The 57671-nt window shown below is 68.6% G+C and carries 50 protein-coding genes and 1 tRNA gene (2 of these 51 only partly in view); 26 read left to right on the top strand and 25 right to left on the bottom strand.

Annotation, left to right across the window (positions count from 1 at the left end):
• The 9 genes from ACSF9G_RS18120 to ACSF9G_RS18080 form a co-directional block, all read left to right on the top strand.
• Window positions 1–634, top strand: the 3' portion of a protein-coding gene (locus tag ACSF9G_RS18120) for a type II secretion system F family protein (protein WP_436643521.1). Its footprint begins 365 nt before the window's first position; only the last 634 of its 999 coding nucleotides appear in the window; the start codon falls outside the window, past its left edge; the stop codon is at window positions 632–634.
• A gap of 11 nt (window positions 635–645) precedes the next feature.
• Complete coding sequence (locus ACSF9G_RS18115) at window positions 646–1620, top strand: type II secretion system F family protein (protein WP_436643520.1); 975 nt, start codon at window positions 646–648, stop codon at window positions 1618–1620.
• A gap of 209 nt (window positions 1621–1829) precedes the next feature.
• Window positions 1830–2537, top strand: coding sequence for an ABC transporter permease (locus tag ACSF9G_RS18110; protein ID WP_436643519.1), 708 nt, complete (start codon window positions 1830–1832; stop codon window positions 2535–2537).
• Complete coding sequence (locus ACSF9G_RS18105) at window positions 2530–3300, top strand: ABC transporter ATP-binding protein (RefSeq protein ID WP_436643518.1); 771 nt, start codon at window positions 2530–2532, stop codon at window positions 3298–3300. Before ACSF9G_RS18110 ends, ACSF9G_RS18105 begins: the two co-directional genes overlap by 8 nt.
• A 25-nt stretch (window positions 3301–3325) precedes the next feature.
• Window positions 3326–4186, top strand: a complete 861-nt coding sequence (locus ACSF9G_RS18100; RefSeq protein ID WP_436643517.1) for an ABC transporter substrate-binding protein — start codon at window positions 3326–3328, stop codon at window positions 4184–4186.
• A 47-nt stretch (window positions 4187–4233) separates the two neighbouring features.
• A complete protein-coding gene (locus tag ACSF9G_RS18095; RefSeq protein ID WP_436643516.1) occupies window positions 4234–5031 on the top strand; it encodes a molybdate ABC transporter substrate-binding protein in 798 nt (265 codons plus the stop codon).
• Between the two features lie 105 nt (window positions 5032–5136).
• The gene (locus ACSF9G_RS18090) at window positions 5137–6210 is read left to right on the top strand and encodes an iron ABC transporter substrate-binding protein (RefSeq protein WP_436643515.1); all 1074 of its coding nucleotides are present in this window, start codon (window positions 5137–5139) and stop codon (window positions 6208–6210) included.
• Between the two features lie 56 nt (window positions 6211–6266).
• Window positions 6267–7223: a FecCD family ABC transporter permease gene (locus tag ACSF9G_RS18085; RefSeq protein ID WP_436644032.1), complete on the top strand. Its 957-nt coding sequence runs from the start codon at window positions 6267–6269 to the stop codon at window positions 7221–7223.
• Window positions 7220–8032 carry an ABC transporter ATP-binding protein gene (locus ACSF9G_RS18080; RefSeq protein WP_436643514.1) on the top strand — a complete coding sequence of 271 codons (813 nt, stop codon included), beginning with the start codon at window positions 7220–7222 and terminating at the stop codon, window positions 8030–8032. The genes ACSF9G_RS18085 and ACSF9G_RS18080 overlap by 4 nt, the downstream gene beginning before the upstream one ends.
• Here the strand turns inward: ACSF9G_RS18080 and ACSF9G_RS18075 are convergent.
• The 13 genes from ACSF9G_RS18075 to ACSF9G_RS18015 form a co-directional block, all read right to left on the bottom strand.
• On the bottom strand, window positions 7995–8207 hold the full coding sequence (locus ACSF9G_RS18075; protein WP_261615581.1) for a TOBE domain-containing protein: 213 nt from the start codon (window positions 8205–8207) through the stop codon (window positions 7995–7997). The genes ACSF9G_RS18080 and ACSF9G_RS18075 overlap by 38 nt on opposite strands.
• Before the next feature lie 19 nt (window positions 8208–8226).
• Entirely contained in the window at window positions 8227–9117 is an 891-nt protein-coding gene (locus ACSF9G_RS18070) for a substrate-binding domain-containing protein (protein WP_436643513.1), read from the bottom strand.
• Window positions 9118–9129: 12 nt separating this feature from the next.
• Window positions 9130–10797: an amidohydrolase gene (locus ACSF9G_RS18065; RefSeq protein ID WP_436643512.1), complete on the bottom strand. Its 1668-nt coding sequence runs from the start codon at window positions 10795–10797 to the stop codon at window positions 9130–9132.
• Window positions 10798–10952: 155 nt separating this feature from the next.
• A complete protein-coding gene (locus tag ACSF9G_RS18060; RefSeq protein ID WP_436643511.1) occupies window positions 10953–11405 on the bottom strand; it encodes a DsrE family protein in 453 nt (150 codons plus the stop codon).
• Window positions 11406–12173: 768 nt separating this feature from the next.
• Complete coding sequence (gene lepA, locus ACSF9G_RS18055; RefSeq protein ID WP_436643510.1) at window positions 12174–13973, bottom strand: translation elongation factor 4; 1800 nt, start codon at window positions 13971–13973, stop codon at window positions 12174–12176.
• 55 nt (window positions 13974–14028) lie between these two features.
• Entirely contained in the window at window positions 14029–14307 is a 279-nt protein-coding gene (locus ACSF9G_RS18050; protein WP_436643509.1) for a hypothetical protein, read from the bottom strand.
• A 47-nt stretch (window positions 14308–14354) separates the two neighbouring features.
• Window positions 14355–17525, bottom strand: coding sequence for an efflux RND transporter permease subunit (locus ACSF9G_RS18045; RefSeq protein WP_436643508.1), 3171 nt, complete (start codon window positions 17523–17525; stop codon window positions 14355–14357).
• A gap of 6 nt (window positions 17526–17531) precedes the next feature.
• On the bottom strand, window positions 17532–18704 hold the full coding sequence (locus ACSF9G_RS18040; RefSeq protein WP_436643507.1) for an efflux RND transporter periplasmic adaptor subunit: 1173 nt from the start codon (window positions 18702–18704) through the stop codon (window positions 17532–17534).
• Window positions 18705–18944: 240 nt separating this feature from the next.
• On the bottom strand, window positions 18945–19607 hold the full coding sequence (locus tag ACSF9G_RS18035; RefSeq protein WP_436643506.1) for a nitroreductase family protein: 663 nt from the start codon (window positions 19605–19607) through the stop codon (window positions 18945–18947).
• 153 nt (window positions 19608–19760) lie between these two features.
• Window positions 19761–21254, bottom strand: a complete 1494-nt coding sequence (locus tag ACSF9G_RS18030; RefSeq protein WP_436643505.1) for a gamma-glutamyltransferase — start codon at window positions 21252–21254, stop codon at window positions 19761–19763.
• Window positions 21251–22108: an arylamine N-acetyltransferase family protein gene (locus tag ACSF9G_RS18025; protein WP_436643504.1), complete on the bottom strand. Its 858-nt coding sequence runs from the start codon at window positions 22106–22108 to the stop codon at window positions 21251–21253. Before ACSF9G_RS18025 ends, ACSF9G_RS18030 begins: the two co-directional genes overlap by 4 nt.
• A 104-nt stretch (window positions 22109–22212) precedes the next feature.
• A complete protein-coding gene (locus tag ACSF9G_RS18020) occupies window positions 22213–23826 on the bottom strand; it encodes a phosphoenolpyruvate carboxykinase (protein WP_436643503.1) in 1614 nt (537 codons plus the stop codon).
• Window positions 23827–24020: 194 nt separating this feature from the next.
• The gene (locus tag ACSF9G_RS18015; protein ID WP_436643502.1) at window positions 24021–24755 is read right to left on the bottom strand and encodes a HugZ family pyridoxamine 5'-phosphate oxidase; all 735 of its coding nucleotides are present in this window, start codon (window positions 24753–24755) and stop codon (window positions 24021–24023) included.
• Between the two features lie 170 nt (window positions 24756–24925).
• Between ACSF9G_RS18015 and ACSF9G_RS18010 the strand changes: the two genes are divergently transcribed.
• The 11 genes from ACSF9G_RS18010 (at window position 24926) to trxA (ending at window position 41338) form a co-directional block, all read left to right on the top strand.
• Window positions 24926–25624: a response regulator transcription factor gene (locus ACSF9G_RS18010; protein WP_436643501.1), complete on the top strand. Its 699-nt coding sequence runs from the start codon at window positions 24926–24928 to the stop codon at window positions 25622–25624.
• A gap of 10 nt (window positions 25625–25634) precedes the next feature.
• On the top strand, window positions 25635–27434 hold the full coding sequence (locus ACSF9G_RS18005) for a sensor histidine kinase (RefSeq protein WP_436643500.1): 1800 nt from the start codon (window positions 25635–25637) through the stop codon (window positions 27432–27434).
• Between the two features lie 2 nt (window positions 27435–27436).
• A complete protein-coding gene (locus ACSF9G_RS18000; protein WP_436643499.1) occupies window positions 27437–28012 on the top strand; it encodes an HPr kinase/phosphorylase in 576 nt (191 codons plus the stop codon).
• Between the two features lie 242 nt (window positions 28013–28254).
• Entirely contained in the window at window positions 28255–28662 is a 408-nt protein-coding gene (locus tag ACSF9G_RS17995) for a PTS sugar transporter subunit IIA (RefSeq protein ID WP_436643498.1), read from the top strand.
• 12 nt (window positions 28663–28674) lie between these two features.
• A complete protein-coding gene (locus ACSF9G_RS17990) occupies window positions 28675–28986 on the top strand; it encodes an HPr family phosphocarrier protein (RefSeq protein ID WP_436643497.1) in 312 nt (103 codons plus the stop codon).
• Between the two features lie 288 nt (window positions 28987–29274).
• A complete protein-coding gene (locus ACSF9G_RS17985; RefSeq protein ID WP_436643496.1) occupies window positions 29275–31956 on the top strand; it encodes a sensor histidine kinase in 2682 nt (893 codons plus the stop codon).
• Between the two features lie 14 nt (window positions 31957–31970).
• Window positions 31971–33530 carry a tRNA (adenosine(37)-N6)-threonylcarbamoyltransferase complex ATPase subunit type 1 TsaE gene (gene tsaE / locus ACSF9G_RS17980; RefSeq protein WP_436643495.1) on the top strand — a complete coding sequence of 520 codons (1560 nt, stop codon included), beginning with the start codon at window positions 31971–31973 and terminating at the stop codon, window positions 33528–33530.
• An 11-nt stretch (window positions 33531–33541) separates the two neighbouring features.
• A complete protein-coding gene (locus ACSF9G_RS17975) occupies window positions 33542–34312 on the top strand; it encodes a nucleotidyltransferase family protein (protein ID WP_436643494.1) in 771 nt (256 codons plus the stop codon).
• Between the two features lie 38 nt (window positions 34313–34350).
• A complete protein-coding gene (gene addB / locus ACSF9G_RS17970; protein ID WP_436643493.1) occupies window positions 34351–37491 on the top strand; it encodes a double-strand break repair protein AddB in 3141 nt (1046 codons plus the stop codon).
• Window positions 37492–37495: 4 nt separating this feature from the next.
• Window positions 37496–40930 (top strand): double-strand break repair helicase AddA, encoded by a 3435-nt coding sequence (gene addA, locus ACSF9G_RS17965; protein WP_436643492.1) that lies wholly within the window; start codon window positions 37496–37498, stop codon window positions 40928–40930.
• Window positions 40931–41017: 87 nt separating this feature from the next.
• Entirely contained in the window at window positions 41018–41338 is a 321-nt protein-coding gene (trxA, locus tag ACSF9G_RS17960) for a thioredoxin (protein WP_261615559.1), read from the top strand.
• Between the two features lie 391 nt (window positions 41339–41729).
• Here trxA and ACSF9G_RS17955 read toward each other — a convergent pair whose 3' ends face one another.
• The 12 genes from ACSF9G_RS17955 to aroA all read right to left on the bottom strand — a co-directional run bounded on the left by ACSF9G_RS17955 (window position 41730) and on the right by aroA (window position 53697).
• On the bottom strand, window positions 41730–43040 hold the full coding sequence (locus ACSF9G_RS17955; protein WP_436643491.1) for a bifunctional folylpolyglutamate synthase/dihydrofolate synthase: 1311 nt from the start codon (window positions 43038–43040) through the stop codon (window positions 41730–41732).
• A 96-nt stretch (window positions 43041–43136) separates the two neighbouring features.
• Window positions 43137–44072, bottom strand: a complete 936-nt coding sequence (accD, locus tag ACSF9G_RS17950) for an acetyl-CoA carboxylase, carboxyltransferase subunit beta (protein ID WP_436643490.1) — start codon at window positions 44070–44072, stop codon at window positions 43137–43139.
• Window positions 44073–44187: 115 nt separating this feature from the next.
• Window positions 44188–45030 carry a tryptophan synthase subunit alpha gene (gene trpA / locus ACSF9G_RS17945; RefSeq protein WP_436643489.1) on the bottom strand — a complete coding sequence of 281 codons (843 nt, stop codon included), beginning with the start codon at window positions 45028–45030 and terminating at the stop codon, window positions 44188–44190.
• An 8-nt stretch (window positions 45031–45038) separates the two neighbouring features.
• Complete coding sequence (locus ACSF9G_RS17940; protein WP_436643488.1) at window positions 45039–45761, bottom strand: flavodoxin family protein; 723 nt, start codon at window positions 45759–45761, stop codon at window positions 45039–45041.
• A 37-nt stretch (window positions 45762–45798) separates the two neighbouring features.
• Window positions 45799–47046 carry a tryptophan synthase subunit beta gene (gene trpB, locus ACSF9G_RS17935; protein ID WP_436643487.1) on the bottom strand — a complete coding sequence of 416 codons (1248 nt, stop codon included), beginning with the start codon at window positions 47044–47046 and terminating at the stop codon, window positions 45799–45801.
• Entirely contained in the window at window positions 47043–47765 is a 723-nt protein-coding gene (locus ACSF9G_RS17930) for a phosphoribosylanthranilate isomerase (protein WP_436644031.1), read from the bottom strand. The genes trpB and ACSF9G_RS17930 overlap by 4 nt, the downstream gene beginning before the upstream one ends.
• Before the next feature lie 119 nt (window positions 47766–47884).
• Window positions 47885–48250 (bottom strand): lipopolysaccharide assembly protein LapA domain-containing protein, encoded by a 366-nt coding sequence (locus ACSF9G_RS17925; RefSeq protein WP_436643486.1) that lies wholly within the window; start codon window positions 48248–48250, stop codon window positions 47885–47887.
• Between the two features lie 27 nt (window positions 48251–48277).
• Window positions 48278–48565, bottom strand: a complete 288-nt coding sequence (gene ihfB, locus ACSF9G_RS17920) for an integration host factor subunit beta (protein WP_261616867.1) — start codon at window positions 48563–48565, stop codon at window positions 48278–48280.
• Window positions 48566–48583: 18 nt separating this feature from the next.
• Entirely contained in the window at window positions 48584–49555 is a 972-nt protein-coding gene (sppA, locus tag ACSF9G_RS17915; protein WP_436643485.1) for a signal peptide peptidase SppA, read from the bottom strand.
• A 60-nt stretch (window positions 49556–49615) separates the two neighbouring features.
• Entirely contained in the window at window positions 49616–51472 is a 1857-nt protein-coding gene (gene rpsA, locus ACSF9G_RS17910; RefSeq protein ID WP_436644030.1) for a 30S ribosomal protein S1, read from the bottom strand.
• Window positions 51473–51655: 183 nt separating this feature from the next.
• Entirely contained in the window at window positions 51656–52276 is a 621-nt protein-coding gene (gene cmk, locus ACSF9G_RS17905; RefSeq protein WP_436643484.1) for a (d)CMP kinase, read from the bottom strand.
• Window positions 52273–53697 carry a 3-phosphoshikimate 1-carboxyvinyltransferase gene (gene aroA / locus ACSF9G_RS17900; RefSeq protein WP_436643483.1) on the bottom strand — a complete coding sequence of 475 codons (1425 nt, stop codon included), beginning with the start codon at window positions 53695–53697 and terminating at the stop codon, window positions 52273–52275. Before aroA ends, cmk begins: the two co-directional genes overlap by 4 nt.
• A 244-nt stretch (window positions 53698–53941) precedes the next feature.
• Between aroA and ACSF9G_RS17895 the strand changes: the two genes are divergently transcribed.
• From ACSF9G_RS17895 to lptB, 6 genes are all read left to right on the top strand, one after another.
• Window positions 53942–54367, top strand: a complete 426-nt coding sequence (locus ACSF9G_RS17895; protein WP_436643482.1) for a TIGR02300 family protein — start codon at window positions 53942–53944, stop codon at window positions 54365–54367.
• Window positions 54368–54425: 58 nt separating this feature from the next.
• A tRNA-Leu gene (locus ACSF9G_RS17890) sits at window positions 54426–54512 on the top strand.
• A 55-nt stretch (window positions 54513–54567) separates the two neighbouring features.
• Window positions 54568–55182: a ribonuclease D gene (locus ACSF9G_RS17885; RefSeq protein WP_436643481.1), complete on the top strand. Its 615-nt coding sequence runs from the start codon at window positions 54568–54570 to the stop codon at window positions 55180–55182.
• Between the two features lie 55 nt (window positions 55183–55237).
• The gene (gene lptC, locus ACSF9G_RS17880) at window positions 55238–56158 is read left to right on the top strand and encodes an LPS export ABC transporter periplasmic protein LptC (RefSeq protein ID WP_436643480.1); all 921 of its coding nucleotides are present in this window, start codon (window positions 55238–55240) and stop codon (window positions 56156–56158) included.
• A complete protein-coding gene (locus ACSF9G_RS17875) occupies window positions 56148–56747 on the top strand; it encodes an LptA/OstA family protein (protein WP_436643479.1) in 600 nt (199 codons plus the stop codon). The genes lptC and ACSF9G_RS17875 overlap by 11 nt, the downstream gene beginning before the upstream one ends.
• A gap of 448 nt (window positions 56748–57195) precedes the next feature.
• A protein-coding gene (gene lptB / locus ACSF9G_RS17870; protein WP_436644029.1) for an LPS export ABC transporter ATP-binding protein crosses the window boundary here: on the top strand, window positions 57196–57671 show its 5' portion. Its footprint extends 325 nt past the window's final position; 476 of the gene's 801 nt are visible here — the first part of the coding sequence; its start codon is at window positions 57196–57198; the stop codon falls past the right edge of the window.

The raw sequence follows: 57671 nt of genomic DNA, 5'->3' as shown, positions 1-57671 counted from the left end.
TTTCGGCGCTCAGCCGATTGTGCTGCTGGCGATCATGATTTTCAGTGGGGTCGGCATCCCGTACTGGATGCTCGGGTATCTGAAAAAGCGCCGCATGAAGAAGTTCCTGCAGGAATTCCCCAACGCGGTCGATGTGGTCGTGCGCGGCGTGAAGGCGGGGCTGCCGCTGGGCGATTGTCTCAGGATCGTCGCCGGCGAGGTCCAGGAGCCGGTCAAGACTGAGTTCCGGAAAGTCATCGAGTCCCAGGCACTGGGCCTGCCGCTCGCCGATTGCGTCGAACGCATGTACGACGGCATGCCCCTGCCTGAAGTCAACTTCTTCGCGATCGTCATCTCCATTCAGCAGAAGGCGGGCGGCAATCTGTCCGAAGCGCTCGGCAACCTCGCCAAGGTGCTGCGCGATCGCAAGAAGATGCAGGGCAAGATCCAGGCGATGAGCCAGGAGGCCAAGGCTTCAGCCGCGATCATCGGCGCGCTTCCGGTCGCGGTCATGATCCTCGTGTTCGTGACAACGCCGAGCTACATCTCGCTGCTTTGGACCGAGCGGCTCGGGCACATCATGCTTGCCGGGTGCGCCGTCTGGATGCTGATGGGCGTGCTGGTGATGAAGAAGATGATCAACTTCAAGTTCTGAAGGCAACGGCGATGCAGGGACTTCTCGACACGATCTACAATCCCTCGTTGCTCGTCGGGATCTTCTCGGCGATCGCGGCCGCGGCCGCGATCCTGTCCGTGGGCATGCCGCTCCTGTCGGGCGATCGCCTCGGCGACCGTATGAAATATGTCGCCAAGGAGCGCGCGCAGATGCGCGAGCGCGAGCGGGCCAGGCTCGCCGCCGAAAAGAACCGCGTTTCGCTGCGCAAGTCGCCCAAGGCCTACATGCAGCAGGTCGTGGACCGGCTGAATCTGCGCAAGTATTTGGAGTCGAACGACACCAGCGCCAAGCTCAAGATGGCCGGGTATCGGGGCCAGGCGGCGTTGATCACCTTTCTGTTCTTCCGCGTCGCGCTGCCTCCGATCCTGTTCCTGCTCACGATCCTTTATCTCTTCTTTGTCGGAAACTACGATTCCCAGCCGGCCGTTATCAAAATCCTGATCGCGGTCGCAGCCGCCTATGTGGGTTTCTTCGCCCCCAATCTCTACGTCACCAACCAGGTCAAGCGTCGTCAGCAGGAGATCCAGCAGGCCTTCCCCGACGCTCTCGACCTGATGCTGATCTGCGTGGAATCCGGCATGTCGGTCGAACAGGCGTTTCGCAAGGTGAGCCAGGAGATCGGCACCCAGTCGATCGCGCTCGCCGAGGAGCTGAGCCTGACGACGGCCGAACTGTCCTACCTGCAGGATCGCCGCGTCGCCTACGACAACCTGGGCAAGCGGACCGGCCTGCCCGGCGTCAGGGCTGTCGTCACCGCGCTGATCCAGGCCGAACGCTACGGCACGCCGCTCGGCCATGCCATGCGCGTGATGGCGCAGGAAAATCGCGATCTGCGCATGTCTGCGGCCGAAAAGATGGCCGCCGCGCTGCCGCCGAAACTGACTGTGCCGATGATCGTGTTCTTCCTGCCGGTCCTGTTCGTCGTTATCCTCGGACCCGCGGCGATCAAGCTGATGAAGATGTAGACGTCGCAATAGGAGCGGGCCGCGCGCGGCCCGCCCTGCACCTCGTCCAGCCGTAATTCCCGAACGCCGCGTCATCGACGCGGCTTTTTCATATCTGTAATACTGCGAAATAGGGTGAAATTTTCGTTTTATGCCGAATTTCTAGACGAAACACATATCAACGAATACGATCAGCGGCGCGAATACGGATCGTTCGACAGAGCCGCTGCATGCAGGATTTCGCGGAAGCTTTTGCGTTGGCCTTTCAGCTGATCGCCTCGGGCAATGCCGATCTCGTCGAGATCGTGCTGTTGTCGCTGCGCGTCAGCGTGACCGCGGTGCTGATCGCCGGCCTGATCGGCCTGCCGCTCGGCGCGCTGCTGGCGGTGGCGCGCTTTCCCGGCCGCGGAAGTCTGACCGTCGTCGTCAACGCGTTGATGGGCCTGCCGCCGGTGGTCGTCGGGCTGCTCGTCTATCTGATGCTGTCCAATGCCGGTCCGCTCGGCGTCCTGCAGCTTCTCTACACGCCGACGGCCATGATCATCGCCCAGGCGATCCTGGTCACGCCGATCGTCGCCGCGCTGACGCGCCAGGTGATCGACGACCTGAACCGGGAATACGACGAGCAGCTGCGCTCGCTCGGGGTGGGATGGTACGACGCGGTCGGCACGCTGCTGTGGGATGCGCGCGGCAGCCTCGCGACGGCGCTGCTCGCAGGCTTCGGTCGCGCGATAGCCGAGGTCGGCGCCGTGATTATCGTCGGCGGCAACATCAATCACGTCACCCGCGTCATGACGACGGCCATCGCGCTGGAGACCTCGAAGGGCAACCTCGCCCTGGCGCTGGCGCTCGGGGTCATCCTCATGCTGATCGCCCTCGGCGTGAACGCACTCGTGCTCGCCCTTCGCTCCGAGCGGATGGAGACGGCCCGTGCATAGTCTCCAGCCCCTGGACCCTCAGCCGGAGACCGCGCCGGCGCGGCTCAGCGACATCCTGCCGCTCGTCGCCGAAGGGCTCGTCTTCGAGGCGGGCGGCCGCCGGCTCATCGACGGGATCGATCTGGAACTACAGCCGGGGGCGCGCACGATCGTGCTCGGCCCCAACGGCGCGGGCAAGAGCATGCTCCTGCGCCTTCTGCACGGTCTTATCCGGCCGACCGCCGGCCGGGTCGTGTGGAAGGGCCGTCCGGCGGATGCCGCCGTCCTGCGGCGCCAGGCGATGGTCTTCCAGAAGCCGGTGCTGCTGCGCCGGTCCGTATCGGCGAATATCGACTACGCCCTCAAGGTCCGCGGCGTTTCCCGGGCCGAGCGCGGCGCCCGGGTCGCCGAGATGCTGGCGATCGCCGATCTGCAGACCCTAGCCGACGCTCCCGCCCGCGTCCTTTCGGGTGGCGAGCAGCAGCGGCTGGCGCTCGCCCGCGCTCTGGCGACGCAGCCGGAGATCCTGTTTCTCGACGAGCCGACGTCGAGCCTCGATCCGACGTCGACGCGGGCGATCGAGCGGCTCATCGGCGATGCCGCGGCCGCCGGCACGCGCATTGTCATGGTCACCCACGATCTCGGCCAGGCCCGCCGCCTCGCCGACGAGGTCGTGTTTCTTCATCGCGGCCGCATCGCCGAGCGGACGGCCGCGTTCCGCTTCTTCCAGTCGCCGGTGTCTGCGCCCGCGACGGATTTCCTGGCGGGTCATCTCGTCTTCTGAAAACAGGGCTGAGGGAGTAATACCGATGTTCCATCCGACGACCAGACGCTTCGCGCTCGGGGTTCTTGCCGCTACCGGACTGGCGGTCGCGACGCTCGCCCCGCTGACGACGGCCGTCAATGCCGAGGAAAAGTTCATCATCGTCCAGTCGACGACGTCGACGGAGAACTCGGGCCTGTTCAAGCACCTGCTGCCGCTCTTCAGCGACAAGACCGGTGTCGAGGTCCGCGTCGTTGCCGTTGGCACCGGCCAGGCGATCAAGAACGCGCAGAACTGTGACGGCGACGTCCTGTTCGTGCACGCCAAGTCCGCCGAGGACAAGTTCGTCGCCGAAGGATACGGCGTGAAACGCACCGACGTGATGTACAACGACTTCGTCATCGTCGGCCCGAAGTCCGATCCCGCCGGTATCAAGGGCACGAAGGATGTGTCGGCCGCGCTGAAGACGATTTCCGACAAGGCGGCGCCATTCGCCTCCCGTGGCGACGACTCCGGCACCCACAAGGCCGAGCTGCGCCTGTGGCAGGCCGCGGGCGTCGATCCGACGGCGGCGAGCGGCTCCTGGTATCGCGAGACCGGCTCCGGAATGGGTCCGACCCTCAACAGCGCCGCCGGCATGAACGCCTATGCGCTGACCGACCGCGCCACCTGGATCGCGTTCCAGAACAAGGGCGACCTCGAGATCGCCGTCGAAGGCGACGATCGTCTGTTCAACCAGTACGGAATCATTCTGGTCAGCTCGGACAAATGCGCGAACGTGAAGGCCGACCTGGGCCAGACCTTCGTCGACTGGGTGCTGAGTTCCGAGGGCCAGGCCGCGATCGCCGACTTCAAGCTCGACGGTCAGCAGCTGTTCTTCCCGAACGCCGACAAGAGCGCGAGCTGAAAATGGGCGTGCGGGAAAGAGCGGACGGCCTCGATGGAGGACGCGGGATGCGGACAGTCCTTGCGGCGGCGGCCGTGCTTGCCATGACGCTGGCACCCGCACGCGCGTCCGACACGGTGATCCTGTTCGCCGCCGGCAGCCTCAAGGCGGCGCTCGGCGAGGTCGCCGCGGGCTTCACGAAGGAGACCGGAAACCCGGTCTCCAGTGAGTTCGCCCCCTCCGGGTTGCTGCGCCAGCGGATCGAGGCGGGCGAGCCGGCGCAGGTCTTCGCTTCGGCCAACATGGCCCATCCGAAGAAACTCGCAGATGCCGGCAAGGCGGGCGAGGTCGTCCTGTTCGCCCGCAACCGGCTCTGCGCGATCGTCCAACCCGGCCTCGACGCCAGTACCGACACCCTGCTCGACGTCATGCTCGACGACGCGGTGCGGGTCGGCACCTCGACGCCCAAGGCGGATCCGTCCGGCGACTACGCCTTCGCCCTGTTCGACAAGGCCGACGGGCTGAAGCCCGGCGCGGGCGAGACGCTGAAGGCCAAGGCCCTGCAGCTCACCGGAGGCCCGGACTCGGCACCTGCCCCGGAGGGCCGCAATCAGTACGGCTGGGTGATGAGCGAGAACAGGGCAGACCTGTTCCTGACCTATTGCACCAATGCCCTGCTGGCGCAGAAGGACACGCCCGGCCTGCGCATCGTCCAGATCCCGGAACCGCTCGCGGTCGGCGCGGACTACGGGCTGACGATCCTGAACGGCGCACCGGCACAGGCCGAGGCGCTTGCCGACTACATTCTCTCGCAAGATGGGCAGGCGGTCCTGGAGGGATATGGATTTGCGCCGGCGGCCGAATAGCGGCGTGCCGGACGATCACGTGGCGTCGACATGCGCAAACGGACCACTTTGCGCTTTCGGCCCGCACGACGGGATACCGAGAGCAGTCGCGGCGGAGGCTGGGCGATGCGACGGTCGACGGCGAAGAGCTTCCTGAGCGCGCAAGCGTTCCAACTGGCCGGTGCGGCTCTTGCCGCATCGGCCTTCTTTTCTTCTCCGGCGACCGCCGATGAGATTGTGGACTCCGCCGGCCGCATTGTCACGGTTCCATCGCATGTGGACCGGGTCTTCGCCGCCGGGCCGCCCGCCTCGATACTGATCTATGTGCTCGCCCCCGATCGGCTGACCGGCTGGCCGCGCGCGCTGCGGCCCGAGGAGCGTGACTATGTCGCCGCGCCCTATCGAGACCTGCCCGAGCTCGGCCGGCTCACCGGCCGCGGCGACACCGTCAACCTGGAAGTGATGCTGTCGGCGAAGCCGGATCTGATCGTCGACTTCGGCTCGGTCAGGGACACCTACGTATCGCTGGCCGACCGGGTCCAGGCGCAGACCAACATTCCCTATCTGCTCGTCGACGGCCGCTTCGACGCGACGCCGCAGGCGCTGCGCCTCGTCGGGGGCGCGCTCGGCGTCGGCGATCGCGCCGAGGCCCTTGCCGCCTATGTCGAGGACACGTTCCGGGAGCTCGACACGACGCTCGCCGTCGTTCCCGAGAGCGAGCGCCCGCGCGTCTATCTCGCCCGTGGTCCCGACGGTCTCGAAACCGGGCTGGAAGGCTCGATCAACACCGAGATCATCGAGCGCGCCGGCGGCATCAACGTCGCCGTCGATCCCGGCCGCCAGGGAATCTCGCGGGTGTCGCTCGAACAGGTGCTCGCCTGGAACCCGGATACGATCGTGACCTGGGACCCGATTTTCTACGAAGCCGTCTGGTCCGACCCGTCCTGGGCCTCCGTCGAGGCGGTGCGGCGCGGCCGGGTCTATCTGTCGCCGACCGCGCCGTTCGGCTGGATCGACCGTCCGCCGTCGCTGAACCGCGTGATGGGGCTGAAGTGGCTGAGCCGCATTTTCTTCCCCGATCGTTTCCCCGACGATCTCGCCGATCAGACCCGCGCGTTCTATAAACGCGTCTACCATGTCGATCTCGACGAAGACGCGCTGAACCGGCTGCTCGCGTGGTCACGGGGACGCAAACCCTGACGACGTCGCGCTCGTACAGGGCCGCCACGGCCGGGGCCGTCGTGGCGGTTCTGGCGATGGCGCTTGCCGCCGCCTGCATCGGCCCCTATCCGCTCGGCCCAGGCGAGGCCCTCCGCCTCGTGTTGGAGCGCGTCGCCGGAACCCTTCCCGCCGACGATCCCGCCGCGACCGTGCTGTTCAACGTGCGCCTGCCGCGCATCGGCGCCGCCCTCATGGTCGGCGGCGCGCTGGCCGCCGCCGGCGCGACCTATCAGGGCCTGTTCCGCAATCCGCTGGTTTCGCCCGATATCCTCGGCGTCTCGGCCGGGGCGAGTTGCGGCGCGGTGTTGGGAATTTTCCTCTCGCTGTCCGTGGTGGCGATCCAGGGCCTGGCCTTCGTCGGCGGCATCCTCACCGTGGCGCTCGTCTATCTCGTCGCCTCCGGCGTGCGCGGCCGCGAGCCGGTGCTGGTACTCGTGCTCGCCGGCGTCGTCATGGGTGCGCTCGCCGGCGCGGTCGTCTCGCTCCTGAAGATCCTGGCCGATCCTTACGACCAGCTTCCCGCCATCACATTCTGGCTGCTCGGCAGCCTCTCCGGCATCAAGACCGTGGACGTCGTCTCGAGCCTTCCCGCGGTGGTGATCGGCCTCGTTCCGCTCGTCCTCCTGCGCTGGCGCATGAACGTCCTGTCGCTCGGCGACGACGAGGCCAGGAGTCTCGGTGTCGATGCCGCCCGCCTTCGCCTCGTCTTCGTCGCCGCCGCCACGCTGATGACGGCGGCTGTCGTCGCGATCTCAGGCGTCGTCGGATGGGTCGGGCTCGTCATGCCGCATGTCGCCCGCATGCTGGTCGGGCCGAACTACGACCGCATGCTGCCGGTGGCGATCCTGCTCGGTGGCGGCTATCTGCTCGCCGTCGATACGCTGGCGCGCACGCTTGCCGCGACCGAGGTCCCCATCGGCATCCTCACCGCCTTCGTCGGCGCGCCGTTCTTCCTCTGGTTGCTCGCGCGCGGCCGGAAGGGCTGGGCATGAGCCTCGCCGCCGACCATCTCACCATCGGCTATCCCGGCCATGTCGTCGGCCGCGACATGTCGCTGGCGGTTTCGGCAGGCGAGATCGTCTGCCTTCTGGGGCCGAACGGCTCGGGCAAGACGACGCTGTTCCGGACGCTCCTGGGGCTGCTCCCGGCGAAGGGCGGCACCGCGCGGATCGACGGCAGCGATATCCGCGCGCTGTCGCGCGCCGACATCGCCCGCCGCGTCGCCTTCGTGCCGCAGGCGCACAACGCGATGTTCCCCTACTCGATCCTCGACATGGTGACGATGGGGCGGACCGCCCATCTCGGCCTGTTTGCGCAACCAACCGCGCGCGACCGAAAGACCGCGCTCAGGGCGCTTGCCGCCCTGGGCATCGATGATCTGGCCGGTGCCGACTACACGGCGGTGAGCGGCGGTCAGCGCCAGCTTGCCCTGATCGCCCGCGCGCTCGCCCAGAATACCGCCTTCGTCGTCATGGACGAGCCGACCGCGAGCCTCGATTTCGGCAACCAGGCCCTCGTGCTCGCCCAGATCCGCGATCTCAGCCGGCACCAGGGCAAGGGCGTCGTGCTGTCGACCCACGATCCCGACCACGCGCTGGCGATCGGCGACCGCGTCGCGCTCCTGTCGGACGGCGGGCTGATCGCCGTCGGACCGCCGGCTGACGTGCTGACCGCGGAGCGGCTAGGGGCCGTCTACGGTGTCGCGGTGACCGTCACCCGGCTGGACGACGGTCGAACCGTCTGCGTGCCGACGCTCGAAGAGCCTAGTCTCCGGTCGCCAGCAGCACTTCCGACGCCTTGATCACGACCGTCACGTCGGAGCCCTCGCTCAGCGCCAGGTCGTCGACCGCCTCGACCGTGACCGTCGAGGTGATGACGTTGCCGCCGCCGATATCGACCTTCACGGATGCGGCGACGGCGCCGCGCTTGATGGCCGTGACCTTTCCCTTGAGCAGGTTGCGGGCGCTGATCTTCATGGGATCCTCCTCGACGTGGTCATGGTCCGTTGTAGTGCACCCGGCCGAAGCCGGAAATATCGTAGCCGCCCAGTTCCGCCGCCTTGTCGCGGAACGCCTGCGATCCGCAGACGCCGGCGAGCGCCTGGAACGGCTGCTCGAACCAGCTCCGGCGCCAGACCAGGATGTCGAAGCGTTCGCGCATGAGCGGCACGAAGCCGAGCCGGTATTCGCGGGCCACCGAAGCGATGCCGAGGCCGGCGTCGGCGCGGCCGTTGAGGATCGAAATCGCCACGTCGTGCTCGGTTCGGGCCGCCGGGCCCATGGTCAGGTCGCTTTCGGACACGCCGGCGGCCGCGATCAGGTCGAGGAAGAGATGCTGGGCGCCGGCTTCCGCCTGGCGCGGCACGAATCGTCGGCCCTTCAGCGCCTCGATCCCGTCGATGCCGAGCGGATTGTCGCTGGCGACGATAAGCCCGCGCTCGCGCCACGCCCATTCGACGAGCACGACCGGCATGGCCGGGAAGCGCACGGAGACCCGGCCCCGGTTCCATTCCTGCGCGCCGTCCTCGGGAATGTGCATGCCGCAGAACAGCGCCTCGCGGCGGCCGAACCGCTCGATCCCGTCCAGCGATCCGTCGAACACGGTGGCGATGCCCGCGCGCGATTCCCGGATCGCCCAGTCGAGCAGGGGATCGTGGCTGCCGGCGGCGACGGGCGGCGGATCGGGCAGCGCCTTCAGGTCGCCGGAGACTTCGGTGTGGCGGGCGAGCCAGGCTTCGATCAGATGGTGGGGAAACAGCAGCTTGCCGGTGACCCGCGTGAACGGCACCTCGTTGGCCGCGGCAAGCTCGTAGACCCGGCGCTCCTTGACGCGCAACAGGTCCGCCAGCTCCTTGGTGGTCAGATACAGGTTGCTCTCGCCCGCCATGCCAGCCGTCCGCTAGGCCTCGTAGACGACGCGCCCGTCGGCGATGGTCACGGCCGGGCGCACCTGGTCGATTGCCTCCGGATCGGCGGTCTCGATATCGGCCGACAGGACCACGACGTCGGCGAGCATGCCGGGCCGAAGCATGCCCTTGCGGTTCTCCATGAATTCGATCCAGGCGCCGTCGCGGGTGTAGGAGGCGAGCGAGTCGCTCAATGACTGGCGCTGGTCGGGATCGCTGTCGGCCCAGCGCTTGCGGGTGAGCGCCGCCTTCAGGTTCGCCATCGGGTCGATCGGCGAGACCGGCCAGTCGGTGGCGAAGATCATCGGCGCGCCGGCCTCGCGCACCGTCTGCCAGGCGTAGGCATAGGGCCATTTCGCCTCGCCGATGATCGAGGCCGTCGGCTGCAGCGAGAAGCCGGTGCCGGGCGCGTGGATCGGCTGCATCGAGGCGGCGACGCCCAATTCCCGGAAGCGGCCGAGGTCGTCGGGATGGATCACCTCGATATGTTCGATCCGGTGGCGCGAATCCCGCGGCCCGTTCGCCTTGCGCGCCGCCTCGTAGCCGTCGAGGACGCCGCGTACCGCCCCGTCGCCGATCGCGTGGACGGCGATCTGCAGCCCGCGCCGGTCGGCTTCGGTGGCGATCTCGGCGAAGCGCTTCGGTTCGAACAGCGGATCGCCGCGCCAGCCGGGCTTGCCCGGATAGTCGTCGAGCATCACCGCCGTCCAGGAATCGACGACGCCATCCATGAACATCTTCACGAAGCCCGACCGCAGCCGTTCGGAATGGAAGCGCCGGTGCATCTCCTCGGCCTTGTCGAGGACGTCCATCTCCATGAAGTTCCTGAAGTGGAACGGCACCCGCACCCGCAGGGACAGGCCCTCTTCCCGGTCGATCGCGTCGAGCAGCTCGAGCTGGTAGAGATTGCCGTCCATGTTCTGCACCGAGGTGACCCCGTGCGCGGCGCAATGGGCGAGCCCCTTGCGCATCAGGTCGAGGTCGAAGGCGCGCTCCGCGGCGGTCGGCGCCGGGTCCGGCTCGCCGCCGGTCTCCAGCCCCAGCCGGAAGCGCATGCCCGCCGCCCCCAGGGCCAGCACCGGATTGTAGGCCTCGCCCTCGCGCAGTTCGCCGGCCGCCTTGCCGTCCGCGCCCATGACGATCTCGTTGCCGACGCCGACCGCCTTGCCGTTCAGGATGCCGGCCTCCGCCAGTGCCTTGGTGTTCGCCCAGGCGGTGTGGTGGTCGGCGGCGAACATCAGGAACGCCCGATCGGGCAGGATCGCGTCGAGATGCTGGCGGGTGATGCGCTGGTTGTCCGGCAGGATCGCGTAGCCCGCCCCCTGCGCGATCAGCAGCGGCTCGTCCGGCCGCTGCGCCGCGTAGGCCCGCGCCGCCGCGGTCAGTTCGTCGAGGCCGTTAACCGCCCCGAGCTGCAGGTTGTCGAGTTCGGCCGCGCCGCAGAACAGATGCACGTGCGCGTCGTTGAAGCCCGGCAGCACGCTCGCCCCGCCCGCGTCGATCACCCGCGTCGCGTGGCTCTTCAGCCCGTCGATGTCCCCGGCCGAGCCGACCGCCATGATCTCGTTGTCGACGATGGCCAGAGCCTCCGCCCGCGGCCGTCCGGGATCGACCGTCAGGACCCTGGCGTTGGTGACGATGATATCGGCTCTGGGGGACATTGGCGCTCCGTTGGACCGTTCCGGGTGTGTTTCCCCCATTCATAGCCCGGCATGGCGGCCTTTGGCAGGGGGTATCGCGCGGGGCGCGCCCGGAACGGGGAGGAGCGAAGAGGGCGGGCAGATCGCGGCCGCCCGTCCGGGCGGCCGCGGCATCCTCAGGGCTTGATGTAGGTGTAGCCCTGCTGCTGCAGGTAGGACAGTTCGGCGACGCCGGAGGGAACGATGTCGCTTTCCCACACGTCGAACAGGTCGTTCTCGTAGTCGATCTCGCGGCCGACCAGCGTGTTGTTGCAGACGTTGAAGCCGACGTTCTGCCCCTTCAGCTCGAGCACAGCGCCCTGCACCGCCTCGTTGGAATTGGCTTCGCGCAGCAACTCGACGCCGTTGCCGTGCAGCACGACCTTGACCTCGATGTTGTCCTTGCCGACGGCGTTGATGTGGTTCTGGATGTTGCGCATCGCGCCCTTGTAGGCCTTGGCGTTCTCTCCGCCGAGATAGTTGATATGATAGACAACCTTCTGCTTGCCGTAGCGTTCGTCTGCATTCGCCGGACCGATGAAGACGATGGCCGCGTAGATGGCGGCGATTGCGGCGATCAAAGCACGCATGGATTTCCTCCTGAGACGTTTTTGTTGTGTGGAGCGTCCCGCGCTCCAATAGAAATATTGTCATATGTGAATGTAATCACCAAGCGCCCGCTACGGGAGCTTCTCACGACTGCGCGATGAGGGAGCGTCCGAAGGGTGCGGCGCCGCGCGCAGTGGAGGGCGTGGAGAGCACACGGCGATCCGGTGCGTGAGGCTGGGGGCTAGGATACGCCCGTCCCGGCCGCTCATCTCCGCGCAAGCGGGGATCGGCCTGCCCTGGGCACGGCCTTGCACCACTGCATGCGGGTTCCCGCCTTCGCGGGAATGAGCGAGGAGAGGGAGGCCCGCGATGCGCCGTCTTGCAGCCCTCATCCTGAGGAGCGGCGACGCCACGTCTCGAAGGACGAGGGCGGGCACACCTACCACGCCGCTACCCGGTCTGGCCATCCTTCGATACGCCGCCTGCCGACGGCTCCTCAGGATGAGGTCGGTGGACAGGGCCGCCGCCAACCATCTCCCACGTCATTGCCGGGCTTGACCCGGCAATCTCAGGCGTGTGGCACGAGATGCCCGGGTCAAGCCCGGGCATGACGTGGAGAAAAGGCACGGCCGTGCCACACGAACAAACGCGTGTCCCGGACTTGATCCGGGACCCATGCAGCCTATCAATGCGGTGCTGCGAAGGCGGAACGCGGTCACCCGCCCGCCGGTCCTCGGCGGCGTCGCCTCGCGCGTTCGTGACTTGAAACGCCTTCGCATTTCATCGAGGCGCCTCAGGCGCCTCGGCCGTCACTCACCCATCTTCAGCGCGGCGATGAACGCCTCCTGCGGGATCTCGACCTTGCCGAACTGGCGCATCTTCTTCTTGCCTTCCTTCTGCTTCTCCAGAAGCTTGCGCTTGCGGCTCACGTCGCCGCCGTAGCACTTGGCGGTGACGTCCTTGCGGAGCGCGGCAATGGTCTCGCGGGCGATCACCTTGCCGCCGATGGCGGCCTGGATCGGGATCTTGAACAGGTGCCGGGGGATCAGGTCCTTCAGCTTCTCGCAGAGCTGGCGGCCGCGCGTCTCCGCCTTGGAGCGGTGCACCAGCATCGACAGGGCGTCGACCGGCTCGCCGTTGACCAGGATCGACATCTTGACCAGGTCGCCCTCGCGGTAGCCGGTGATCTGGTAGTCGAAAGAGGCGTAGCCCTTGGAGACCGACTTCAGCCGGTCGTAGAAATCGAACACCACCTCGTTGAGCGGCAGGTCGTAGACGACCATCGCCCGGTTGCCGACATAGGACAGGTCGACCTGCTCGCCGCGCCGGTCCTCGCACAGTTTCAGGATCGCGCCCAGATGCTCGTCGGGGGTTAGGATGGTGGCGCGGATCCACGGCTCGGCGATGGAATCGATCTTCACGACATCCGGCATGTCGGCCGGGTTGTGCAGCTCGATCTCCTCGCCGTTGGTCAGCGTCATCTTGTAGACGACCGACGGCGCCGTCGCGATCAGGTCGAGGTCGAACTCGCGCTCGAGCCGCTCCTGGATGATCTCCAGATGCAACAGCCCCAGGAAGCCGCAGCGGAAGCCGAAGCCGAGCGCGGCGGACGTCTCCATCTCGAAGGAGAAGCTGGCGTCGTTGAGGCGCAGCTTGCCCACCGCCGCGCGCAGGTCCTCGAAATCGGCGGCGTCGATCGGATAGATGCCGCAGAAGACAACGGGTACCGAAGGCCGGAAACCGGCCAGCGCCTCGGTGCACCGGCGCCGCTCCTCGGTGATGGTGTCACCGACATTGGTGTCGGCCACCTCCTTGATCGAGGCGGTGAGGAAGCCGAGCTCGCCGGGGCCCAGCTCCGGGAAATCGACCAGCTTCGGCGTGAAGATGCCGACCTTGTCGACGTCGTAGGTCGCCTTGGCCTTCATCATCCGGATCTTCATGCCCTTCTTGAGCACGCCGTCGATAATGCGCACCAGCACGACGACGCCGAGATAGGGGTCGTACCAGCTATCGACCAGCAGGGCCTTCAGCGGCGCGTCGCGGTCGCCCGCGGGCGCGGGCAGGCGCGTGACGACCGCCTCCAGCACGTCGGCGACGCCGATGCCGGTCTTCGCCGAGATTTCCAGCGCGTCAGAGGCGTCGAGCCCGATCACGTCCTCGATCTGCGTCTTGACGCGCTCCACGTCGGCGGCCGGCAGGTCGACCTTGTTGAGCACCGGCACGATCTCGTGGTTGACGTCGATGGCCTGATAGACGTTGGCCAGCGTCTGCGCCTCCACGCCCTGCGAGGCGTCGACCACCAGGAGCGAACCCTCGCAGGCAGCCAGGCTACGGTTCACCTCGTAGGTGAAGTCGACGTGGCCGGGCGTGTCGATCAGGTTGAGGACATAATCCTCGCCGTTCGCCGCCTTGTAGTTGAGGCGCACCGTCTGCGCCTTGATGGTGATGCCGCGCTCGCGCTCGATATCCATGGAATCGAGCACCTGCTCGCGCATCTCGCGCTCCGTCAGGCCGCCGGTGAGCTGAATCAGCCGGTCGGCCAGGGTCGACTTGCCGTGGTCGATATGGGCGATGATCGCGAAGTTGCGGATGTGGTCCGTTTTCGTCATGGCGGCGCTGATACCACCGCCAAACCGGGGAGGGAAGCCGTTTCCCGCGGGGGCGTCAGCCGGGGTCGCCGTTTCCCGACAGAATCCGCGCCGCGCCGCCGACCCCGTTGCGGAACGCCGCGTCGAAGCTGACGCCGCGGATCGACCACGCGCGGGCCCCGTCCGGGGCCTCGAGGCGCCAGTGCGCCGTCCATCCGAGCGACCCGGGATCCCAGACCAGCTGGCCGGACAGCGGCAGGAAATCGTCCCGATCCTCCCCGTTCTTTCCGTCCGCGCGCGGCAGCGCGACGCGCAGGCCGAACCGGTCGGCGGCCTCGGCCAGCGCCTCGCGCATGTCGCGGTTCCCCGCGCCGCCTCCTGCTCCCAAATCTGCTCCGCGACCTACTCCGCCGCGTTCCCGGAGAGCGGGTCGGGCGCGTGGGTCCTGCGGCCGCCGCCGAAGGCCTGGCCGATCTGTTCGAACAGCACGAACAGGCCGGGGATGACGAGAATGCCGACCAGGGTCGCCGCCACCATGCCGCCGAGCACGGTGTAGCCCATCGACAGGCGGCTCGCCGCGCCGGCGCCCGAGGCCATCACCATGGGGATCAGGCCGAGGATGAAGGCGATCGCCGTCATCAGCACGGCGCGGAAGCGCATGTGGCCACCCTCGATCGCCGCGTCGACGAGCGATTTGCCCGCCTCGTGCTGTTCCTTGGCGAACTCGACGATCAGGATGGCGTTCTTGGCCGCCAGGCCGATCAGCAGGATCATGCCGATCTGGCAGTAGATGTTGTTGGCGAACCCGGTCGGCGCCAGCATGCCGAGCACGGCGATGGTGGATATCGCGCCGAGCAGGGCGATCGACACCGAGGTGATCACCGCGAACGGGATCGTCCAGCTCTCGTACTGCGCCACCAGGAACAGGTAGCCGAAGGTGAAGGCGAGCGCGAAGACGATGCCGATCAGCCCGGCCGCCTCGATCTCCTGATAGCTCATGCCCGACCAGTCGTGGCCGTATCCCTTGGGCAGCTTCTCCGCCGAGAGATCGTCGAGCTGGGCGATCGACTGCCCGGACGAATAGCCGGTCGTCGTCTGGCCGTTGATGGTGGCGGACGGGAACAGGTTGTAGCGGGTGATCATCGGCGGCCCGAGCGTCTCCTTCACGGTGGCCAGTGTGCTGAGCGGCACCATGTCTCCGGCGTTGTTCTGGACGTGCAGGCTGAGGATGTCCTCGATCTCCCGGCGGTAGTCCTTATCCGCCGAGAGGTTGACCTGGTAGACCCGGCCGTAGGCGCTGAAGTTGTTGACGTAGAGCGAGCCCAGCTGCGCCTGCAGGGTCTGGTAGAGGGTCGAGACGTCGACGCCGAGGCTCTCCGCCTTGACGCGGTTGACGTCGAGATAGAGCTGCGGCGCGTCCGCCGAGAAGGTCGAGAAGGCCCGTCCCACCGACGTCAGTCCGTTCGCTTCGGTGATGAACGATCGCGCCACCGCCGCCAGTTCCGACGGCGACTGGTTGCCCTGCGCCAGCAGGCGGTAGTCGAAGCCGCCGGCGGTGCCGATGCCGGAGATCGGCGGCGGCGGCATGACGATGACGTCCGCCTCGGCGATCTCGGAGAAGGCGGTCTGCAGTTTCTCGTAGATCGCCAGCAGGCCGAGTTCCTTCGTGGTGCGCTCGTCCCACGGCTTCAGCACGACGATGCCGAGGCCGAAATTCGCCCCCGTCGAGCTGGTCAGCATCGAATAGCCCGACACGGTGACGGTGTTCAGCACGCCGTCGGTCTTGCCGGAGATCTCGGCGATCTGGCTGAGCACCCGTTCGGTTCGCGGCAGCGCGGCGCCGTCGGGCAGCGTGACGATCACGAACAGCGCGCCCTGGTCCTCGTTCGGCACGAAGCCGGTCGGCACCCGGTTGAACAGGACGGCGAGGCCGATGCCCGCGGCCACCACGATCAGACCGGCGATGATCGAGCGCCGCGCGATCATGCCGACGACGCGGCTGTAGCCGTTGCGGGTCTTGTCGAGGCCGGTGTTGAACCAGCGGAACGGTCCCCTGGCCTCCTTTGGCGGCCTGAGCACCATCGCGCACAGCGCCGGCGACAGCGTCAGCGCGTTGATCGCCGATATCACCACCGCGGTACAGATGGTCACCGCGAACTGGCGGTAGAGCTGTCCGGAAATGCCCGGCAGGAAGGCAACCGGCGCGAACACCGCGATCAGCACCAGGGTGGTCGAGACGATCGGCCCGGTGACCTGCCGCATCGACCGCAGCGCCGCCTCCTTGGAACTGACACCGGGCTCCTCCTCCATGATGCGCTGGACGTTCTCCACCACCACGATGGCGTCGTCGACGACCAGTCCGATGGCGAGGATGACCGCGAACAGCGTGATCGTGTTGGCCGAGTAGCCGAGCGCCAGCAGCACCGCGAACGTGCCGATCAGGGAAACGGGGATCGTCGCGGCCGGGATGATCGTCGCCCGGATATCCTGCAGGAAGACGTAGACCACCAGCAGGACGATGATGCCGGTCAGCCCGAGGGTATGGATGATCTCGTCGATGGTGGCGGAGACGAACTTGGTGGAGTCGTAGACGTCGACATAGTCCAGGTCGTCGGGGAAGCGCTCCTTGAGCGTCTCCATTTCCGCCAGCACGCCCTTCGCGACGCCCAGGGCATTGGCGCCCGGCGACTGCTGGATGGAGATGGTCGCGGTCGGCTTCTGGTTCAGGAGGCTGAGCGCCGTATAGCTCTGCGAGCCGAGCTCGACGCGGCCGATATCTCGGACGCGGACGACGCCACCTTCCGAGTTGGTCTTGATGATGATCTCGCCGAACTGCCGGGCGTCCGAGAGCTGGCCCTGCGCGGTGATGTTGTACTGGATGAGCTGGCTGTCATGCGTCGGCGCCGCGCCGATCTGACCGACGGCGGCCTGCGCGTTCTGCGCCTGGATGGCGCTGTAGACGTGCTGGGGCGTGATCGACAGCGACGCCATGCGGTTGGGGTCCATCCAGACGCGCATGGAATAGTTGAGGGCGCCGAGGACCGACACCGACCCCACGCCGGTCACGCGCGACAGCGGGTCGACCACGTTGATCGAGGCGTAGTTCGACAGGAACAGCGAGTCGTAGGTCTCGTTCGGCGAGTAGAGGTTGACGATCAGCAGGAAGCCCGGTTCTTCCTTGTTGACCGACACGCCGAGGCTGGTGACCGTCGAGGGCAGGTTCGGCATCGCCAGCTGCACCCGGTTCTGCACGTTGACCTGGGCGATGTCGGGATCGGTGCCGATCTCGAACGAAACGGTCAGGATATACGAGCCGTCGGACGAGCTGGTCGACGACATGTAGATCATGTTGTCGACGCCGTTGACCTGTTCCTCGATCACCGAGGCGACGGTTTCGATGACCGTCGCCGCGTCTGCGCCGGGATAGGAGGCGGTCACCTGGACCACGGGCGGCGTGATGTTCGGGTACTGGGCGACGGGGATCTGGGTCAGCGACAGCGCGCCGGCGAGCGTGATGACGATGGCGATGACCATCGCCATGCGCGGGCGTTCGATGAAGATGGCGGAGAACATGGGCGATCAGCTCCCGCTCGAGGCGGTCTGCGGCTTCACCGCCTCGCCGGCCGTAACCTTCTGGATGCCTTCGACGACGATGGTGTCGCCCTGCGCCAGTCCGCCGGTGATGGCCACCTTGTTGTCGAAGTGCTGGCCGGTCTTGATCCGGCGGATCTGCGCCCGGTTGTCCTTGTCCAGCGTCAGCACGTAGGGGCCGTCCTTGTCCTGCAGGATGGCGCTGACCGGAACAACGGGCAGCAGCTGCGTCTCGCCGACCTGAACCGTCACCTCGACGAACTGACCGGGAACCAGCTCGAAGTCGGGGTTCTTGAAATTGGCGCGGACCGCGATCGTTCCGGTCGACTGGTCGACCGTGTTGTCGACGAACGAGATCTGGCCCGGATACTGGTACTCGTCGCCGTTGGCGAGCTGGATGGTCGGTCTGAAATCGTTGCGGAAATCCTTGTCCGGAGACGATTTCTTCAACTGCTCGATCACCTGCAGGTAGGTGCGGTCCGAGATCGAGAAGACCACCCGGATCGGGTCCATCTGGATGACGGTCGCCAGCGTTCCCGACGCGGTGTTGACCAGGTTGCCCTTGGTGTAGTTGGCCTTGCCAATGCGCCCGTCGATCGGCGAGGCGATTTCCGTGTAGGACAGGTTGAGCTGCGCCGACTGGATATTGGCGTTGGCCTGGGCGATCGAGGCGTTGGCCGAATCCACGTTGGCGGCGGCTTCGTCGCGCGACGCCTGCGCCTGATCGACCATGGCCTGGGAAACGGTGTTGGATTTGATCAGCGTCTGCTGGCGCTCCAGGGTCAGGTCGGCGTCCTTCAGCTTCGCCTTGCCGCCCTCCAGCGATGCCTCGGCCGACTTCAGCGCGGCCTGGGACTCGGCCAGAGATGCCTCGTAGGGGCCCTTGTCGAGGGAGAACAGCAGCTTGCCGGTTTTCACCAGCGCGCCTTCCTGGAAGGCGACCTCCTCGACATAGCCTTCGACGCGGGCCTGGAGGTCCACCGACTGGATCGCCTCGACCCGGCCGACGAAGGATTCCTTTTTGGTGACGTCCTCGTTCTTCACCGCCGCGACGACGACGGCCGGTGCCGGTTTCGTCGAATCCTGGGCCAAAGCGCTGCTGGCGGCCATGGCGAGAGCGGCCATGCCGCATACCCTCGCGAGGTTGGTTCCGGTCCGCATTTGTCCCTCCCGAGCGGTGATTTCCAATGACTCGGCCGGCACGTTACTGCCAGCACATTAACCGTTAGTTGGCTGAATCGGGAAAGTCCTTCAAGGCAAAATCCTGCCCTAGGGAGAGGGGTGTGCGCGGGGCAGGGGCCCGAACGTTCCGGGAAAGCGCCGGAACAGCCCCGGAAAAAGCAGCCAGAAGCGGCCAAAAACGCCCGAAAAAATGCGCCCGAAAAACGCGGCACCCGAAACCTAGAAGACGCTGGCCACGTCCGCGAACGCCTTGCGCCGGATATCCGGCACCATACAGGTTTGCGACGGATGGCCCGCGACCACCAGAACATACGGCTTCTCGGTGTCGGGCCGGCGACAGATGGCGTTGAGAAATCCCATCGGCGCCGGCGTATGGGTCAGCGTCGCCAGGCCGGCATTGTGCAGGGCGGCGATCAGAAGGCCGGTGGCGATGCCGACCGATTCGGGCACGTAATAATGCTTGATCCGCCGGCCGTCCTTCAGGCCGTGGCGCTGCGCGAAGACAGCGATCAGCCACGGGGCGGTCTCCAGGAACGGCTTGTCGGCGCCGGTGCCGAGCGGGGCGAGCGCGCCGAGCCATTCCGCGCCGGCGCGGCCGGCATAGAACTCCCGTTCCTCCGCCTCCGCCGCCGCCCGGATCCGCGATTTCACCGCCGCGTCGCCGATGATGGCGAAATGCCAGGGCTGCTGGTTGGCGCCCGAAGGCGCCGAGGCCGCCGTCATCACGCAGTCCTCGATCAGGCTTTGCGGTATCGGCCGGTCGGAGAAGTCGCGCACCGTGCGCCGCCGCGCCATCAGCGCCCGGAACGCGCGCGCCCGGTCGCCCATGTCCTCGGGCGCGCGTTCGGTGAAGTTCAGCGGCTTGAAGCCTGACGTGTTCATGGGACCAGTCCTCGCGGCGCGGCCATATCGCCCGCGTTCCGGGTCGCGTTCCCGCGAACGCCCCGGCACGGGCCGTCTTCGTGTCGGCGCTACTGTGCCCTCACAGCACGGACGGGCGCCAGCCCCGTCTCGAAGGTGGGAGGTCCGGGACGCCTAGACGATCCGGCTCGCCCCGCCGCGGCGCGGGTCGCCGGCGGCCTCGAAGCCGCCCTTGGCGGTCCGCTCGACCGCGTGGACACCGCCGAAATAGAGGTTCCGCTCCGGCCAGGCGCGGTGGTCGGGAAAGGCGCGGATCAGCCGTTCGCGGTCGGCTTCGGCAAGGAAATCCTCGAAATCGAGATGGCCGCGCTCGATATGCAGGCGCGGCGCGTCGACGGCGTCCTGCAGCGGCATCCCCGCCGAGCACCGGTTCGCGAGCGCCTGCAGGATCGCCGTGCGGATGCGATTCGAGCCGCCCGAGCCGAAGGCGACCACCGAGCCGTCCCGTTGCGCGGCGATTCCCGGCGTCATCATCGACCCGAGCCGTTGTCCGGGTTCCCAGCAGTGGAAGCCGCCCGGATTGAGGTCCTCCTCGCCCAGCATGTTGTTGAGCATGAAGCCGCAGTCCCTGACCAGCCGGCCGTTGCCTTCGCCGTTGGAGACGGTGGCGGCGGCGGCGTTGCCGTCCGCGTCGATGACGCTGACATGGGTGGTGCCGCGGGTGGCGGCCCGCGTCGGCCGTGGCGCCTCCGTGCCGATCAGCCGGCCGGGATCGGTCGGCGCCTCGCGCCAGAACCGGTCGACGGTGTCGATGGCCCGCCCGCGCGCCATCTGATCGGCCGCGTCCTGCGGGTCGAGCGTGCGCAGCATCGCCGCCACCAGCGCGCCGCCGAGCGCCGGCGGCGGATTGAGCGACACCGTCCAGTCTCCGGTTCGCGCGCCGATCGCCGCCGCGATCGGCGCGCGCAGTTCCACCGCGAAGCCGGCGATGTCGGCATGGGTCAGGTGGCCGCCATGGGCGGTCGAGACGTCGGCCATCGCCGCCGCGATCTCGCCTTCGGTCGCGATCCGCAGGCCTTCGCGGCCGATCGCGTCGATCGCCTCGGCGAGCGCGGGGTTGGCGAACGTCCCGCCGTCCTGCGGCAGCGCGCCGTCGGGGGCGAACAGGGCGGCCGCCGTGTCGGTCCAGCGGTAGATCGGGCCGACGATGTCGAACACGTAGGCCTGCAGCGGCATGACCCGGACGCCCTCGCGCGCGGCGACGACGGCCGGTTCGGTCAGGCGCCGCATCGGCAGGCTGCCGAGCTGTTCGTGGACGGCGAAGATGCCCGGCACGAAGCCCGGCGTCGCGCTGGCGCCCGCGCCGATATGGAAGACCTGCGTCGCCGTGCCGAAGTCGACGGTCACCTCGGCGAACTCGATTTCGTCCCGCGGCAACGGGCGCGACGGCGCGGCGGTGAAGAAGTCGAACACGCGCGTGCGCCCGCCCGCCTGCGCGGTCAGGAAGCCGCCGCCGCCGGGGCTCGCCAGGACCGGTTCGCAGACGCAGGCCGTCCACAGCGCTGCGATCGCCGCGTCGAACGCGTTGCCGCCCTCGGCCAGCACGTCGGCCGCCGCCTCGGCGGTGCGCGGATGGCCGGCGGCGACCGCGCCGCGCGGCGGGCTCATCGGGCAGCCTCCCCGACGAGACGGGCAAGCGCCGCGTCGAGGGCAGGATCGTCCGGCAGCGCGATCCCGAACGGGTCGGCGAGCGCATCCCGGATGGCCTCGGCGCTGTCCAGCGTCCGCCGCTGCGACGGCGCGCCGCGGCGATGCACCGACAGCACCGCGTCGCGCAGGCCGTAGCGGGCGTCGTCGGTGACCCGCGCCGCCAGCAGCGCATTGCGGAAGGTCGAGTCGGGATGGGTCGCGGTATAATGGTTCATCATCTCGAAATCGGGATCGGATTGGGCCTGCAGGTCGAAGGCGTAGAGCGGCGTCCAGGCATCGGCGATCCGCACGTCCAGGCGGTAGCCGGTCTCGTTCCTGTCGACCCTATCAACCCTGGCGACCCGGAACGGCTCGTGCGGCGTCGTCTGCTCGGCATCGGTTTCGAGCATCAGCGGCCCCGTCGGGGTCAGGCCGCCGAAGCCGGCATCGACGATGGCCCGCCCGCCATCCGTCTCGCCGTCCATCTCGACCAGGAGCAGCATGTGCGTGCGCGGCCGCATCGCGCCCGGCGGCAGGTCCATGACCACGCGCGCGGCAAGCCCGGTCACGCCGAATCCCATCGCGCGCAGGGCGTGGGCGATCAGCAGGTTGTGTTCGAAGCAGTAGCCGCCGCGGCCCCCGGCGATCAGTTTGCGCTGGATAGAACCGACATCGAGCCGCACCGGGCGTCCGAGCAGCGGATCGAGGTTCTCGAAGGCGATCGCCTTCGTGTGCGCCAGAACGACGGACCGAAGCGCCCCGGCCGTCGCCGTCCGGGCGCCGTCATGGCCGATCCGCCGCAGATAGGCGTCGAGGTCGAGGGTGTCACGCATCGATGCCCGCTCCATGCGGTGCGGGTATCGACTCAAACGCCGTCAAGCGCAAGCGCGGTGGCCATGACGGGCGGGACAACCGGCCACGACGGACCCCGGCGGCGCTATTCGGCGGCGGCGCGCAGCTCGGGCGCGGCGGCCCGGACCTCCGGATCGACATGCGTCTCGAACTTGGCGAAGTTCGACTGGAACATGCCGACAAGGCGTTCCGCCTGCCGGTCGTAGGAGGCCGGATCGGCCCAGGTCGAACGCGGGTCGAGGATGCGGGAGTCGACGCCGGGCACCGCGGTCGGGACCTCGAAGCCGAATACCGGATCGACGCGCATCGGGGCTGCGTTGAGCGACCCGTCGAGCGCGGCCGCGAGCAGGGAGCGGGTCGCCGCGATCGGCATGCGCCGGCCCTCGCCGTACTTGCCGCCGGTCCAGCCGGTGTTGACCAGCCAGCACGACACCCCGTGCCGGGCGATCAGGTCGCGCAGCAGGTTGCCGTAGACGCTCGGATGGCGCGGCATGAACGGCGCGCCGAAGCAGGTCGAGAACGTCGCCTCCGGTTCGGTCACGCCCTTTTCGGTACCGGCGACCTTGGCCGTGTATCCGGACAGGAAGTGGTACATCGCCTGGCTGGCGGTGAGACGCGCGATCGGCGGCATCACGCCGAAGGCGTCGCAGGTCAGCATGACGATGTTGCCGGGATGGCCGGCCAGCCCCGTCAGGCTGGCGTTGTCGATGTAGTTCAGCGGATAGGCGCAGCGGGTGTTCTCGGTGAGCGAGCCGTCGTCGAAGTCCGGCTCGCGGGTGGTCTCGTCGAGGACGACGTTCTCGAGCACGGTCGCGAAGCGCTGTGTCGTTGCGTAGATCTGCGGCTCGGCCTCGGCCGACAGCCGGATCGTCTTGGCGTAGCAGCCGCCCTCGAAATTGAAGATGCCGTCGGCGCCCCAGCCGTGCTCGTCGTCGCCGATCAGCGTGCGCGACGGGTCGGCCGACAGCGTCGTCTTGCCGGTGCCCGACAGGCCGAAGAACACGGCGGTGTCGCCGGCCTTGCCGGCGTTGGCCGAGCAGTGCATCGGCATCACGCCCTTGGGCGGCAGCAGGTAGTTCAGCACCGTGAACACCGACTTCTTCATCTCGCCGGCATAGCTGGTGCCGCCGATCAGGACCTCGCCGCGGCTCAGGTCGCAGGCGATCACCGTCTCGGTGCGGCAGCCGTGGCGCTCGGGATCGGCGCGGAAGCTCGGCAGGTCGACGATGGTGAGTTCGGGAAGGAACTGACCGAGATCGTGGCGGTCGGGGCGGATCAGCAGGTGGCGGATGAACAGGGCGTGCCAGGCGTATTCGACGAAGAGGCGGACGTGCAGGCGGTTTTTCGCGTCGGCGCCGCCGAACAGGTCCTGCGCGTAGAGCCGTTTGCCCTTGGCGTGGGCCAGCATGTCCGCGCGCAGCCGCTCGTAGTGCTCCGGCGACATCGCCTTGTTGTTGTCCCACCAGATGACCGGATCGGTGGCCTCGTCGCGGACGACGAACTTGTCCTGGGCCGAGCGGCCGGTGTGCTGGCCGGTTATGGCCTTGAACGCGCCGGACGCCGTGACTTCGCCTTCACCGGCCGCGACGGCGGCTTCGAAGAGCAGCGGCTCGGTGAGGTTCCACCGGACCTCCTCCAGGCCGGAAAAACCGAATTCCTCCGCCCCGTGGGCCGGATTGCGCACACCGATCTCTTTCACCTGCGTCTCCCCGCATGTCGCTTGGGTCCGGCGTTTCTGCCCGACCAAACTCGTCGCCGGATGCGAACGTGCAAGCGCACCCGGCGGTTTCACGCCTTGCGAGCCGCCCTAGTTCCGCCCGGCTCGTGGGCGGCGAAACTAGACCGTGGAAAAGCGGGGAGCAAGCAGTAGCTGTATCCGCTTTTGTACTTAGTTTACGCGGCAGCCGACCGAGCCTTTCGGGCAAGCGTCGCAAGGGTGGCGCGGAGGTCTCCCCCATTGGTGACCGGAGCGGGAAAATCGAGCCGGGCCGGCACGGTCCCGCACAGCATGTCGAGGCCCAGCGGGTCGAGGCCGACCGCCCGCCAGGACCCGTCGCCCAGCCCGAGAAGCTCCGTGGCATAGAGGCGCAGCGCGTCGGCATGGTCCTCGTTCATGTGCGAAACCGCGCTCGATTCCGTCTCCGCGAGCCCCTTTTCGACATCGACCAGCAGATCAGCGGCCGGAATGTCGACGATCCGGCCGAATCCGGCGACCAGATGCCCGCTGTCCACCGTGAACCGGTAGAAGGCGAAATCGGCGAAGCCGGCATAGCCCGCCGCTTCCGGATGACGGGCCAGGAACCGGCGTTCGAGCTGTTCGTCGGCGTCGCGGGCGACCGTGCCGGTCAGCGAGACCCGCGCGCCGGCCAGCGGATCGCCGGTTTCCCCGCCCGGACCGACCAGAAGCAGCGACGCGCGCGGATCACGGTCGAGATTCTGCGTATGCACGGCCAGTTTCGACAAAAGCAGGATCGGCTCTCCGGCGATCGTGGTCGCCGTGGTGACCAGCGACGCATAGGGACGGCCCTGCGGGTCGAGGGTCGCGAGGCTCCCGGTCAGCGCCAGCCGCATCACCTGGCGGGCGCTCGAAACCGCATCGAAGGGGCGCTCTGTTTGCAAATCGTTCATCGGCTCAGCCTCCGATCAAGCCATGACAGTGGGGCATATTCACACTAAACTGCGTCTGATCTCATGGGCGACTATAGAAATCCGGGCGCGGCGCCGCCACATTTTCGCCCTGTGGACGCGATGAGTGGCGTCCGGAACATCGTGCAAACAGCCGCGAGTCGCTAGAAATCATGCCGACAATCGCCCTCGTCGACGACGACCGCAACATCCTGACCTCGGTATCCATGACGCTGGAATCCGAAGGCTACAGGATTCTGACCTTCACAGACGGCGCCTCGGCGCTCGAAGGCCTGACCGCCACGCCGCCCGATCTCGCCATTCTCGACATCAAGATGCCGCGCATGGACGGCATGGAGCTTCTGCGCAGGCTGCGCCAGAAATCCGAGATGCCCGTCATCTTCCTGACGTCCAAGGACGAGGAGATTGACGAATTGTTCGGGCTCAAGATGGGCGCCGACGATTTCATCCGCAAGCCGTTCTCCCAGCGCCTGCTGGTCGAGCGCGTCAGGGCGGTGCTGCGCCGCGCCGGCGCCCGCGAGGCCAGTGCCCCGCGCGAGGAGGGCTCCAAGGCGATCGAGCGCGGCCAGCTGATGATGGACCCCGAGCGCCACACCTGCACCTGGGACGCCAAGCCGGTGACGCTGACCGTCACCGAGTTCCTGATCCTGCAGGCGCTCGCCCAGCGCCCCGGCGTGGTCAAGAGCCGCAACGCGCTGATGGACGCGGCCTATGACGATCAGGTCTATGTCGACGATCGCACGATCGACAGCCACATCAAGCGGCTCCGCAAGAAGTTCAAGGCGGTCGATACGAGCTTCGACATGATCGAAACGCTCTACGGTGTCGGCTACCGCTTCAAGGAGAACTGAGCGAGACCGGATGGCTGTGGAGGCGGAACGGGGCTGGCGGGCCGGACAGGAAGACGAGGTCCGTACGGAGCAGGCGGACGCGGGCGAGGCCGCCGGCCGGCGGCGCTATGTCCGCCGCTTCTTCGGCGACTATGTCTTCTCCAGCCTGACCAAGCGCATCGCCATCCTGAACCTCGCCGGTCTGGTGGCGATGGTCTCGGCCATCCTCTATCTCAACCAGTTCCGCGAGGGGCTCATCGACGCCCGCGTGGAGAGCCTGCTCACCCAGGGCGAGATCATCGCCGGCGCCATCTCCGCCTCCGGCGCCTACGATCCCGACGCGCTCCGGGTCGATCCCGAGATCTTTTTCAAGCTCGGCCCGGGGCAGAGCCTCTCGCCGACCGAGGAACAGCTCGGCGTCGTCGATTTCCTGATCAATCCCGAGCAGGTCGCGCCGATCCTGCGGCGCCTGATCTCGCCGACGCGCACGCGGGCGCGTATCTATGACCGCGACGGCTTCCTGATCCTCGATTCCCGCCACATCTTCTCGCGCGGCCAGATCCTGCGCTACGAGCTGCCGGCCCCGGGCGGCGCCGACCGGAACGTGTTCGAGCGCGCCTGGGAGGCGCTGCGCCTGTGGCTGCGCCGCGGCGAATTGCCGCTCTACGAGGAGATCGGCGCGGATGGGGGGCGCAGCTACGCCGAGGTCGACGCCGCCCTGAACGGCTCCTCGGCAAGCGTCGTGCGTGTCAACGACAAGGGCGAGATGATCGTCTCGGTGGCTGTGCCGATCCAGCGCTTCCGCGCCGTGCACGGCGCCTTGCTGCTGTCGACCCAGGGCGGCGACATCGACTCGATCGTCGCCGCCGAGCGCATGGCGATCCTGCGCATCTTCCTGGTCGCCGCCGTTGTCACGCTGGGCCTGTCGATCCTGCTGGCCTCGACGATCGCCGGCCCCGTGCACCGTCTCGCCGCCGCCGCCGAGCGGGTGCGCTACGGCACCAGGGCGCGCGCCGAGATTCCCGATTTCACCGACCGCAACGACGAAATCGGCCACCTGTCGCGGGCGCTGCGATCGATGACGCGCGCGCTCTACCAGCGCATCGAGGCGATCGAGAGCTTCGCCGCCGATGTCGCCCACGAGCTGAAGAACCCGTTGACCTCGCTGCGGAGCGCTGTCGAGACCCTGCCGCTGGCGCGCACAGAGGAGGACCGCGACCGCCTGCTCGCCATCGTCCAGCAGGACGTCAGGCGCCTTAACCGGCTGATCACCGACATATCCGACGCCTCCCGCCTCGACGCCGAGCTTGCCCGCACGGAGGCCGAGCCGGTCGATATCGTCGAGTTGCTGGAGACGGTCGTGTCGCTGGCCAACGAAATGCGCCGCGAAGACCAGGCCGAGGTCAAGCTGACCATCGCCAAGCCCGCGAGCCCCTCCGACTACTTCGTCATCGGTCACGACACCCGCCTCGGCCAGGTCGTCAACAACCTCGTCGACAATGCCAAGTCCTTCTCGCCCGCCGACGGCACCGTCCACGTGTCGACGCGGCGGGTGCGCGACGAGGTCGAGATCGTCGTCGATGACGACGGGCCGGGCATTCCGGTGGAGAACGCGCACCGTATCTTCGAGCGCTTCTACACCGACCGCGGCGAGCGCGAGGCCTTCGGCAACCATTCCGGCCTCGGCCTGTCGATCTCGCGCCAGATCGTGGAGGCGCTCGGCGGCCGGATCACCGCCGAGAACCGGATCTCGAGCGGCGACAAGGACGGCACGCCGGCCGGAGCCGTGCTCGGCGCCCGCTTCGTCGTCCGCCTCCCGGCCGCCAGCTGACCGTGGCCCGTTCCCCGAACAATCGGCCGCTGCCTCTGGTCCAGGCGACCTGCGTGCTGATCGGCGCCGGCGCTGTGCTGATCCGCGGCGAGCCCGGCAGCGGCAAGTCCGCCCTCGCCGCCGCCCTGCTCGGCCGCGACGGGCCGCGTCTGCCCGTTCGCCTTGTCGCCGACGATGCCGTGTCCGTGGTCGCCTGCGGCGACCGCCTGGTGGCGATCGCACCGGACCCGATCCGCGGGCTGATGGAAATGCGCGGCGTCGGGATCATCGCCGGTCCGCACGAGCCGCGCGCGGTCGTGCGCCTCGTCGTCGACATGCTGGCGCCCGCCCGCGTCGAACGGTTGCCCGGTGCCGCCGAGGCGACGGTCGCGATCGCCGGGGTCGTGCTGCCCCGCATCGCCGTGCCGGCGGGTGATCCGGCCGCGACCGACAGGGTGCTGGCCGTGCAGGAACGCATCGCCGCGGGAACCGTGGACGGGATTCGGGCCGGAAATCGGACGGAGAAATCGACGGACCGCCGGGGAGACGATCCGGGCGACGATCCGGGTGCGGGCGCAACCCCGCGCATTCGGGCTTGAAACCCGGCTGCGGACCGGTTCAAGATGCGCCGGCGCAGCGGCCGGTCGGCCCTTGTGAAACGCGGGCCCAGTGGAACGCGTGCAAAAGAATGCGAATAACGGTACGCGAACATCGGAACGCGAAGAACGTGTGACAGGAAATTCCGCCCCCGGCCTGCCCGCCATGCAAGAGCGGCGCGTCCGGGGAACGGCAAGAACGATCACGCGGGAAAACACGCACTCAGGAATATGATCGGCAGAAAATGATCGGTCTCGTTGTCGTCACCCACGGCCGCCTCGCTGCAGAGTTTCGCGCAGCCCTCGAACACGTCGTCGGTCCCCAGGACCACTTCGAGACCATATCGATCGGTCCCGACGACGACATGGAACGCCGGCGCAACGACATACTCGCCGCCGTGTCCCGGGTCGACGACGGCGCCGGCGTGATCATACTCACCGACATGTTCGGCGGGACGCCGTCCAATCTGGCCATCTCGGTGATGGAAAGCGCCCGGGTCGAGGTCGTTGCCGGCGTCAACCTGCCGATGCTGATCAAGCTCGCCAGCATTCGCGGCGACACCGCGCTCGCCGAGGCCGGCGCCATGGCCCGCGACGCGGGACGGAAATATATCAGCGTCGCCAGCGAGGTCCTTTCGGGCAACGGCAAGTAGGCGGCAGGTGGCATGACCGATCTCAACAACAGCGCCGTCCGCGCCGATAGCGACGACCGTCTGAGCAGGACCGTCAGGATCTGCAATCAGCGCGGCCTTCACGCCCGCGCGTCGGCCAAGTTCGTCAAGCTTGCCGGCGCCTTCGACGCCGAGGTCACCGTGTCCCGCGATGACCAGACGGTTGCCGGCACATCCATCATGGGTTTGCTGGTCCTGGGGGCGTCGCCGGGCTGCGAGATCGAGATCGCGGCGACCGGGCCGCAGGCCGAAAAGGCCCTCGACGAACTCGCCGCGCTCGTCGAAGCGGGTTTCCACGAGAGTTGATCCCGCCCCGCGACGGCGCGCCGGACGGTTAGCCGGCGCTCTTTGATCGTCAAAAACGCGAACAATTTGCTTAAAATTGCGCGGTTTCAGTTAATTGCGCCGTTAAGAGCTTAACCAGATTAATATCCCGCAGGCCGGTAGGCGGCGCCATGCGACCCGCTTGCCACCATGACAGGCTTCGTCCGTCCCATTAGATTAACGGCGGACTGATTCGTTCGCGGTGAGGGGGCTGACGTTCCGGCGGACGGCTCCACGACTCCGTTGGGCGCGGATTGAGGGACGGGCGGAATGAGACCAAAGCGGCGGCAGATGGGCGACGGTGGCGTCGCTCCGACGCTCGCCTTGTGTCTCGTCTGGCTGATTCCAATGCCGGCCTCCGCGCAGTCCGGCGCGTCGGCCCGGACCGAGATCGCCGAGGCGGTCACCTCCCTTCGCGGCCGCGTGGTCGATTCCGCCGCCAGCATTCCACAGGAGACGCTGGCCGCCCTCAGCCTGTTTCTCGGCATCCTGTTCTTCGCGGTTCTGGCGGCGATCCTTTTCGTGCGCACGCGCGCGCGGCTTCAGGCGGTGGAGCGCGGCGCCCGCGAGCAGATCGGCGAGCTGAGTGCGCGGGTGGAACGGGCCGAGGGGCTGCTGGCCGTCGACCAGAACGTGCTCGTGGTCTGGCCGCCGGCGGACGAGGCGCCGGAGATCAAATGCGATCCCGGCCCGTCCCGGGTCCTGCCCGCCCGGCGCGGCGACGTCCTTGCCTTCGGAAAATGGCTCGACGCCGAATCCGCGTTCGAGCTCGAACGTTTCGTGACGGGCCTGCGGGCGCGCGGCGAGAGCTTCAACGTGATGCTTCGCACCCGCGCCCGCGGCGACGTCGAGCCCGGCCACGTCGAGGCGGACGGCCGCTCCGCCGGCGGCCGCGCCGTGCTGCGCATCCGCGATCTCGCCGGCCAGCGCCGCGAGCTTGCCGGGATCCATGACCGGCTCAAGCGGCTCAGCCGCGACGTCGAGGGCCTGCATGCGCTGATGAACGTCGTTCCCATGCCGGCCTGGCTCAGGGATGCCGGCGGCAAGCTCGTCTGGGCCAACGACGCCTATGCCCGCGCCGTCGGGGCGGGGAACCCGAAGGCGGCGATCGAGGCGGATACGCCGCTTTTCAACGACGAGACGCGCGCCGAGGTCGAGCAGGCCCGCCAGGCCGGGGGCGTCGCGCACCGGCAGGTGCCGCTGTCCGTCCGCGGCGACGATCGGGTGCACGAGGTCTGGGACGTCAAGGCCGAGCGCTTCAATGCCGGCATCGCCGTCGACGTGAACGAGCTGGACCGGCTGCGCCGTCAGCTCGGCGCGCGCGATTCCATCCATGCGCGCACGCTCGACCAGGTCTCCACCGCCGTCGCCGTGTTCGGCGCCGACCGCCGCCTCGTCTTCAACAACCGGTCGTTCCGCCAGCTCTGGGCTCTGGACGAGCCGTTCCTGGACAGCCGCCCCGGCTTCGACGAGATCCTCGACCGGCTGCGCGCCGCCGGCCGCATCCAGGAGCCGGGCGAGTACCGTCGCTGGCGCGACGACCAGCTTGCCATCTTCGGCTCGGATCGCGGCGCCGACGGCGGCGAGCCGATGCGCCAGACGCTCTGGCACCTGCCCGACGGCCGCGCCTTCCGCGTCGTGCTGGCGCGCCAGGGCGACGGGGCCGTCTCGGCGCTGTTCGAGGACGTCACCGCGTCGATCGACCTGGAAAGCCGTTTCGTGGCGCTCACCCAGGTTCAGCGCGAGACCATCGACAGCCTCGACGAAGGCATCGCCGTGTTCGGCACCGACGGGCGGCTGAAACTGCATAATCCGGCCTTCGCGACGATCTGGAGCCTCGCCGGCGACGATCTCGACGGCGAGCCGCATGTCGAGGCGGTCATCGGCTGGTGCCGCGAGCGCTACGACGACGACACGGTGTGGGCCTCCCTGCGGGCGGTCGTCACCGGTCTGCTCGACTCGCGCGAATCCGTGTCGGTGCGGATGGAGCGTCCCGATCGCTCGATCGTCGACCTGCGCGCGGTGCCGCTGCCCGACGGAGCGACGCTCGTCGTGTTCACCGATGTCAGCGATTCCGCCCGTATCGAACGCGCGCTGCGTGACCGCAACGAGGCGCTGATGACGGCGGCGCGTATCAAGAACGAGTTCGTGCACAAGGTGTCCTACGAGCTCAGGGCGCCGCTCACCAACATCATCGGCTTCGCCCAGCTGATGAGCGACGGCGAGCCGGGGGCGCTGAGCGATCGCCAGCGCGAATATTCCGGATACATCCTGTCGTCGTCGAGCGCGCTGCTCGCGATCATCAACGACATTCTCGACCTGGCCACGATCGATGCGGGCGTCATGGAGCTCGATATCGGCGACGTCGACATTCGTTCGGCCGTCGAGGCCGTCACCGACGGCCTGCAGGACCGGCTCAAGGAATCCGAGATCGCGCTGGATATCGACGTGCCCGAGGACATCGGCAGCTTCGAGGCCGACGAGAAGCGCGTTCGCCAGATCCTGTTCAACCTTCTGTCCAACGCTGTCGGCTTCTCCGACCCCGGCCAGTCGGTGCGGATCGCCTGCCGTCGCAACGGCGGCTATCACATCGTGTTCGCCGTGTCGGACACGGGGCCGGGCATTCCCGACGAGGTCCGCCGCACCGTTTTCGAACGCTTCGAGAGCCATTCGCTCGGCACCCGCCATCGCGGCGCCGGGCTCGGGCTGTCGATCGTCAAGAGCTTCGTCGAGCTGCACGGCGGCACGGTCGACCTGGAAACCCGCCCGGGGCAGGGGACCGTGGTCACCTGCACCTTCCCGACCCGCCAGCCCGAGCGCGCGATGTCGTACGACGACGAAGAGCCGTTCGAGGCTGAAGTCCATGCCTTCGACCGGGTGCCGCAGACCGGTATGGCGATTGCCGGCGCCGATGCGCGCACCGGGCGCACCGAGCGCCAGGAACGGCGCTGAGCGGGCCCGGCTTCGTGTCGTCCTCCGACCAGGTTCCTGTCCCCCGGACGGCGAATGCGGATATCGCGCTTGCCGACGAGGCCGCCACGGCCCGTCTCGCCGAAGCCGTCGGCGCCTCCGCCAGGGCCGGCGACGTGATCCTGCTTGCCGGAGACCTCGGCGCCGGCAAGACCGCTTTCGCCCGTGCGCTGGTTCGCTCCGTCGCCGACGATCCGGCGCTCGAGGTCCCCAGCCCGACCTTCACGCTCGTGCAGACCTATGACGCCGGGCGGCTGCGCATCGCCCATGTCGATCTCTATCGCATCGCCGACCCCGCCGAGATCGACGAGCTCGGGCTCGAGGAGTTCTCGCGCGACGGCCTGGTGCTGGTCGAATGGCCGGAACGGGCCGCCGGCCTGTTCGATTTCGACCGCCTCGATATCCACCTGTCCGTCGATCCCGATGCCCCCGAGGCCCGCACGGCGCACCTGATCGGGACGGGAAACTGGGCCGGCCGGCTCGACCGTCTCGTCGCGGTGCGCGACGCGCTGCGGCGTCTGGGCTACGGCCACTGGCACAGGCGCTTCCTGCTGGGTGACGCCTCGGCGCGCCGCTACGAATGCCTTTCCGGCGACGGCAGGGCGGCGATCCTGATGGATTCACCGGCGATGCCCGATCCGGGCACCGGCACCGTCGTCTATAGCCGCGTCGCCCATCTGGCCGAGACGGTGACGCCGTTCGTGGCGATGGCGCACGGCCTGAGGCACTACGGTTTCTCGGCCCCGGAGATCTATGCCGCCGATCTCGATGCCGGTGTCCTCGTCACCGAGGACCTCGGCCGCCAGGGCGTTCTCGATACCGACGGCACGCCGATCATGAGCCGCTACTGCGCGGCGATCGACGTGCTCGCGGCGCTGCACCGCATCGACCTGCCCGACGCCGTCGAGGCCGCCCCCGGGGTCGTCCATCACCTGCCCCGCTACGACCAGGAGGCGTTCCTGATCGAGATCGCGCTTCTGCTCGAATGGTTCGCGCCGCTCGTGACCGGCGGGCCGTTGCCGGGCGAGGCGGTCGATGCGTTTCGCGCGCTCTGGGACGATCTGTTGTACGAGGTGACCGACCCAGCCCGCCGCCGCACCTGGGTCCTGCGCGACTATCATTCGCCGAACCTGATGTGGCTGCCGCAGCGCGAGGGCATTGCCCGGATCGGCATCATCGACATGCAGGATGCGGTGATGGGGCCGGCGGCCTACGACGTCGCCTCGCTGGTGTTCGATGCCCGCGTCGATATCGCCGATCGGATGTGGCGGGAGCTGTATGCCCGCTATGTCGCCGAGCGGCAGGTCGCCGAACCGGATTTCGACGCGGAGGGGTTCGATCGCGCCTTCGCCATCCTCGCCGCCCAGCGCAACACCAAGATCCTAGGCATCTTCGCGCGTCTGGCCCGGCGCGACGGCAAACCGGGATACCTGCGCCACATTCCGCGCGTCTCCGATTATCTCGACCACGCGCTCTCCCACCCGGTTCTCGCCGGGCTCAAGCTCTGGTACGACACCCATCTTCCGGCTGAACGGCGCAAACGGGTGGCGGGCTGAACGACATGGCGATGAACGGCAGCGGGAAACACCGTCCGGGGACGGTGCCTGATAGGGCCCCCGTTACGGGCCCCGATACGGCAATGGTGCTTGCCGCGGGATTGGGGACGCGCATGCGTCCGATCACCGAGACGAAGCCGAAGCCGCTGGTCGAGGTCGCCGGCCGTCCGCTGATCGATCACGTGCTCGACCGTCTCGCCGAGGCCGGCGTCGACCGCGCCGTCGTCAACGTCCACTATCTCGCCGGCCAGGTCGAGGCGCATCTGAAGGACCGCCGGCACCCGCGCGTCGAGTTTTCCGACGAGCGCGCGCTGCTGCTGGAGACCGGCGGCGGCATCGTCCACGCGATGCCCAGGCTCGGCGACAGGCCGTTCTTCCTGCTCAACACGGATTCGCTGTGGATCGACGGGGCCCGGCCGCTGCTCGCGCGGCTCGCCGAAGCCTGGGACGAGAGCCGCATGGACGCGCTGCTGGTCGTCGCCCCGGTGGTCGCCACTTCCGGCTATTTCGGTAACGGCGACTTCCTGCTCGACGCCGAAGGCCGCCTCAGCCGCCGTCCCGAGCGCATCACCGCGCCCTTCGTCTACACCGGCTGCGGGATACTGTCGCCGAAGCTGTTCGACGGCGCGCCCGAGGGGCCGTTCTCGCTCAACATGCTGTTCGACCGGGCGATCGAGGCCGAAAGGCTGTACGGTCTGAGGCTCGACGGACTGTGGATGCATGTCGGCACGCCGCAGGCGATCGGCGAGGCGGAGCGGATGATACTCGAAAGCGCCATGTGAGGCCCCGGGATGGCGGACATCCCAGACAAGGCGAACCGATGACGGGACCGGGACGGCCGCGGCTATGGACGGTGCCGCCCTCCGCGCCGTTCCTGTCCCGCCTCGCCGAGGCCCTGGAGACGGGCACCTTGGTGCCCCCGCGTCCCGACGGGGCGCCCTGGCCGCTTTCCGACTATCTCGTCCTGCTGCCGACCCGGCGTGCCTGCCGCGTGCTCGCCGAAATCCTGGCCGAGCGTGCCGATGGCGGTGCGCTGCTGCTGCCGCGCATCCGGCCGATCGGCGATATCGACGAGGTCGAGCTGGCGCTCGCCGGCGCCGGCGTGCTCGGCGACGCGGCGGCGGCCCTGACGGTCCCGCCGGCGATCGGTCCCCTGCGCCGCCACGTGCTGCTCACCGAACTGGTGCTGAGATGGGGCCGCACCGTCGCTCAGACGCTGATGGTGCCGGGCCGCGACGAGCCGGTGGCGATCCCGGTCGTGCCGGGCGACGCCGCCTTCCTCGCCCGCGATCTCGCCACCCTGATCGACGACTTCGAGACCGAGGGCCGGAGCTTTGCCGGCCTGGGCGGGCTGGTGCCGGAGGATCACGCCGAATACTGGCGGCTCACCGTCGAGTTCCTGCGGATCGCGACCGAGCTGTGGCCGGCGATCCTGGCCAGCGAGAACCGTGTCGATCCCGCCGCCCGCCGCAACGCGCTGCTGGAGGCGGAGAGCCGGCGGCTAGACGCGGCCCCGCCGCAGAGGCCGATCATCGCCGCAGGCTCCACCGGCACGATCCCCGCGACCGCCGGGCTGCTCGCCGCGATCGCCAGGTCGCCCCACGGCGCCGTTGTCCTGCCCGGCCTCGATCTCGATCTCGACGCGGAAAGCTGGGACGCGATCGACGCCGACCAGACGCCGCAGCCGGGGCACCCGCAATACGGGCTGAAGCGCCTGCTCGGGCGCATGGGCGCGGTGCGTGGCGGCGTCGACCGGCTGGTCGAACCGGCGCGGCCGGCACGCGAGCGGATCGTCGCCGAGACCTTCCGACCGGTCGCCACCACCGACCGCTGGGCGGGCCTGGCCGAGCGCATTGACGCCGCGGATTTCGACGACGCGGTCGCCGGCGTCACCGTACTCGAAGCCGCGAACGAGCAGGAGGCGGCGCTGTCGATCGCGCTGATGATGCGCGAGGCGGTGGAAACGCCGGGCCGCACCGCCGCGCTGGTGACCCCGGACCGCACCCTGGCCCGGCGCGTCTCCGGCGAGCTCGCGCGCTGGACCATCCCCGTCGAGGATTCCGCCGGTGTGCCGCTGTCCGAGACGCCGGCCGGCACCGTGTACCGCCTGATCGCCGATAGCGCCGCGCTGCGGCTGGCGCCGGTCTCCCTCGTCGCGCTGATCCAGCATCCGCTCGCCCGCTTCGGGCTGGAGGCGGACGCGGCGCGCCGCGCCGCCCGCGTGCTCGAGCTCGCGGTCCTGCGCGGCCCGCGGCCGGCGTCCGGCGGGCAGGGCCTCGTCCGCGCCGTCCGTCATGCCCATACGCACCGCGCCGAGGGGTACCGGCATCCATCCGTCCGGCGCCTGGACGAGGGCGACTGGCAGGGCGCCATCGATCTCGCCGACCGCATCGCCGCCGTGCTCGCGCCCCTGGAAGACATCGCGCGGCGGGGCGAATGCCCCCTCGCCGATCTCGCCGCCGCCCATCGCACAGCCCTCGCCGGGGTTGTCGCGACCCCGGACGGCGCGACCCCAGGCGGGGCTACCCCGGACGGCGCCACGCTCTCCGGCGCCACGCTCGTCGGCGAGGACGGGGAGGCCCTTGGCCGCTTCCTCGCCGATCTCGACGACGCCGCGCCCGGCGGCCTGTCGGCGCGGCTCGACCAGTATCCCGCGCTGCTGCGCGCGCTGATGTCCGGCATTCCCGTGCGCCGGCGCGCGCCCGGTCATCCGCGCCTGTCGATCCTCGGCCCGCTCGAGGCGCGCATGATCTCCGCCGATCTCGTCATCCTCGGCGGGCTCGAGGAAGGCGTCTGGCCGGCCGACACCCGCACCGATCCGTTCCTCAACCGGCCGATGCGCCGCGACGTCGGCCTGGAGGCGCCCGAGCGCTTCATCGGGCTTGCCGCCCATGACGTCGCCCAGGCGATGTGCGCGCCCGAGATCGTGCTCGCCCGCTCCACCAAGCTCGGCGGTGCCCCGGCGGTGGCCTCGCGCTGGCTGCAGCGCTTCCGGGCCGTCGTCGGCGACGCGCGCTACACGGCGCTGGTCGCGCGCGGCGAGCGCTATCTCGGTATCGCCCGCGCGGTCGATCTCGCCGGGGCGCTCGCGCCGCTCGGCGAGCCGACGCCGCGCCCGCCGGTCGAGGCGCGTCCGGGCCGCCTGAGCGTGACCGAGATCGAGACGCTGATCCGCGATCCCTACGCGGTCTATGCCCGCCGTGTGCTGCGGCTCGAGCCGCTCGGCGAACTCGACGAGGCCCCCGACGCGCGCGAGCGCGGCAATATCATCCACGACGCGCTCGCCGGCTATGTGCAGGCGATCGATGCCGGCGAACCCGCCGATCTGGTCGCCATCGGCGCGACGCTGTTCGAGACGCTTGATGATTTCCCAGAGGTGCGGGCCTTCTGGTGGCCGCGCTTCCTGCGTGTCGCCGACTGGTTCGTCGGCCGCGACGCCGAGGACCGCGCCGGCCTGAAGCAGCGCCTCGTCGAGCAGAAGGGCGAGCTGAAGCTGGAGATCGCCGGCCGGGAAATTATGCTCTCGGGCCGCGCCGACCGTTTCGACGTGACCGACCGGGGCCTGCGCATCGTCGACTACAAGACCGGCACCGCGCCGAGCGACAAGCAGGTGCTCACCGGCCTGAGCCCGCAGCTTCCGCTCGAGGCGGCGATGGCGATGAACGGCGGCTTCGGGCCGGACCTCGCCCGGCTGTCGCCGGTCGAGCTGGCCTATGTCGAACTGAAGGGGAGCCGCGTTCCCGGCGCGGTGAAGACGGTGGTGCCGACGGACATGACGGTCGCCGATTTCGCCGCCGGGACGCTGGCCAGCCTGACCGGTCTGCTGGCCCGCTTCGCCGATCCGGACCAGGCCTATTTCGTCAAGCCGCGCGCCCAGTTCGCCGGCCGGTTCACCGACTACGACCACCTCTCGCGCTGGCCCGAATGGGGCCGGCTCGGGGGTGACGGCGGCGGAGACTGATGCGATGAGCACGCTCGCCCGTCCCGTCCCCGAACCGGTGAAGCAAAGACAGCGCGAGGCGTCGGACCCGCGCGGCTCGGCCTGGGTCAGCGCCAATGCCGGCGCCGGCAAGACCTATGTGCTGGCCCAGCGCGTGCTGCGCCTGCTCCTGTCCGGCGCCGATCCGGCGCGGCTGCTCTGCATCACCTACACTAAGGCCGCGGCCGCCGAGATGTCGAACCGCGTGTTCGAGTGGCTGAGCGAATGGACGACCCTGCCCGACGACGCGCTTCGCCAGAAGATCGCCGAGATCGAGGGCCGCCCGCCGAAGCCGGAGGCGCTGGCGCGCGCTCGCCGCCTGTTCGCCGCCGCCGTCGAGACCCCCGGCGGCCTCAAGATCCAGACCATCCACGCCTTCTGCGAACGGCTGTTGCAGCAGTTCCCCTTCGAGGCGAGCGTGACGGCGGGCTTCACCGTTCTGGAGGAACGCGGCAGCGCCGAGCTTCTGGCCGAGGCGCGGGCCGAGGTGCTGGTAGAGACCGGTGAGGACGGTCCGCTGACCGAGGCGATCGCCGACCTGCTGCGGCGCCTGAGCGACACCGGCTTCGACGACCTTCTGCGCGCCGTGCTCGGCCGCCGCGGCGCCTTCCTCGAGTGGCTGCGCGAGGGCGGCGATCTCGCCGCCGCGCTCGAGCGCCTGCGCGACCGTCTCGGCCTCGCCCCCGGCGACGGCGAGGCCGCCGTCATGGCCGAGATCCTGACGGGGCCGCACCTGCCGCGCTCCGAGTGGTTGTCGGTAGCCGCCGCGCTGGCGACCGGCAGCAAGGCGGTCGCCGAGCTGGGCGGCTTTCTGGCCGCGGCCGCCGGGGCCGACGCGGACGCCGATGCGCTCGACGCCTATCTGTCCGTCTTCATCGCGCCGTCCTCCGGCGAGGAGCGCAAACGGTTCCTGACCAAGCCCTTTATCGCCGAATTCCCCGATCTTGCCGACAGGCTGGAGCGCGAGAAGGCGCGTGTCGCCGGCCTGATGGACCGTCTTGCCGCCGCGCGGCTTCTGGCCGCCAACGCGTCGCTGTTCACCGTCGCCGACGCGGTGATCGGCCGCTATCAGTCGCTCAAGGCCGCGCGCGGGTTCGTCGACTTCGACGACCTCGTCGAGCGCACGGCCATGCTGCTCGGTCGCGCCGACGCGGGCTGGGTGCTGTTTAAGCTCGACGGCGGCCTCGATCACGTGCTGGTCGACGAGGCGCAGGACACGAGCCCGCGCCAGTGGGAGATCGTCGAGAAGATGGCCGGCGAGTTCTTCGCCGGCGAAGGCGCGCGCGCGGCGAACCGGACGGTCTTCGCCGTCGGCGACATCAAGCAGTCGATCTATTCGTTCCAGGGCGCCGATCCGAGCCGGTTCGACGCCATGCGGCGGCTGTTCGAGGCGCGTGCGGGCGAGGCCGGCAAGGCGTTCGGCTACGTGCCGCTACGGCTCTCCTTCCGCTCGACGCCGACCGTGCTCAGGGCCGTCGACGCGGTGTTCGAGGAGGGCCCGGCGACCGCCGGCGTGATCCTGCCGGAGGCTCCTGAACAGGTGATCCACGAGGCGATCCGCGAGAACGAACCCGGCCTGCTCGAACTCTGGGACATCGAGGAGCCGGCGGAAAGCGAGGATATCGCGCCGTGGGACGCGCCGCTCGACGCCGATCGCGCCGGAAGCCCCGAGTCGCGACTGGCCGAGCGCATCGCGCGCACGATCCGCGCCTGGCTCGACACAGAAGAACCGCTGGCGGCCACCGGCGCGCCGATCCGCCCCGGCGACGTCATGATCCTGGTCGCCCGCCGCGCGCCCTTCGCCGAGCCGATGATCCGCGCGCTGAAGAGCCAGAATATTCCCGTCGCCGGCGCCGACCGGCTGGTGCTGACCGACCATATTGCGGTGATGGACCTGATGGCCGTCGGCCGCTTCGCGCTGATGCCCGAGGACGACCTCAATCTCGCCGCCCTGCTCAAGTCGCCGCTGATCGGCCTCAGCGAGGACGAGCTGATGGCGCTGGCGATCGGCCGGCGCGGCGCGCTGTGGCGCACGCTTCAGGCGGCGGCGGCGGACGACGACCGTCTCGCCGAGATCCGCGACCGGCTGGCCGACTGGCGCGCCCGCGCCGGCTTCGAGAAGCCTTACGAGTTCTACGCCCGCATCCTCGGGCGGGATCGCGGCCGCAAGGCCTTCCACCGCCGGCTCGGCGCCGAGGCCTTCGAGGCGCTGGACGAGTTCCTGAGCCTGGCGCTCGCCTACGAGCGTGCCGAGACGCCGAGCCTCGCCGGCTTTCTCGCCTGGCTCGCCGCCGCCCCGGCCGAGGTCAAGCGCGACATGGACAAGGGCCGCGACGAGGTGCGCGTCATGACCGTGCACGGCGCCAAGGGGCTGGAGGCGCCGGTGGTGTTCCTGCCCGATACCTGCCGCGCCACGACGGGGCGCGGCGTCGGCCCGCTGTTCCGGTTCGACGACGGCCTCGGCGCGCCGCTCGTCTGGGCCCAGAGCAAGCAGGTCGACTGTGCCGCGACCCGCGCCCTGCGCGCCACCGCCGAGCGCCAGCGCGCCGAGGAGGCCAACCGTCTGCTCTACGTGGCGATGACGCGCGCCCGCGACCGCCTTTATGTCGCCGGCTTCAAGACCAACGCCAACAGGCTGCCCGACGGCGCCTGGCACGGCCTCATGTCGAACGCGCTGGCACCGATCCTCGCACCGGCCGAAACGCCCGACGGACCGGTACGTCGCTACATCGGTCCCGGCGCTCCGGCGCAGCCGCGGCCGCCCGCCGAAGCGGTGCTCGCCGCCCCCGAACTGCCGGCCTGGGTGGGGGCCGACGCGCCGCGCGAGCGCCCCGCCGTTGCTCCGCTCGCCCCCTCGCGGCTTGCCGAGCACGTCGCCTCCGGCGAGGGCGAGGCGCGGGGCCGCAAGGAGGCCATGCGGCGCGGCACGGTGTTGCATCGCCTTCTCGAGGCGCTTCCCGAGATCGCCCCGCAGGACCGGCGGACGGCGGGAGAGCGGGCCCTTGCCGTGCTCGCCCCCGACTGGCCGGAGGAAACGCGCGCCGGCTATCTCGCCGAAGTGCTGGCGATCCTCGACGATCCGGCCTTCGCGTCCGTGTTCGCTCCGGGCGCGCAGGCCGAGGTGAACATCGCCGGCCGGCAGGCGCCGGGTGGCGCGCCGCTGATCGGCCAGATCGACCGGCTCGCCGTCACCGATCACGACATCCTGATCGTCGACTACAAGACCGACCGCACGGTCCCGGAAACGCCGGACGACGTGCCGGCGGCCTATCTCGCCCAGCTTGCCGCCTATGGCGCGCTCGCCGCCCGCATCTGGCCGGACCGTCCCGTCCGCGCCGCGCTGTTGTGGACGGCGGCGCCGCGTCTCATGCCGCTTCCGCGCGATCTGCTCGAAAGGCATGGTGGCCAACCGTCGGCTTGACGCCTGTGGCTTGCCTACCTACCTTCCGCTCAACTCATCCAGACAGGCCGTGAGAGCGGCCGATTCGCGACCGCGAGGTAATGACAAATGGCCGTTTCCCATACGACTGACGCTGATTTCCAGGCAGACGTGCTCGATTCCGCCGAGCCGGTTGTGGTCGACTTCTGGGCCGAGTGGTGCGGGCCCTGCAAGCAGATCGCGCCGATGCTCGACGAGATCGACGCGGAAATGGCCGGGAAGGCGAAGATCGTGAAGGTCAATGTCGACGAGAACCCCGGCATTTCGGCCAATTACGGCATTCGCGCGATTCCCACCCTGATGCTGTTCAAGGGCGGCCAGCCCGTCGGCACCCAGGTCGGCGTGCAGCCGAAGAGCCGGCTGGTGTCGTGGATCTCCGAATCGCTCTGATTCGGCTCCGAAACGGATCTATACGGACGGCGGCGCCCCTCGGCGCCGCCGTTTTCGTGTGCGCCTGACCGTTCGGCCCGGCGCCTGTGTTCCGCGCGGGGCCCCTGTTCCTCTTGCGCCAATGTGATTTGCACTGGCGTCGAAATTGCCTCGCACGGGCCGTGCTAAGGAGAGGGTGCGGACCCAGGCAGAGGCGGACAAGACCGGACGGCGTTTGCCGGACCCATGCGATTTCGGCCGCATCGCCGCGCCTTCATCCTTCACAGGTCATGCCCGGGCCTGACCCGGGCATCGCGTGCCATACGCCCGGGATTGCCGGGGCAGGCCCGGCCATGACGCAAGACGTGGTGCGGACGCGAGCCGGCAATGGCCTTGCGGCGGCGGGGGCGCCCTATTGCGGGACGGTTTCCTGGATTTTCAGGACATGGCCGGCGAGATAGAGCGAGCCGCAGATCAGGATGCGGGCGTTCTCGCCGCGCGGCAGGCTCTGCAGCGCCTCCTCGACGCTCGCCGCGATCCGTGCCGTCAGGCCGGCGCGCGCGGCGTCCGCGGCGAGATCGGAGGGATCGAACGACGCCTCCACGTCGGGGATCGGCACGGTGATCACTTCGCGCGCCAGCCCCTCGAAGGGATGGAAGAAGCCGGACGCGTCCTTCGACGTCAGCATGCCGGCGATCAGGTAGAGCGGACGCGGATTGCGGTCCTCCAGCTCGGCGAGCGCGGCGCCCAGCACTTCGCCGGCGGCCGGATTGTGGCCGCCATCCAGCCAGATCTCGGCGCCGGGCGGGGCCGCCTCGACGATCGGCCCGTGCGTGAGCGGCTGCAGCCGTGCTGGCCATTCGACGGTTTGCATCCCGGTGGCGACGGCCCGTTCGTCGACCGTGGTCGGCAGGTAGGGCAGCGTCGCGATCGCCGTGCCGGCGTTCTCGAACTGGTGGCGGCCGACGAGCCGCGGCAGCGGCAGGTCCATCAGCCCGCGCTCGTCCTGATACACGAGCCGGCCGCGCTCCTCGCCCGCGTGCCAGTCCTGGCCGGAGATCGACAGCGGTGCGCGCATCCTGGCGGCGACGCGCTCGATCACCGCCTCGACCGCACGCGGCTGGGCGGAGACGACGCAGGGCACGCCCTGCTTGATGATGCCGGCCTTCTCCGCGGCGATCAGCTCGATCGTGTCACCGAGATAGGCGGCGTGGTCCATCGAGATCGGCGTAATGACGGTCGCGACCGGGTTGTCGACCACGTTGGTCGCGTCCAGCCGGCCGCCGAGCCCCACTTCCAGCAGCAGTAGGTCGGCGGGATGGCGCGAGAAGATCAGGAACGCCGCCGCCGTGGTGATCTCGAAGATGGTGATCGGCTCGCCGCCGTTCGCCGTCTCGCATTCCTCCAGCGCGGCGGCCAGTTCGGCTTCCGGCACGTAGGTGCTGCCGCTCGCCGGATCGGCGAGCCGGACGCGCTCGTGGAAGCGGACCAGGTGCGGCGAGGTGTAGACGTGGACGCCGTGGCCCGCCGCCTCGTGCATGGCGCGCAGGTAGGCCGCGGTCGAGCCCTTGCCGTTGGTGCCGGCGATATGGACGACGGGCGGCAGCTTCAGGTGCGGATTCCCGAGGCGGCCCAGAATTCGGTACATCCTGTCGAGCGACAGGTCGATCTTGCGCGGATGCAGCTCGGAGAGCCGCTCTAGGATTGCGTCGGACTTGAACATCTCGAACTCTTCAAGATCCCGATCCCGGGTCCGGGAGCGATGCGGGCCTGTAGATGCGGGCCTATATAGGATTGATTCCTGGCACCGTCAGGGGCGTCAGTCGGCGGCTTCCGCCAGCGGCGGCGGCAGCGCGGCCGCCTCGGCATCCGGCACCCCGGTGACCGGGGCCGCCTCGCCCAGCGACGGCGCCTTCATGAGTATCCGGCACACGCGGCTCAGCGTCGCGCGCAGGTCGTGGCGATGCACCACCATGTCGACCATGCCGTGCTTCAGCAGGTACTCGCTGCGCTGGAACCCCGCCGGCAGCTTCTCGCGGATCGTCTGCTCGATGACGCGCGGCCCGGCGAAGCCGATCAGCGCGCCCGGTTCGGCGATATGGATGTCGCCGATCATGGCGTAGGAGGCGGTGACGCCGCCGGTGGTCGGGTGGGTCAGCACGACGATATAGGGTAGCCCCGCCTCGCGCAGCTTCTCCGCCGCGACCGTGGCGCGCGGCATCTGCATCAGCGACAGGATGCCTTCCTGCATGCGCGCGCCGCCGGAGGCCGCGAACAGGATGAACGGCGTCTGCCGCTCCGCCGCCGTCTCGAAGCCGGTGATGACCGCCTCGCCGGCCGCCATGCCCAGCGAGCCGCCCATGAACTCGAAATCCTGCACCCCGGCGGTCACCGGAAGCGCGTCCAGCGTGCCGTAGGCGATCCGCACCGCGTCGCGTTCGCCGGTCTTGGCGCGGGCATCCCGGATGCGGTCGGAATAGCGCCGCTCGTCGCGGAACTTCAGCGGATCGGGCGCCACGTCCGGCGTCTCGATGCGCACGTACTCGCCGTTGTCGAACAGGTGCTTGAGGCGCTGTTCGGCCGGCATGCGCATGTGATGGCCGGAGCCGGGGATGACGTAGAGATTGGATTCCAGGTCGCGGTGGAACACCATCTCGCCCGTTTCCGGGCACTGCACCCACAGGTTATCCGGCGTTTCCTTCTTCTCGAGGAAACTGCGGATCTTGGGGCGGACGAAATTGTTGATCCAGTTCACGGGAGCCTCTCTCGCGGCCGCTTCAAGCCTGGCCGCTAAACCCGTTTAACACATGCTGTTTCGGCGGTGATTTCACCCCGGGGGCAAAATCACCCGGTGAAATCACCCGGTGACATCACTCCGCGGCGACGGGGCGGCCCGCACGCACGCCCTCGGCGAGCCGGGTAACCAGCTCCGCGACCGCCGGTACGGTCGCATTGGTAGCATGGCCGTCGGCATTGAGCGAGCCTTTGACCGTCTCGATCAGGGCCGACCCGACCACCACAGCGTCGGCGCCCGCCGAGATCGCGGCGGCCTGTTCCGGCGTCTTGACCCCGAAGCCGACCGCGACCGGCAGGTCGGTGTGGCGCTTGATGCGGCCAACCGCGGACGATACCGCGGCCGCATCCGGCGCCCGGGTGCCGGTGATGCCGGTGATCGAGACGTAGTAGACGAAGCCGGAGGTATTGCTGAGCACCTTCGGCAGACGCTTGTCGTCGGTCGTCGGCGTGGCCAGCCGGATGAAGTTGATGCCGCGCTCGATCGCCGGGATGCACAGCTCGTCGTCGGCTTCCGGCGGCAGGTCGACGATGATCAGCCCGTCGACGCCGGCCTCCCTGGCATCGTCCAGGAAGGTCTCGTTGCCGTACGAATAGATCGGGTTGTAGTAGCCCATCAGCACGATCGGCGTATCGGCGTCGGTCTCGCGGAAGGCGCTGACCATGGCGAGCGTCTTCTTTAGAGTCTGCCCGCCTTCGAGCGCGCGCCGGCCGGCGGCCTGGATCGCCGGGCCGTCTGCCATCGGATCGGAGAACGGCATGCCGATCTCGATCAGGTCTGCGCCGGCGGCCGGCAGTGCCTTCACGATCTCCAGCGAGGTCTCGTAATCGGGATCGCCGGCCATCACGAAGGTGACGAACCCGGCGCGGCCCTCGGCCTGCAGGGCGGCGAAACGGTGGTCGATGCGGGATGTGGTCATTGTGCGCGTCACTTCGAATCCAGTTTCGGGTGGCCGAACCAGTTGTCGTCGAGCTTCGGCCGCTGGTTCCCATGCGTGGGAAAGCCGCCGCTCGCTTTCAGCAGTCCGGCAAGGTGCATCAGGTTCCACGTCATGATGATGGTGTTGCGACGGGTGAAGGCGTTGTCGAAGCCGGCTCCGTCGTCGCCATAGGAGGGGCCGGGTCCGGCTTCGCCGATCCAGCCGCAGTCCGCCTGGGGCGGGATCGAGAAGCCGATGTGCTGCAGCGCGTAGAGCACCGTCATCGACACGTGCTTGATGCCGTCTTCGTTGCCGGTGACGATGGCGCCGCCGGTCTTGCCGTAGAAGATGCTCTGGCCGGCATCGTTGAGCTGGCCGGAATGGGCATAGAGCCGCTCGATCACCGTGCGGCACAACGACGATTCCTCGCCGAGCCAGATCGGCGTTCCCAGGACCACGATGTCGGCCGCGGCGACCTTTGGCCAGAACATCTCGGGCCACGCGTCTTGGTCCGCGCCGTGCTCGCGCATGTCCGGATAGATCCCGAACGCGACGTCGTGATCGGCGACCCTGAGGAAATCCACCTCGACGCCGGCGGACTCCATGATCGCCACCGCGTTGCGCATCAGCCGCTCGGTGTGTGAGGGTTCGGGCGACCGCTTCAGCGTGCAGTTGATGAACACCGCGCGCAGGCCGGTATAGTCCGAACGTGACGAGGGCGCGGTCGTCATCGCGTCTCCGGCAGGTCCGATCGGGTATGCCGGTTGCTCACAGCTCGTACCCCATGATCTTGCCGACGGTGAAGACGTCCTTGTCGCCGCGGCCGCACATGTTCATGCAGATGATCTTGTCCTGCGCCATCGTCGGGGCGATCTTCAGCACCTGCGCCAGCGCGTGCGAGGGCTCCAGCGCCGGGATGATGCCTTCGAGCCGGGTGCAGACCTGGAAGGCGTCGAGCGCCTCCGTGTCGGTGATCGGCACGTAGGTGACGCGGCCGGAATCGTGCAGCCAGGAATGCTCCGGGCCGACGCCGGGATAGTCGAGGCCGGCGGAGATCGAGTGGCCTTCCAGGATCTGGCCGTCGTCGTCCTGCAGCAGGTAGGTCCGATTGCCGTGCAGGACGCCCGGCCGCCCGGCGTTCAGCGAGGCGCAGTGCTCCTCGCCCTCCAGGCCGTGGCCGCCCGCCTCGACGCCATAGATCTCGACATCGGTATCGTCGAGGAAGGGATGGAACAGGCCGATGGCGTTGGAGCCGCCGCCGACGGCGGCCACCAGCACGTCGGGCAGCCGGCCCTCGGCCGCCATCATCTGCTCGCGCACCTCCTTGCCGATCACCGACTGGAAGTCGCGCACCAGCTCGGGGTAGGGGTGCGGGCCGGCGGCGGTGCCGATGATGTAGTAGGTGCTTTCGACGTTGGTCACCCAGTCGCGCAGCGCCTCGTTCATGGCGTCCTTCAGCGTGCCCGCGCCCGACGTCACCGGGTGCACCTCGGCGCCCAGCAGCTTCATGCGGAACACGTTCGGCTTCTGCCGCTCGACGTCGGTGGCGCCCATGTAGACGTGGCAGGGATAGCCGAACCGGGCGGCGACGGTGGCCGCTGCCACGCCGTGCTGGCCGGCGCCGGTCTCGGCGATGATCCGGGTCTTGCCCATGCGGCGGGCGAGCAGGATCTGGCCCAGGCAGTTGTTGATCTTGTGGCTGCCGGTGTGGTTCAGCTCGTCGCGCTTAAAGTAGATCTTGGCGCCGCCCTTGCCGCCCGCGGCGGCGGCAGCCTCGCGACAGTGCTCGGTCAGCCGCTCGGCGAAATACAGCGCGCTCGGCCGCCCGGTGTAGTGGGTGTTCAGATGGGTGAGCTCGGCCTGGAATTCCGGATCCGCCTTGGCCTCGTTCCAGGCGGTCTCCAGATCGAGGATCAGCGGCATCAGCGTCTCGGCGACGAAGCGTCCGCCGAACAGGCCGAAATGGCCGCGCTCGTCCGGTCCGGCACGATAGGTGTTGGGCGGGGCGACGGTCACGACGGTATCCTTTCCATTGAGCGATCGCGTGCGGCTTCGGCGGCGCGCACGGCCTTGACGAAACGGGCGATCGCGGACGGGTCCTTGACGCCGGGAGCGGTCTCGACGCCCGAAGAGACGTCGACCGCGTCGGGCCGGGCGATGCGGATCGCCTCGCCGACGACATCCGGATCCAGCCCTCCCGACAGCATGAACGGGACCGGCAGGTCAAGGCCGGCGAGCAGCTGCCAGTCGAAGCTCAGGCCGAGGCCGCCGGGCCGCGTCGCGTCCGCCGGCGCCTTGGCGTCGAAGAGAATCCGGTCGGCGACCGCGAGATAGGCCTCCGCCGCGCCGAGGTCGCGGGCTTCGCGGACCGGGATCATCTTCATCACCGGCACCGTGTAGCGGCGCTTTAGCGCCGCGATCCGCTCCGGGCTCTCCTGGCCGTGCAGCTGCAGCATGTCCGGCCCGAACGTGTCGAAGATGTCGTCGAAGGCCTGATCGTCGGCGTCCACGGTGAGCGCGACCACGGTGGCGCGGCCGCGCAGGGGCGCGGCCAGCGCGGCGGCGCGCGCGGCGCTCAGATGCCGCGGGCTCGGCGGAAAGAAGACGAAACCGGCGTACTCGGCGCCCGCGTTGCGCACCGCCGCGACGGCCGTTTCATCCGTCAGTCCGCAGATTTTGACGTCCACATGCACGTGCCGAAAACCCTGTCTGTCCGTGGCGGCGATAGGTGCCATGAAATTGCGGCGAAAGTCCATGTCGCTTGCGACCGGACCTGTTGTGATTGCGTTGTCTGTGAAACCCCGAAGGGTCGGTAGAAGTCCCGAGGGGCGGTGACCCCCGCGCGGGGTCCGGGTCAGGCGCTGCGCTTCAGCGCGGGCAGGCGCGGCGCTCCCGAGGCGTCTGCCTGTGTGCGGGCGGCCTCCGTGCGGGCGGCCTCGTCGGCGCGGTTGCGCCATCGCGCCGCCTCCTCGCGCGACAGGCGCGCGCGCTGGCGCCACTTGCCCTGGCTCATCCAGGCCGCCACGCCACCGACGACGACGCCGATGAACAGGGTGCCGAGAACGATCAGGAACAGGGGCAGCGACAGCGACAATGCTGGCTCGGCGCCGCCGAAGGGATCCAGCGATATCGTCACCGAATGGCGATTGGCGACGGAGAAGACGACGATCACGACCGCCAGCGGCACAATGACGAGGACCTGGATGATGCGGCGGAGCATGGGGCGTTCGCTACTGGTGTCGTGCCGTTACGATTTTTCGGTGTTGAGCCGCTCGCGCATTTCCTTGCCGGTCTTGAAGAACGGCACGAACTTCTGCTCGACGGCGACCTTGGCGCCGGTGCGCGGGTTGCGGCCGGTGCGTGCGGGCCGGTTCTTGACCGAGAAGGCGCCGAAGCCGCGCAACTCGACGCGGTCGCCGCGCGCGAGCGCCTGGGTGATCTCTTCGAGGATCGTGTTCACGATCAATTCGACATGGCGCTGATAGAGGTGCGGATTGGCCTGGGCAATCCGTTGCACCAGTTCCGACTTGATCATGATAGCCCCCTGAACTCTTTATTTTTCAAGGTCTTGAGGTTGCCAGAGCGATACCAGCCCGTCAAGGCTGGCGCCGCTCGCCCGGGCGCCCCGATCGATCAGCGTGGCGAGCGTGTCCCAGCCCGCCGCCCGCGCCAGCGCGGAGGCGGTATCGGCGAAGCCAACGCCGCCGAGACCGTCGTCGGTCGTCCAGTTGCGGATCTTGAGCCCGCGGCTGACATTGTGCTCGGAGGCCAGCCAGTCGCGGGCGGCTTCCTCGCCGCCGATCGCGTCGATCAGGTTGAGCTTCAGCGCCTGGCCGCCCGAATAGATGCGTCCGTCGGAAATGCGCCGTGCCTCGGCGGGATCGAGGTTGCGGCGGTCGGCGACGATGCCGACGAACCAGTCGTAGGAATCCATCACCAGCGACCGCACGGCCGCCTTGGCCTCATCGCTGGTCGGCTCGAACGGGTTCGGCTCGGCCTTCAGCGCGCCGCTCTTGACGGTGTCGACGCTGACGCCGATGTCGCCGAGCAGCTTGGAGACGTCCGCCCACTGGAACAGGACGCCGATCGAGCCGGTGATCGAGGTGCGGCGGGCGACGATATGATCGGCGGCGATCGCCGCGGCATATCCGCCCGAGGCCGCCACGGTGCCGATCTGCGCGACGACGGGCTTTTTCTCTGCGACCCTGCGGATCGCCTCGAACAGCGCCTCGGAGCCGGCGGTGGTGCCGCCGGGGCTGTCGATCATCAGGATGAGGGCCTTGGCCGATCGCGTCTTGGCGATCTTGTCCAGCATTTCCTGGCGATCGCGGTCTTCGACGATGATGCCGGTAAGCGCCACCCGGGCGACATGGGCCTGGCGCGGTGCGAACGGGCTTTCGGGCATGAGGGCTGCCGCGGCGCCAAGGATGGCGATGGCGGCTAGGAGGAAGGCGGCGACGCGCCAGAAGGACAGCTTGCGCCGCAAACGGCGGCGGTCGACGATCTGATCGGCGTCAAGCGGCATCGCCTCGCGGCCTCCTGTGCCCGACCGCGGCGCGAACGCCGCGGTCGGGCCTGACTGGTCTTACTTCTCGTCTTTTTCGGCGGTCGGTTCCTCGGCCGCGTCTTCGGCCTCGGCCTCGACCTTCTTGTCGTCCGCCGGCTCCTCGGCCTCGCCAGCCTGGGCACGGCTCAGCGCCGCGCCGAGGATGTCGCCGAGCGAAGCACCCGAGTCGGTCGAACCGTACTGGGCGACCGCCTCCTTCTCCTCGGCGATCTCCAGCGCCTTGATCGACACCGAGACCTTGCGGGTCTTGCGGTCGAACTGGGTGACGCGGGCGTCCACCTTCTCGCCGACGGCGAAGCGCTCGGGCCGCTGCTCGGAGCGGTCGCGGGCCAGGTCCGACCGGCGGATGAAGGCCGTCAGGTCGGTGCCGGCGATCTTCACTTCCAGGCCGTTGTCCTTGACGTCGGTGATCTCGCAGGTGACCACGCCGCCCTTGCGCAGTTCGGACGCCTCGGCGGTCGCGAACGGATCGCCTTCGAGCTGCTTGATGCCGAGCGAGATGCGCTCCTTGTCGACGTCGATGTCGAGAACCTGCGCCTTGACCACGTCACCGCGATTGAACTCTTCGATGACCTGCTCGCCGGGCCGGTTCCAGTCGAGGTCGGAGAGATGGACCATGCCGTCCACGTCGCCTTCCAGGCCGATGAACAGGCCGAACTCGGTCTTGTTCTTGACCTCGCCCTCGATGACGGAGCCGATCGGGAACCGCTCGGCGAAGCTGTCCCACGGATTGTCCATGCACTGCTTGAGACCGAGCGAGATGCGCCGCTTGACCGGATCGACCTCGAGCACCTGCACCTCGACCTCCTGGGAGGTGGAGACGATCTTGCCCGGATGGACGTTCTTCTTGGTCCAGCTCATCTCGGAGACGTGGATGAGGCCCTCGACCCCCGGCTCCAGCTCCACGAAGGCGCCGTAGTCGGTGATGTTGGTGACGCGGCCCTTGAAGCGCACGTCGACCGGGTACTTGGCTTCCACGCCCTCCCACGGATCGGCTTCCAGCTGCTTCATGCCGAGGCTGATGCGCTGGGTCTCGTGGTTGATCTTGATGATCCGCACCTTGACGGTCTGGCCCACGGCCAGGACCTCGGTGGGATGGTTGATGCGCCGCCAGGCGATGTCGGTGACGTGCAGCAGGCCGTCGATGCCGCCGAGGTCCACGAACGCGCCATAGTCGGTGATGTTCTTGACGACGCCCTCGATGACCTGACCTTCCTCGAGGCTCTGCACCAGCTCCGAACGCTGCTCGGCCCGGGTCTCTTCCAGCACGGTGCGCCGCGAGACGACGATGTTGCCGCGGCGGCGGTCCATCTTCAGGATCTGGAACGGCTGCGGCGTGTTCATCAGCGGGCCGACGTCGCGCACCGGGCGGATGTCGACCTGGCTGCGCGGCAGGAAGGCCACGGCGCCGTCGAGATCGACGGTGAAGCCGCCCTTGACCGAGTTGAAGATGATGCCCTCGACCTTCTCGTTCGCCGCGAACGCCTTCTCGAGCTTCTCCCAGCTCTCCTCGCGCCGCGCCTTGTCGCGGCTGATCACCGCCTCGCCGAGCGCGTTCTCGACGCGCTCGAGATAGACCTCGACCTCGTCGCCGACCCCGATGGTCGGCTCGCGGCCCTGCAGGCCGAACTCGCGCAACGCCACGCGGCCTTCGGTCTTCAGGCCGACGTCGATGACGGCCATGTCCTTCTCGATGGCGACGACGGTTCCCTTGACGACGGAACCTTCTTCGAGGGTGTTCTGGGTAAAGCTCTCTTCAAGGAGAGCGGCGAAATCTTCGCGGGTGGGGGTTTTTTCCATACTGGCTGTGGCCACGGTGTTTTTCCTGTTCCTGTTCGCGCGACCACCGACCGTACCGGTTGAAGCACGACAAATGTTTCGGGCGCCCCGCCGATCCGCCCGCTGCGCCTTTGGCGCGTCGGACCGGATTCACGGCAGAGCGATGAACCTGTCTTCCGGGGGTGCGGGCGAACCGATATCCGGAGCAGCCGTAAACAAACCGCTACGCCGGAAACGCGTTCAGAGGGCGCGTTCGCTCACGCACCCTCATATTGCCGCTCACGAACCGCTTATCAAGTCCACAGCCGCCCGGAACGCGGCTTCTATATCCAAGTCGGTGGTATCGAGCAAGTGCGCGTCGTCGGCGGGCCGCAGCGGCGCCACCGCGCGGGAGGTGTCCCGGGCGTCCCGACGGCGGATGTCGTCGAGCACCTGCTCGTAGGAAATTTCCGCGCCGTTGCCGGCCAGTTCCCTCCAGCGGCGCTCGGCGCGCGCTTCCGGCGCGGCGGTGACGAAGATCTTCGCGTCGGCGTTCGGACAGACGACCGAGCCGATGTCGCGGCCGTCGAGCACGGCGCCGGGCGGCCGGTTCGCGAAGTCGCGCTGAAACGCCAGGATCTCGGCGCGCACCGCCGGATCGGCGGCGACGATGGAGGCCGCCTCGCCCATGCCGGGTTCGCGCAGGGATGCCGCGTCCCTGAGCTGGGCGGCATCGAGCGCCCTGGCCGCGGCAAGCCGCGCGGCGGGGTCGGCAACGTCCGCGCCGGCGTCGATGACGGCCCGCGCCACCGCCCGGTAGAGCATGCCGGTATCGAGATGGCGCAGGCCGTAACGGACCGCGAGCCGCCGGGCAAGCGTGCCCTTGCCCGAGGCGGCGGGGCCGTCGATGGCGATGATCACGCGCCCGGCTCCCCGGCAGGGGCTGTATCGGGCCAATCCGAAACAGGGCCGAGATCGGCGCCCAGGCCCCGCATCAGCGGCACGAAATCGGGAAAGCTGGTTGCGATCATGGCGCCGTCGTCGACCAGCACCGGCGTTTCGCTGGCCAGCCCCATGACGAGGAACGACATGGCGATGCGATGGTCCATGTGGGTCTCGACGGTGCCGCCGCCCGCGACCCTGCCGGACCCGCCCACGACGATCAGGTCGTCGCCGTCGACGCGCACGTCGACGCCGTTGACGGCCAGTCCGGCGGCGACGGCGGCGAGGCGGTCGGATTCCTTGACCTTGAGCTCCGACAGGCCGCGCATGACCGTGGTGCCCTGCGCGAAGGCGGCCGCGACGGCGAGCGCCGGATATTCGTCGATCATCGAGGGCGCGCGCTCCGCCGGCACCTCGACGCCCTTGAGCGGCCCCGCCTCGACCGTCACGTCGGCGACCGGCTCGCCTCCGTCCTCGCGTTCGTTGGCGAGCGTCAGCTTCGCGCCCATCTCCTGAAGCGTGGTGATCAGGCCGGCGCGCGACGGGTTGACCATCACGCCGCCGATGGTGACGCGCGAGCCCGGCACGATCAGGCCGGCAACCAGCGGGAAGGCGGCGGAGGAGGGGTCGCCCGGCACTGTGACCGCCTGGCCCGCAAGCCGCGGCCGGCCGTGAAGCACGATGCGCCGTGCTCCGTCGGGGTCCTGGCTGATATCCAGTCTGGCGCCGAAATGGACGAGCATGCGTTCGGTGTGGTCGCGGGTCGGTTCCGGCTCGATCACCGTGGTGAGGCCCGGTGAATTGAGGCCCGCGAGCAGCACCGCGGACTTCACCTGGGCGGAGGGGACCGGCAGCCGGTATTCGATCGGGATCGGGTCGCGCGTGCCCCGCAGCGTCAGCGGCAGGCGGTCATCGGCCGAATCGCATACGCGCGCGCCCATCAGGTCGAGCGGCGCCAGCACCCGTCCCATCGGCCGCTTCCTCAGCGAGGCGTCGCCGTCGAAGCGCACCGCGATACCGTGGCCGGCGACGATGCCGAGCACCAGCCGCGCGCCGGTGCCGGAATTGCCGAAATCGAGCGTTTCCGACGGTTCGGTCAGCGCGCCGACGCCGACGCCGTCGACGGTCCAGATGGCCTCTCCTGCACTGTCCACATGGCGCTCCACACGGGCGCCGAACGCGCGCATGGCGTCCGCCGTGGCGATCACGTCGTGTCCTTCGAGCAGTCCGCGTATCGTGGTGCGGCCTTCCGCCAGAGCCCCGAAAAGCAGGGCGCGGTGGGAGATCGACTTGTCGCCGGGCAACCTGACGGTCCCGGTCAGCGGCCCCGAGGCACGAGCGCCAAGACGTGGGTCGGCGGTAACGTCGGCGGTATCTGGGGAGGCAGGTTCGGTGGTCATCTGCAACGGCTTTTCGACGGGCTTTCGCGGCTGCGGCTGCGGCGGGCGACCGCCGGCTCGCCGGCCTCCTAGCACAGGGCCGGACCGCCGTCATCCCGGCCGGCCGGATTTGGGGGGTGGACAAGAGGCCGGATTTGCCTTTGACAGGGTTCCGGCTTTCCGTCTATGGGAGGCGCCGTTTCAGCGGTCGGGGCGGTCCGGCCCGATACGAGACCAACAGGCTTCAACACAGGTTTTTAGAGCGATGGCCAAACCCGAGCTCGGCATCAAACGTATTTGCGGCGACTGCGGCACGCGCTTCTACGATCTCGGCCGCGACCCGATCGTCTGCCCCAAGTGCGGAACCCAACTCCTACTCGAGGTCGTCGCTGCGCCGGTGAAGGCGAAGCCGGCCGCGGCCAAGCCGGCCGCCAAGCCGCCCAAGGAGACCAAGGAAGTCGAGTCCGATGAGGCCGATGAGTCGCTCGTCGCGCTGGAGGATGTCGACGCCGAGGAAGAGGACACCGGCCGCGTCGAGACCGACGACGATAGCGTCGACGATATTCCCGAGATCGAGGACGACGAGGATATCTCCGAAGACGAGGACGAATTCCTCGACGACGAGGAGGACGAGGGCGGCGATGTCAGCGGTCTCATCGACAGCGATCTCGAGGACGACGAAGAAACCTGACGGGTCGTTCCTAGTCCATTGACAATCAGGCGGACGGTAAATAACTGTCTCGCCACGTGCCCAGGTGGCGGAATTGGTAGACGCGCTAGCTTCAGGTGCTAGTGCCCGAAAGGGCGTGGAAGTTCGAGTCTTCTCCTGGGCACCATCCGCACCCCCGAAGCGCCGACGGCGCAAATCCTGACAAGATACGGGGGCCAGACATGACGATTACCCTTCACCAAGGCGATCTCCCTGCCGACCTGTCGCTCGGCAACGCGGTCGCCGTCGACACCGAGACGCTCGGTCTCAACCTGAACCGCGATCGTCTGTGCCTGGTCCAGCTTTCGGCCGGAGACGGCAATGCCCATCTCGTCCAGCTTGACCGCAATTCCTACGACTGCCCGAATCTGAAGCGGCTTCTCGCCGACACCTCAGTCACCAAGATCTTCCACTACGCCCGATTCGACATCGGCATGATCGCGCGCAATCTCGGCGTGCTCGCCGAACCGGTATTCTGCACCAAGATCGCCTCGCGGCTGACGCGCACCTATACCGACCGGCACGGGCTGAAGGATCTGTGCCGCGAGCTGATCGGCGTCGATCTGTCGAAGCAGCAGCAGAGCTCGGACTGGGGCGCGGCCGAACTCAGCGACGCCCAGCTCGAATACGCCGCCTCCGACGTGCTCTACCTGCATCTCCTGAAGCAACGGCTGGAGGCCCTGCTCGTCCGCGATAACCGGGCGCATCTGGCCGACGCCTGCTTCGGCTTCCTGCCCGCCCGCTCGCTGCTGGACATCGCCGGCTGGGCCGAGGAAGATATTTTCGCGCATTCCTGACGCCGACCGGCAGCCGGGGAACGGACCGCGACAACCGCCATGGATCGGGGCGCCGATGGCCGCGCGCCGCTATTTGACCGCAATGTTCGATCATGACCCGGGGGCAGGACATCCCGGAAAACGAGCACGGACTGCTGCGAAGCGGATGGCTATCGACGTAAAATCGCTGGGCGCCCGCACGCTGAACATCGGGGGCCTGAACATCGGGGCCCAGAGTATCGGGGCTCAGAGTATCGGGACGCCCGCCGCGGCGGGCCCGGCCGACTGGCTGGCCGCCCGCCGGCACAGCCGGGTGGTCGCCGTGTTGCGGCTGGTACTGCCCGCGGTGGCGCTTGTCGTCGTGGTCTGGATGTTCATTTCCGCGCGCAGCCTGCCGACCGAGATCGGCAATATCGACCTTGGCGAGGTGGGCCTCGAAGGCACGACGCTGACCATGCAGAACCCGTCGCTGTCGGGCTTCAACGACAACGGCACCTCCTATCAGGTGACGGCCGCCAAGGCGAAGCAGGATGTCACCAACCCGCGCGTCGTGACGCTCGAATCGATCGACGGCACGATGACCAAGTCGGATGGCGACAAGATCCGGGTCACCGCCGACCACGGCGTGCTCGACAGCGATTCCCAGCTCCTCGAGCTGTCGAGCAACATCGTGGTGAGGACCGACAAGGACGACTACGCCTATCTCAACGCCGCCCGCGTCGACATGAGCGCCGGCACGATCGTCAGCACCGAGCCGGTGCGCGCGGTGTCCAAGAGCGGAAAAATCCGCGCCAAGTCGATGGAAATCACCGACCGCGGTGCCCATCTGCTGTTTCGCGGCAATGTTATCGTGGATTTGCGCCTCGATGGTGGCCGTGTCGATGATGCTGGCATCGGCGCCGCGCAGCCCGACGTTGGTGCGGGCGACGACAGCCGGGGCGAGAGCGCACCGGCCGTGGATGGGACGACCGACGGAATGCCTGCAGATGCCGAATAGACCGCACACCGCCCTGGCGGCGATATTGCTGCTTCTGGCAGCCGTTTTCGCGACCGGGGCCCGCGCCCAGGCCGTGACCGACGCCTTTTCCGGCCTTTCGGTCGAATCTGACAAGCCAGTCAAGATCGAGGCCGACCAGCTCGAGGTCTTCGACAAGGACAAGGTGGCCGTGTTCTCGGGCAACGTGAAGGTCAAGCAGGGCACGACGACCATGCAGACCGCCCAGCTCAAGGTCTATTACGCCGGCGAGGGCGACGCCACGGAGGGCAACCAGCGCGTTTCCAAGCTGGAGGCGACGGGCAAGGTGGTCGTCAAGGCCGACGGCCAGACGGCCACGGGCGACTGGGCGATTTTCGAGATGGCGAGCCAGCAGGTGACGCTCGGCGGTGCCGTCGTTCTGTCGCAGGGCAAGAACGTTCTGCGCGGAACGCAACTGATCGTTAACCTGGAAACCGGTCAATCTAAGCTGGTTTCCGAGGCACCCACAGGCAACAGTGGACGTGTCCAGGGGCTTTTCATTCCCGGCGCGATGGGGCAGAAGCAAGAAAAGCGCCAGAATCGGGAAGAGAGCCAGGATCAGTCGAACTGACGCTGGACCGCCGCCCGCTCCAGCCGGGTTCCCCGGAATCGGTAACCGACGAAACGCTTCTATGGGAGCATCACGCGCCTTGGGCCGTCTTTTGACATTGCCGCGCCGGCTGCGCCGGTCCCTTGCCGGTGGCACCGCGCGCGACGCCGCCGCGTCGGGCGGACGCGATCCCGGCAATCCCGGTTCGGCCGAGTCCGCCTGGGCCGGGTCCGCCTGGGCCGAGTCCGGCTTGGCCGAGTCCGGCTGGGCCGATCCCACCCGGGCCGATCCGGCCTTTCGCGATCCCGCCCTCGACGCCCCGTTCGCGTCCGCAGGCCCGCCCGGCGCGCCGCCCGGCAGACCGCCGGGACGGGCTTCGGAGACATTTCCCCGGGAACCCGCCGATGGGGATTCTACCGCCGGCAACGCGTTCGATGGCGGCGGGTTCGATTGGCGGACCTTCGAGACCGTGGTCGCGTCCGCGCCCGATCTCGCCGATACCGTCGCCGATACCCGCGGGCCGCCCGCGGTGGAGGCCGCACGGGGCGAGGGCTGGCTCGAGGTCCACGACATCAAGAAGAGCTTCAAGAGCCGGCTCGTCGTCAAGGGCGTCAGTCTGGGCGTCCGCCGCGGCGAGGTGGTCGGCCTGCTAGGTCCCAACGGAGCCGGCAAGACGACCGTGTTCTACATGATCACCGGCCTGATCACCGCCGATTCCGGCGCGATCACCTTCGACGGCCGCGGCATCACCCGCCTGCCCATGTATCGCCGCGCCCGCCTCGGCATCGGCTACCTGCCGCAGGAGCCCTCGATCTTCCGCGGCCTGACCGTCGAGCAGAACATCCTCGCCGTGCTCGAGGTCACCGAGCCGAACCGCAAGAAGCGCCGGGAAGAGCTCGACTCGCTGCTCGAGGAATTCGCCATAACCCGGCTGCGCAAGTCGCC

It is taken from the genome of Microbaculum mangrovi (genome assembly GCF_051390635.1).
Taxonomy (GTDB): Bacteria; Pseudomonadota; Alphaproteobacteria; order Rhizobiales; family Tepidamorphaceae; genus Microbaculum.
The sequence above is the reverse complement of the archived record's forward strand: the minus strand, read 5'-3'. Positions and strand labels throughout refer to the sequence as shown.

Coding starts and splice junctions, on each gene's coding strand:
- ACSF9G_RS17955 (WP_436643491.1), bottom strand. CDS start 43,040: ATGTTCAAGTCCGACGCAATCCTAGAGCGGCTCTCCGAGCTGCATCCG.
- ACSF9G_RS17995 (WP_436643498.1), top strand. CDS start 28,255: ATGATCGGTCTCGTTGTCGTCACCCACGGCCGCCTCGCTGCAGAGTTT.
- ACSF9G_RS18100 (WP_436643517.1), top strand. CDS start 3,326: ATGTTCCATCCGACGACCAGACGCTTCGCGCTCGGGGTTCTTGCCGCT.
- ACSF9G_RS17940 (WP_436643488.1), bottom strand. CDS start 45,761: ATGACGACCGCGCCCTCGTCACGTTCGGACTATACCGGCCTGCGCGCG.
- ACSF9G_RS18040 (WP_436643507.1), bottom strand. CDS start 18,704: ATGCGGACCGGAACCAACCTCGCGAGGGTATGCGGCATGGCCGCTCTC.
- trxA (WP_261615559.1), top strand. CDS start 41,018: ATGGCCGTTTCCCATACGACTGACGCTGATTTCCAGGCAGACGTGCTC.
- trpA (WP_436643489.1), bottom strand. CDS start 45,030: ATGACCACATCCCGCATCGACCACCGTTTCGCCGCCCTGCAGGCCGAG.
- ACSF9G_RS18015 (WP_436643502.1), bottom strand. CDS start 24,755: ATGAACGATTTGCAAACAGAGCGCCCCTTCGATGCGGTTTCGAGCGCC.
- ACSF9G_RS17930 (WP_436644031.1), bottom strand. CDS start 47,765: ATGGCACCTATCGCCGCCACGGACAGACAGGGTTTTCGGCACGTGCAT.
- addB (WP_436643493.1), top strand. CDS start 34,351: ATGACGGGACCGGGACGGCCGCGGCTATGGACGGTGCCGCCCTCCGCG.
- lptC (WP_436643480.1), top strand. CDS start 55,238: ATGGCCGCGCGCCGCTATTTGACCGCAATGTTCGATCATGACCCGGGG.
- ihfB (WP_261616867.1), bottom strand. CDS start 48,565: ATGATCAAGTCGGAACTGGTGCAACGGATTGCCCAGGCCAATCCGCAC.
- ACSF9G_RS18010 (WP_436643501.1), top strand. CDS start 24,926: ATGCCGACAATCGCCCTCGTCGACGACGACCGCAACATCCTGACCTCG.
- aroA (WP_436643483.1), bottom strand. CDS start 53,697: ATGACCACCGAACCTGCCTCCCCAGATACCGCCGACGTTACCGCCGAC.
- ACSF9G_RS18110 (WP_436643519.1), top strand. CDS start 1,830: ATGCAGGATTTCGCGGAAGCTTTTGCGTTGGCCTTTCAGCTGATCGCC.
- ACSF9G_RS17985 (WP_436643496.1), top strand. CDS start 29,275: ATGAGACCAAAGCGGCGGCAGATGGGCGACGGTGGCGTCGCTCCGACG.
- addA (WP_436643492.1), top strand. CDS start 37,496: ATGAGCACGCTCGCCCGTCCCGTCCCCGAACCGGTGAAGCAAAGACAG.
- ACSF9G_RS18085 (WP_436644032.1), top strand. CDS start 6,267: ATGGCGCTTGCCGCCGCCTGCATCGGCCCCTATCCGCTCGGCCCAGGC.
- ACSF9G_RS17990 (WP_436643497.1), top strand. CDS start 28,675: ATGACCGATCTCAACAACAGCGCCGTCCGCGCCGATAGCGACGACCGT.
- ACSF9G_RS18025 (WP_436643504.1), bottom strand. CDS start 22,108: ATGCGTGACACCCTCGACCTCGACGCCTATCTGCGGCGGATCGGCCAT.
- ACSF9G_RS17875 (WP_436643479.1), top strand. CDS start 56,148: ATGCCGAATAGACCGCACACCGCCCTGGCGGCGATATTGCTGCTTCTG.
- ACSF9G_RS18050 (WP_436643509.1), bottom strand. CDS start 14,307: ATGCGCGAGGCGCTGGCCGAGGCCGCCGACCGGTTCGGCCTGCGCGTC.
- ACSF9G_RS18005 (WP_436643500.1), top strand. CDS start 25,635: ATGGCTGTGGAGGCGGAACGGGGCTGGCGGGCCGGACAGGAAGACGAG.
- ACSF9G_RS18035 (WP_436643506.1), bottom strand. CDS start 19,607: ATGAACACGTCAGGCTTCAAGCCGCTGAACTTCACCGAACGCGCGCCC.
- ACSF9G_RS18115 (WP_436643520.1), top strand. CDS start 646: ATGCAGGGACTTCTCGACACGATCTACAATCCCTCGTTGCTCGTCGGG.
- ACSF9G_RS17975 (WP_436643494.1), top strand. CDS start 33,542: ATGAACGGCAGCGGGAAACACCGTCCGGGGACGGTGCCTGATAGGGCC.
- ACSF9G_RS18090 (WP_436643515.1), top strand. CDS start 5,137: ATGCGACGGTCGACGGCGAAGAGCTTCCTGAGCGCGCAAGCGTTCCAA.
- ACSF9G_RS18065 (WP_436643512.1), bottom strand. CDS start 10,797: ATGTCCCCCAGAGCCGATATCATCGTCACCAACGCCAGGGTCCTGACG.
- ACSF9G_RS17885 (WP_436643481.1), top strand. CDS start 54,568: ATGACGATTACCCTTCACCAAGGCGATCTCCCTGCCGACCTGTCGCTC.
- ACSF9G_RS18095 (WP_436643516.1), top strand. CDS start 4,234: ATGCGGACAGTCCTTGCGGCGGCGGCCGTGCTTGCCATGACGCTGGCA.
- ACSF9G_RS17895 (WP_436643482.1), top strand. CDS start 53,942: ATGGCCAAACCCGAGCTCGGCATCAAACGTATTTGCGGCGACTGCGGC.
- lepA (WP_436643510.1), bottom strand. CDS start 13,973: ATGACGAAAACGGACCACATCCGCAACTTCGCGATCATCGCCCATATC.
- ACSF9G_RS18045 (WP_436643508.1), bottom strand. CDS start 17,525: ATGTTCTCCGCCATCTTCATCGAACGCCCGCGCATGGCGATGGTCATC.
- ACSF9G_RS18075 (WP_261615581.1), bottom strand. CDS start 8,207: ATGAAGATCAGCGCCCGCAACCTGCTCAAGGGAAAGGTCACGGCCATC.
- sppA (WP_436643485.1), bottom strand. CDS start 49,555: ATGCCGCTTGACGCCGATCAGATCGTCGACCGCCGCCGTTTGCGGCGC.
- ACSF9G_RS17925 (WP_436643486.1), bottom strand. CDS start 48,250: ATGCTCCGCCGCATCATCCAGGTCCTCGTCATTGTGCCGCTGGCGGTC.
- ACSF9G_RS18080 (WP_436643514.1), top strand. CDS start 7,220: ATGAGCCTCGCCGCCGACCATCTCACCATCGGCTATCCCGGCCATGTC.
- ACSF9G_RS18070 (WP_436643513.1), bottom strand. CDS start 9,117: ATGGCGGGCGAGAGCAACCTGTATCTGACCACCAAGGAGCTGGCGGAC.
- ACSF9G_RS18060 (WP_436643511.1), bottom strand. CDS start 11,405: ATGCGTGCTTTGATCGCCGCAATCGCCGCCATCTACGCGGCCATCGTC.
- ACSF9G_RS18030 (WP_436643505.1), bottom strand. CDS start 21,254: ATGAGCCCGCCGCGCGGCGCGGTCGCCGCCGGCCATCCGCGCACCGCC.